Genomic DNA, 55,540 nt, shown 5'->3' with positions numbered 1-55,540 from the left:
GCTGCTGGTGGAGCGCGGCTACCGGGCCGGGCTCGCCGCCCGCGACCCCTTCGGCCGGCTGCTCGCGGTCGGCCTCTCCTCGATCGTGGCGCTCCAGGTCTTCGTCATCGCGGGCGGGGTGACCGGGCTGATCCCGCTGACCGGCATGGCGATGCCCTTCCTCGCGCAGGGCGGCTCCTCGGTCGTCACCAACTGGGCGATCGTGGCGCTGCTGATCCGGGTGAGCCACGCGGCACGGCGGCAGGCGGCCCCGTGACCCGGCACATCCGGCACGCCGCCGCCTTCTGCGCCCTGCTGCTGGTCGCGCTGGTGGTGAACGCGGCCCGGGTGCAGATCGTCCAGGCCCCGGAGTACGACGACAACCCGGCCAACCGCCGCCCCGACATCGCCCGCTACCAGCAGCCGCGCGGTGACATCCTGGTCGGCGGCGAGCGGGTCACCGGCTCGCGGGACACCGGCGAGCACCTGCGGTTCGAGCGGACCTACGCGGACGGGCCGCTGTACGCGCCGATCACCGGCTTCGCCTCCCAGGCGTACGGGACCACGCTGCTGGAGCACACCGAGGACGGCCTGCTCTCCGGCGCCGACCCGATGCTGGCGCCGCTCCCCCTCTGGAACGACGTCACGGGGGCCCACAACCCGGGCGGCGACGTCGTGACCACGATCCACGAGGCGGCACAGCGGGCGGCATACGAGGGGCTCGGCGGACGCAAGGGCGCGGTGGCGGCGGTCGAACCGTCCACGGGCCGCGTCCTGGCCCTGGTCTCCACCCCCTCCTACGACCCCCAGCTGCTGTCCGGCAACAGCGCGGACGCCACCCGTACCTGGGCCCGGCTCAACGGCGACCCGGACAAGCCGATGCTCAACCGGGCGGTGCGCCGGACCTACCCGCCGGGTTCCACGTTCAAGGTGGTGACCGCGGCGGCCGCCCTGGACGCGGGCGTGGTGCGGGACCTGGACGCGCCGACCCGCTCCCCCGACCCCTACACCCTGCCCGGCACCCGGACCCGGCTGACCAACGAGGCCGACGGCTGCCGGAACGCGTCGCTGCGGGAGGCGTTCGAGCGGTCCTGCAACACGGTGTTCGCCAAACTCGGGGTGGACGTCGGGGTGCGCGACATGGCGGCCACGGCGGAGGCGTTCGGCTTCAACGACGACACCCTGCGCATTCCCTTCTCCGTCTCGCGGTCCACCTTCGACGCCTCGGTGGACCGGGCGCAGCTCGGGCTCTCCTCGATCGGGCAGTACAACACGCGGGCGACACCGCTGCAGATGGCGACGGTGGCGGCGGCGGTGGCGGGCGGCGGCCAGGTGCGTCCCCCGTACCTGGTGGAGCGGACCCAGCGGGCGGGCGGCAGCCTGGTGGCGACGGCCGGGTCCCGGCCGTCCCGGGAGGCGATGCGGCCGTCCACGGCGGCGCGGCTGAAGGAACTGATGAGGGGCGTGGTGGAGAACGGTACCGGCGCGAACGCGGCGATCCCCGGCGCCGTCGTCGGCGGCAAGACCGGCACCGCCCAGCACGGCGTCGGCAACTCGGGTACGCCGTACGCCTGGTTCGTCTCCTGGGCCCAGGGCGAGCGGGACCTGGAGCCGAAGGTGGCGGTCGCGGTGGTGGTGGAGGGTTCGGCGGCGGACCGGGACGACATCAGCGGGGGCGGGCTGGCGGCGCCGATCGCGCGGGGGGTGATGGAGGCGGTGCTCGGGGAGTGAGATGGGGGTACCGCCGCGCCGAACACCCGACCTAACGTTCGGTCCATGACTGATGCCGTCGCGTACGAACTCGCTCAGGTCAACATCGCCCGCCTCAAGGCCCCGCTGGACACGCCGCTGTTGAAGGACTTCGTCGACTCGCTCGACCCGGTGAACGCCGACGCGGACGCGGCGGACGGGTTCGTGTGGCGGCTGCAGAGCGAGGAGGGGGACGCCACCGACATCGCGGTCTTCGACGACTCCTGGCTGATCATCAACATGTCGGTGTGGCGGGACGCCGACGCCCTGACGGCGTTCATGTACCAGGGGCGGCACCGGGAGATGCTGGCGCGGCGCCGGGAGTGGTTCGAGCGGGTCTCCGAGGCGATGGTGACCCTGTGGTGGGTCCCGGCGGGACACCGGCCGACGGTCGCGGAGGCGGAGGCCCGGCTGCTCCACCTGCGGACGCACGGGCCGACGCCGTACGCCTTCACCCTGCGGACGTCCTTCCCGGCGGGAACGTCGGAGCCGGTCGCACGCGAGGTGCCGGCCGGGCTGGGCTGCTCGGTCTAGCGCCGGCCCGGGGGAACGGTCCGGACACCGCGGCGGACGGTCGGCGACCGCGCCGCCCCGGGGTCCCCCTCGACAAGTCCCGCCCAAAGTCCCGCCCGAGGGATTGACGGGCTTGCTGACGCGCAGTCTCATAAGTCGGAGTGAGTCAGAGTGACCGCGGGTAACACGACGAGGTGGACAACCATGAGGACCCTGACGGAAGCCGACGCGCTCGAGGGCCTGCGTGACGCGCTCGGCCTGCTCAAGGACCGGGAACAGGTGGCCGAGCGACTGCTCGAGTCCTCCGCCAGGCACTCCTTCGACCCGGACGAGGAACTGGACTGGGACGCCCCCTTCGAGGACGGCAAGTGGTTCTGGCCGCCGGAGCTGGTGTCGCTGTACGACACCCCGCTGTGGAAGCGGATGAGCGAGGAGCAGCGCATCCTGCTCTCCCAGCACGAGGCCGCCGCGCTCGCCTCGCTCGGCATCTGGTTCGAGCTGATCCTCATGCAGCTGCTGGTCCGGCACATCTACGACAAGGCGGCGACGAGCGCCCACGTGCGCTACGCGCTGACCGAGATCGAGGACGAGTGCCGGCACTCGAAGATGTTCGCCCGGCTGATATCCCGGGGCGACACCCCGTGGTACCCGGTGAGCCCCGTCCACCAGCACCTGGGGCGGCTCTTCAAGACGATCTCCACCACGCCGGGCTCCTTCACCGCGACCCTGCTCGGCGAGGAGGTCCTGGACTGGATGCAGCGGCTGACCTTCCCCGACGAGCGGATCCAGCCGCTGGTCCGGGGCGTCACCCGCATCCACGTCGTGGAGGAGGCCCGGCACGTGCGCTACGCCCGTGAGGAGCTGCGCCGCCAGATGGTGACGGCGCCGAAGTGGTCGCGGGAGTTCACCCGGCTCACCTCCGGCGAGTTCGCCCGCGTCTTCTCCGTCGCCTTCGTCAACCCGGAGGTCTACACGAACGTCGGCCTGGACAAGCGCGAGGCCATGGCGCAGGTCAAGGCCAGCGGACACCGCCGGGACATCATGCAGACCGGCGCGAAGCGGCTGACCGACTTCCTGGACGACATCGGGGTGCTGCGCGGGGTCGGGCGTCGGATGTGGCGCTCGTCGGGACTGCTGGCGTAGTCCGGCCGGTCCGGCGCTCCGGCGGGGCCGGCCGCGGGGACGTGCGGGTTACGCTGCGGGTCATGAGTCCGCAGGCCCCCACCCCCGCCTACCGCCGCCTCAGCGTCGAGGAGCGCCGCGTCCAGTTGCTGGAGGCGGCGCTCGCCCTGTTCGCGCACCGGCCGCCGGAGGAGGTCTCCCTGGACGACGTGGCCGAGCAGGCCGGGGTCTCGCGGCCCCTGGTGTACCGGTACTTCCCCGGCGGCAAGCAGCAGCTGTACGAGGCCGCGCTGCGGTCGGCCGCCGACGAGCTGCGGCTCTGCTTCGACGAGCCCCGCGAGGGCCCGCTGCTGGCCCGGCTCTCCCGGGCCCTGGACCGCTACCTCGCCTTCGTGGACGAGCACGACACCGGCTTCAGCGCCCTGCTGCGCGGCGGCAGCGTCGCCGAGACCTCCCGGACCTCGTCCATCGTGGACGGCGTACGCCGGGCCGCCGCCGACCACATCATGAGCCACCTGGACGTCGCCGAGCCCGGCCCGCGGCTCCACATGACCGTCCGGATGTGGATCACGGCGGTGGAGGCGGCGTCGCTGATGTGGCTCGACGAGGACAAGCAGCCGCCCGTCGACGAGATGCGGGACTGGCTGGTGGAGCAGTTCCTCGCCGTCCTGACGGTCACCGCCCGCCGGGACCCGCAGACCGCGGCCCTGGTCGAGGCGCTGGCGGCGGACCTGTGACACCGCGCGGCCGGCCTCGGCGGGCGGCCGGCGGATCACCGACACTGGTGCCGTGAAGAGCGAAGACACCCCCTTCGAGGGCGGCCCGATGGACGGGCGGGTGCTGCCCGTGCTCGTCGGCATGACCGGGCACCCGCCGAAGACCTACCGCATCCCCGTGCCCGCCCCGGACGGCGGCCCGCCCACGGTGCTGGTGTACCGGAGGGAGCCCCGGGACGCCCGGGGCGGACTGCGGTTCGCCCGCTGGAAGTACGTGTACGACCCCGAGGGCCGGCGGGCGGCCGGCCGGAAGTGGCCCTGGTCGAAGCCGGGCCGCCCGGCGTCCGCCGCTCCCGACGCCACGCCGGGCGGCAAGCCGGACGACGCGGACGGGTGACCCGGTTGCGCCGAACCGCGCACACTCGGCGCGCGCGGCCCGCGCGGCCGCCGGATGCTCACCGTGCGGAGCGGACCCACCGCCCCGCACGGGAGGTGATGACGTGTCAGGAAGGCTTCTGCGTCTGGTGTGTACGGCCGCGGTGGCGGCCGGGATCGTGTGCGCGCCCGTGTCCGCCGCGGCCGACCCCGCGCCCGGCCCCGGTGACGCCCGTTCCGTGGCCGGGCTGCTGACGGACCTTCAGCGGCTCTACCGGGAGGCGGAGAAGGCCACCGAGACCTACAACGGCACCGAGGAGCACCTGAAGAGGCAGCGCGCCGAGGTGCGGCGGCTGGACGCGGAGCTGGCGCGGACCCGGGCGTCCCTGCACGACAGCCGGGGCGCGGCCGGACGGCTGGCCCGGCAGCAGTACCAGAGCAGCGGCAACCTCTCCCCGTACCTGCGGCTGCTGCTGGCCCGCGACCCGCAGCACGCGATCGACCAGGGACATGTGATCGGGCGGCTGGCCCGGGAGCGGGTCGAGACGGTGGGCCGCCTGACCGGTGCGGAGAAGAAGGCCGCGGACCTGGCCCGGCGCTCGCGCCAGGCCCTGGACCGGCAGGTCGCCCTCGCCGAGAGCCAGGCCGAGCAGCGCGACGACGTGCGCGAGAGGCTGCGCGCCGTCGAGGAGCTGCTCGCCTCGCTCACCCCCGAGCAGCTGGCCGCGCTGGCGGAGCTGGAGGAGAGCGGGATCGCGCGGGAGCAGAAGCGGTTCCTGGCGTCCGGCGCGCTGGGCGACGACGCCAAACCGTCCGCCGAGGGCGAGAGGGCGGTGCGCTTCGCGATGGAGCAGCTCGGCAAGCCGTACGAGTGGGGAGCCGAGGGCCCGGCCTCCTACGACTGCTCGGGACTGACCTCCGTCGCCTGGCAGCGGGCCGGGACCGCGATCCCCCGGACCAGCCAGGAGCAGTGGGCGCGGCTGGAGCGCGTCCCGCTGAACGAGCTGCGCCCCGGTGACCTGGTCGTCTACTTCCCCGAGGCCACCCATGTGGCGATGTACCTCGGCGACGGCAAGGTCGTCCAGGCGCCGCGCCCCGGCGCCGAGGTCAAGGTGTCGCCGATCGCCGCCAACCCGGTGCTGGGCGCCGTACGGCCCGACCCCGGCGGGGAGCCGCTGCGGCGCTACACGCCACCGAGGCTCCCCGAGGGGGCGACGGACGGGTCCGACGAGGGGTACGCGGACGCCTACGCGCCCGCGGCGCCCGAGACCTCCATCAGGTAGCCCTCGGTCTTCGCCGGGTCGTAGAAGAAGTTCTCGAAGTCGGCCGGGTCGTTGAAGCCGTTGGCGAAGCGGTCGGCGACGGGCTGGAGCTGGCCGGCGGCGCCGATCAGGTTCAGCACGTGCTCCGGCGGCGGGGCGAGCATGGCGTTCGTCCACTTGGTGACGTGCTGCGCCGTCTCCCAGTAGCGGTCGAAGGTCTGCTGCATCCAGGTCTCGTCGAACTCCTTGTCGCCGTGCTCCAGGATCGAGGCGAGGTAGGAGGCGGCGCACTTGGAGGCGGAGTTGGAACCCTGGCCGGTGATCGGGTCGTTGGCGACGACCACGTCGGCGACGCCGAGGACCGCGCCGCCGCCGGGGAGGCGGCCGATCGGGTTGCGCACGGTGGGGGCGTAGCGGCCGGCGAGGGTGCCGCCGGCGTCGGTCAGTTCGACCTTGGTGGCCCGCGCGTACTCCCAGGGGAGGAACTTCTCCATGAGTTCCAGGGTCAGGGAGAGGTGCTCCGAGGGGTCCTTGACGTCCTTGAAGGCGTCCAGCGGGCCGCCGGGTATGCCCTCCCAGAACAGGATGTCGGCACGGCCCGAGGTGGTGAAGGTCGGCATGATGAACATCTCGCCGACGCCCGGCACCAGGTTGCAGCGCACGGCCTCCGTCTCCGGGTGCTCCGGACGCGGGCCCATCCCGTGCACGTAGGCGACGGCGAGGGCGCGCTGCGGCTCGCTGTACGGGGAGCGGGAGGCGTCCCGGCCGAACATCTGGACCAGCTCGCCCTTGCCCGCCGAGACCAGGACGAGGTCGTAGGCGCGGGAGAAGTAGTCCAGGTCGCCGACGGCCGCGCCGTGGATGACCAGCTGGCCGCCGCGCTGGGCGAAGGTCTCCATCCAGCCGGCCATCTTCACCCGCTGGTCGACCGACTGGGCGAAGCCGTCGAGGCGGCCCAGCCAGTCGATCGCCCGCTGCGAGGGGCCGGGGTCGAAGGAGCCGGGGGCCGCCACCGAGACGCCGAGTCCTTCGATCTTCGGGGCCTGGGACTCCCAGAAGTTCAGCTGGAGATCGCGCTCGTGCTGGAGTGCCGTGTGGAACATGCACTGCGTCGACATGACCCGGCCGGTGCGGATCTCGTCCGCGGTCCGGTTGGACATCAGGGTGACCTCGTAGCCGTGCGACTGCAGGCCGAGGGCGAGCTGGAGACCGGACTGGCCGGCTCCGACGACGAGTATCTTCCGCATGCGGGGGACGCTCCTAAAGGGACTGCTCGGGGACTACTCGGGGGTTTCGTCGAGCGCGTGGCCCACGAGGGACAAGAGGGTCTCGATGGCCGAGATCCGGCGGCGCGCATCCATGATCATTACAGGTATGTGCGCCGGGATCGTCAACGCCTCCCGCACGTCCTCCGCCTCGAACAGCTCGCTGCCGTCGAAGTGGTTCACCGCGACGACGTACGGCAGTCCGCAGCTCTCGAAGTAGTCCAGCGCCGGGAAGCAGTCCTTCAGGCGGCGGGTGTCGGCCATGACGACGGCGCCGATCGCGCCGCGCACCAGGTCGTCCCACATGAACCAGAAGCGCTGCTGGCCCGGCGTGCCGAACAGGTAGAGCACCAGGTCGTCGTCGAGCGTGATGCGGCCGAAGTCCATGGCCACGGTGGTGGTGAGCTTGCCCGGGGTGGCGGTGAGGTCGTCGGTCTCCTCGCTCGCCTCGGTCATCAGCGCCTCGGTCTGCAGGGGCGTGATCTCCGAGACGGCGGTGACCAGCGTGGTCTTGCCGACACCGAAGCCGCCGGCCACCACGATCTTCGTGGCGATGGGCGCCCGCGTGCGGTCCGCCTGCCAGGGCTGCATGGGCTCGTCCAGGTCGACGAGCGGGGAGACGCCGGAGGCGGCGGCGTCAGAGACGACGGAGTCCACTGAGCACCCTTTCGAGCAGAGCGCGGTCCGGACGGCCCGTTCCGTGGCCGGTTCCGGTGCCGTACACACGGATCTTTCCCTGGTCCGCCAGGTCGCTGATGAGGACGCGGACCACGCCGAGCGGCATCTTCAGCAGCGCGGCGATCTCGGCCACCGTACGCATGCGGCGGCACAGTTCGACGATGGCCCGCATCTCCGGCATCACGCGGGAGGTGAGGCTGCCGTTCGTCAGTTCCTTGCGCTCCTCGGCGGCCTCCAGCGCGGCGGTGCCGGCGGTGGCGCCGACGAACGTCTCCACGAGCAGGACGTGGCCGAAGCGGGTGCGGCCGCCGGTGAGCGAGTAGGGGCGTACGCGGGCGGGCTTGCGGTCCGCGCCGCGCACGGGGAGGTTCCCCCGGCCGTTCTTCGCGGGACTGCTGCTCATCGGGCGCTCCCCGTCGGTTCGGACGACTCGGACTCCAGGGACTTCCGCAGTTCGCTGCGGAGTTCGGGGGTCAGCACGTGGCCGGCGCGGCCGACGAAGAGCGCCATGTGGTAGGCGACGACGCTCATGTCGCAGTCCGCGGAGCCGTGCACGCCGAGCAGCGAGCCGTCGCTGATCGACATCACGAAGAGGCTGCCCTCCTCCATGGCGACCATCGTGTGCTTCACGTTGCCGAAGTCCATCAGCCGGGCGGCACCGACGGTCAGGCTGCCGACGCCGGAGACGACCGTGGCCAGGTCGGCGGCGGAGCCGCGCGGTCCGGTGCGGCGCACGGCCTGCGCCTCGCGGGCCGCGTCGTTCCTGTCCTGGTCGGAGGAGAGGAGCAGCAGCCCGTCGGAGGAGACCACGGCGACCGATTGGATGCCGGGGACCTCCTCGACGAGGTTGGTCAGCAGCCAGTGGAGATTGCGGGCTTCGCTGCTCAGGCCGAAGGTACTGGGCGCGGTCAACTGCTTGCCTCCTCGACAGTGCCCCCCGTGGCTTCTTCGGTTGTCCCCGCCGCGGCGGACGGCGCCTCGTGCTGTTCCGTCCGGTCGGCGATCTCCGCCTCGACGTCACGCCGGCCGGCCTCCGCACCGCGGCGGAAACCTCCCAGGCGACGGCGGAGTGCCTCGGCGTCCACGGAGCCCGAGGTGCGCGGCCTCGGTGCCGCGGCGGGGGTGGTGAGTTTCGGGGTCCGCTTGGGCAGGCCCTTGTCGGTGACGGGTTCGGCCGGCTCGCCGCCGGCGTCCTGGCCGGTGCGCGACGTGCCCTCGTCCGTCGTGCGGTCGTGGGTGTCGGGGCCGATGGCGTACGGGTCGGGTGCGGGCCGCGGTGCCGGGGCGCGCGTGGGCTCCGGCTCCGGCTCGGGCGTCGGCGCCGCCTTCGGCTCGGGCTCGGCCTCGGTTTCGGGCTTCGGCTCCGGCGTGGGCTCCGGCTTCGGCGTCCGGGTCTGCGGTCCGGTCTGGGCCGGGATCAGCAGGGCCATCGTGGAGTCGTCGGGGAGGTCGTGACCCCGGGCGGGCGCGGTGTCCGCCTCGTGGGTCGCTTCCGGGGCCGGGGTCGCTTCCTCGGCCGGGGTGGCTTCGGGGTCCGAGGTGGCTTCCGGGTCCGAGGTGGCTTCCGGGTCCCGTTCGGCTGCGGCCGGGCGCGGTTCCGGGTCCGTAGTCGGATCGGCGCCCTCCGCCTCGGCGTCCCGCGCCGCACCGGCGTCCTCCGACTCGCCCTCCGCGTCGGCCTCCGCGCGCCGTACGGCCCGTTCCGCCGAGGCGACGAGCGGGTCGGCGTCCGGGTGCGCGCCCTTCTCGGCGCGGCCGTGCAGGACGTTGGAGTTGGCCTCCGCGTCGGCGCCCGGCAGGGAGAAGGACCCCGTGTCGGTCATCGGCACGCTCGGGGCCAGCGCCGCCGGTGGAGCCGCCGCGAGCAGCGGTCCGGGCAGGACCACGACGGCCGCCACACCGCCCTGCTTCTGCTCGCGCAGCCGTACCCGCGCCCCGTGCCGGTGGGCGAGCCGGGCCACCACGTAGAGGCCGAGTCCGAGGCCGTCGTCGCCCTCCTGGTCGTAGGGCGCCTCCGGGTCGAAGTCGGTGAGGCGGGCGTTCAGACGCTGGAGGCGTTCGGTGGCCATGCCGATGCCCTCGTCCTGGACGGAGAGCATCACCTCGCCGTTCTCCAGCAGCCAGCCGGAGACCTCGACGGGCAGGTCGGGCGGCGAGAAGGAGGTGGCGTTCTCCATCAGCTCGGCCAGCAGGTGGGAGAGGTCGTCGGCGGCGAAGCCGGCCACGTGCGCGTGCGGCGGCAGCGCGGCGATGCGGACCCGCTCGTACCGCTCGATCTCGCTCACCGCGGCCCGGACCACGTCGACCAGCGGCACCGGCGAGGCGCTGTGCTGCACGTGCTCGGTGCCGGCCAGCACGAGGAGGTTCTCGCTGTGCCGGCGCATCACGGTGGCGAAGTGGTCGAGCTTGAACAGGGTGGCCAGGCGGTCCGGGTCCTGCTCGCGCTCCTCCAGGCTCTCGATGACCGCGAGTTGCCGCTCGACCAGGCCGAGGGTGCGCAGCGCCAGGTTCACGAAGGTGGAGCCGATGCTCTTGCGGACCACCTCCAGCTGGGCGGCGGAGCGGTCGAGTTCGGCGCGCAGTTCCTCGCGGGCGTCGGCCATCTTCTGCCGCTGGCCGACGAGGTGCTTGCGGTCGGACTCCAGCGTGTTGACGCGCTCGGCGAGGGTGACGGCGTGCGCGTGCAGGGCGTTGACGGAGCGGACGACCTGGGCGAACTCGTCGTTGCGGCCGGTGAAGGCGACGGCCTCCTCGGCCGCCGGGTCCTGGGCCTCCGCCAGCCGGGCCGAGCCGCGCCGCAGGACCGACAGCGGGCGGGTGAGGGTGCGGGCCATGGCAGTGGCGATGCCGACGGCGACCAGGAGCAGGGCGCCGAGGGCGGCGACGCGGATCTCCAGCGCGGTGACGTCGTCGTCGCGCAGCTTCTCCAGGTCCTGGACGCGCTTCTCGTAGAGGGCGGACTCGGCGCCGCGCATGGCGTCGACCCGGGCGGAGAGCGCGGCGTCCAGCCGCTTGGTGCTGGTGCGCAGGTCGGCGTCGGAGAGCGTCGGCTCGTCGGTGAGCCCGGCGAGGTACTTGTCGGCGGAGTTGACCTCGGGGCCGGCGACGGTGGCGTCGAAGCGGTCCCGCGCCTCCTTGGGCGCGCCCTCGCGGAAGTCGGCGAGGGCCGCGTCGGAGCGCACCCGGGCCTGCTGGGCGGCGGCGGCGAGCGCGTCGCGCTGCTCGGCGTCGGCGTCCGAGGAGGTGGACGTCTCGGTGGGCAGGCCCGTGATCGGGTCGATGACCGTCTCGGTGCTGCTCGGCACGTTCAGGGCCGCCAGCAGCAGTCCGCGGGTGGCGGCGGCCTGCTGGACGGCGGTGTCCAGCTCGGCGAGGGCGTAGGCGCCGGCGCCCGCGCGGGGCGGCATCTGCTCGGCCAGGTCCTCGGCCAGAGCGTGGAGTTCGGCGATCGCCTCCGAGTACGCCTCGTGCGCTTCGAGGGCGGTGCTCTTGCCGGTGAGGGCGGCCCGGCGCAGGGCGGCGACGGCGTCCAGGTCCTCGCGCAGGGAGGCGGGCGTGTCGGGGTCGGCGCGCAGTTCCTCCACCTGGCGGTCGACTCGGGCGCTGCGCTGCTCGGAGGGCGCCTTGGACTTGGGGCGGCCGGCGGCGATGTACGGGGTCACCTCGTCGCGCTCGTCGGCGAGGGAGTGCGCGAGGGTCAGCGCGCCCTGGGTCTGCTCGGCGAGCGTCACCAGTTCCTGAGAGTCGTGCAGTTGCCCCGAGGCGGCCACGATCGACGGGGCTCCCGCACCGGCGACGGCCGCGGCCACGACCGCCACGGCGACGATGAGCCGGTTGCGTACGTGGGTGGGGCGGCCCTTGCCGACGGGAACCGCCGGCGGCGCCGGGGTGGAGGTGCCGGGGGTACGCTCCGCGCTCCCCGCGGGGGCCGTCTGCTTGTCTGTGCGACGAGGCCGCGTCTTCTGCACCGGTGCTCGCATTCCTGACTCGTGTACCCGTGGGCGCGGGTGGCGCTCCGTCAACTGGCCGGTCGGCGCGTGGGCCCTCCGCCACGCTCCGGACTGCTCCCCGGCCGCCGACCGGGCGTCGGACGGGGAACACCGCGTGAGCAGGGCAGGCCCCCACCGGTTCCCGACCCTCCCAGTGCCGGTGGGCGGTGGGCGCGCATCATCCGACCCGCCACCCGAAGGAGTGAACCCCGGACGGGAGTTGGTGGGCAAGTTCCGCCGGCTCGTGCGACTCGCCTGTGCGGCGAGCCGGTTGGACGTCTGCGGCGGGCGGTGGCACTATGTGCCGCCACGCACCGCCGGAGTGCCGAATTCCCTCCCAAAAGCGGCGCCTGACCTGCGCCGCCGGGTCGAATCCGGGAGAACTCGAGGAGGGTGTCGGCCTTTTGCGGACGCCGTGAAGGGGTCGTGCAGACTGGCCGGATGCGCACGGAACTCGTCTCGGAACCCGGACTCGCCGACCACCCCAACGAGGACTTCGCGAGCGTCGGACTACCGGCCTCCGGACAGGGTGGTTCACTCGTCGTGCTGGACGGTGTGACGCCGCCGCGGGGCGCGACGGGGTGTCTGCATTCCGTACCCTGGTTCACCGCGCGCCTCGGTGGAGCACTGACCGAACTGACCGTTTCACTCCCGGATGTTCCCCTCACCGAAGCCCTGTCCCGCGCCATCGCGCGTACCTCCTCGGCGCACGCGGAAACCTGTGACCTTTCTCACCCCCGCACTCCGCAGGCAACCGTGGTCGTCGCCCGCTGGTCCCCCGCGACGGTCGAGTACCTGGTCCTGTCCGACTCGGCCCTGCTGGTGGAGGCCGCCGACGGCACGGTCACGGCCCTGCTGGACGACCGCCTGGCCCGGCTGCCCCGCTCCGCCCTCGCCACCGAGGCGTCGGTGGACTCGCGTCTGCGCAACAAGGAGGGCGGCTTCTTCACGGCCGCGGCCGATCCGTCGGTGGCGGCGCGGGCGGTGACGGGGACCCTGCCGCGCGACGGGGTGCGGACGCTGGCGGCGCTGACGGACGGGGCCGGGCGGTGGGTGGAGAAGTTCCGCGAGGGCGACTGGGCGGACTGCCTGGCGCTGGTGCGCAAGCAGGGGGCGCAGGCGCTGGTGGACCGGGTGCGGGAGCTGGAACGCGCGGACGCGGCGGGCGCCCGGGCGTTCCTGGGACGCGGCAAGACCCATGACGACGCGACGGTGGTCTACGCGGAGTTGTGAACGGCCGGGGGGCCGGTGCTGCCGGTGCTACCTCTCCATCCCCCGGTTCAGCTCGTGCAGCAGCCGCGCCAGTTCCGTCACCTCGCGGGGGTCCCAGTCGGCGAGCCGGCGGGCGTACCGGGCGCGGCGGGCCTCCCGGACGCGGCCGACGCGGGCCTGGCCCTCCGGGGTCAGGGTGACCAGCCAGGCGCGGCCGTCGGCGGGGTCGGGTTCGCGGGCGATCAGGCCCAGTTCCTCCAGGGCGCGCAACTGGCGGGACATCGTCGCCTTGCCGACGCCGATGTAGGCGGCCAGCTCGGTGGCGCGCTGCCCGCCGCACTCGCCGAGCCGCACGAGGAGGCCGTACGCCGAGGACTCCAGGTCGGGGTGGACCTCGCGGGCCATCTCGCCCTGGTTGGCCCGGGCCCGCCGCAGCAGCACCGTCAGCTCGCGCTCCAGCGCCAGGAACTCGGGCTGGTTCACACCACTGCCGGACACCGCGGATTCGACTCCGCGACCGTCGCCGTTCCCGTCCTCGTGCACGTCAGCCCCTGCCTCGATTTTCCCGGTCCTGAAAGTTTCCGCCACGGGGCGCCATCGCCGCAGCTCGGCAAGTATTTCGCAGGCTTAGACCAACGGCAGCCTCCGGTCCCCCTTCCCACCCGGCGTTCTACGTGCGTAGCGTCTTCTCCGGGAGCGACGGATGGCATGCGCACGCCAGTCCGGCGCACGCCCCGGCTCCCTCCCCACTCGCGCATCCCCCACCGAGCACCACCGAGCCATCGGAGGCACGTCATGCTCGTGCACAGATCCGGATCGGCCCGCGGACGGCGCTTCGCCGTCGCCGGGACTCTGCTCGCCGCGTTCTCCCTGCTGTTCACCGTCCCCGCCCACTCCGCGCCGGCCGACGACGTCCCGCCGCGCGGGTCCGCCCACATGGGCATGGGCGTGGTGGAGCACGACGGACAGCACGGCACGCCCGTCCCCGGCCGCGCCACCCAGACGGAGGGTGTGGACGTCTCCAGCCACCAGGGCAACGTGGCCTGGTCGACCCTGTGGAACAGCGGGGTCAGGTGGGCCTACGTCAAGGCCACCGAGGGGACGTACTACGAGAACCCCTACTTCGCCCAGCAGTACAACGGCTCGTACAACGTCGGCATGATCCGCGGGGCGTACCACTTCGCCACGCCGGACACGACCAGCGGCGCCGCCCAGGCCAACTTCTTCGTCGACAACGGCGGCGGCTGGTCCCGCGACGGCAAGACGCTGCCGGGCGCGCTGGACATCGAGTGGAACCCGTACGGGGCCGCCTGCTACGGCAAGACGCAGAGCCAGATGGTCTCCTGGATCCGCGACTTCCTGAACACGTACAAGGCCCGCACCGGCCGCGACGCCGTGATCTACACGGCGACCAGCTGGTGGACCCAGTGCACCGGCAACTACGGCGGCTTCGCGGCGAACAACCCGCTGTGGATCGCGCGGTACGCCTCCACCGTGGGCACCCTGCCGGCGGGATGGCCGTACTACACGATGTGGCAGTACACCTCGTCCGGTCCGACGGTCGGGGACCACAACAAGTTCAACGGGGCCCTGGACCGCGTGCAGGCGCTCGCCAACGGTTGAGCCGGACAGGGGCCGGCCTCCCGTCGAGGAGGTCCGGCCCCTGCCCTTTCACCCGGTCACGTCCGTCACGCCGCGACCGGGACCTCCGGCTCCGCACCGTTCGTCGCCGGTGCGAGCGCCAGTTCCAGGACCTGCCGGACGTCGGTGACGGCGTGGACGTCGAGCTTGTCCAGCACCTCCGCCGGGACGTCGTCCAGGTCGGGCTCGTTGCGCTTGGGGATGATCACCGTGGTGACGCCCGCCCGGTGCGCCGCGAGCAGCTTCTGCTTCACCCCGCCGATCGGCAGCACGCGGCCGGTCAGCGAGACCTCCCCGGTCATCGCCACGTCGGTGCGGACCAGCCGCCCGGACAGCAGCGAGGCCAGCGCCGTGGTCATCGTGATGCCGGCGCTCGGGCCGTCCTTGGGGACCGCGCCCGCCGGGAAGTGGATGTGCACGCCCCGGTCCTTGAGGTCGCCGACCGGAAGCTCCAGTTCGGCGCCGTGGCTGCGCAGGAAGCTCAGCGCGATCTGCGCCGACTCCTTCATCACGTCGCCCAGCTGACCGGTCAGCGTCAGGCCCGCCGCGCCCGTCTCCGGGTCGGCCAGCGACGCCTCGACGTACAGGACGTCGCCGCCCGCCCCGGTGACCGCGAGGCCGGTGGCCACGCCCGGCACCGAGGTGCGGCGCTCGGCCGGTTCCTGGGCGGACTCCGGCACGTGGTGCGGCCGGCCGATCAGGTCACGCAGGTCGCCCTCCGTGATCGTGAAGGGCAGCTCCCGCTCGCCCAGCTCGTGCTGGGCCGCGACCTTGCGCAGCAGCCGGGCGATCGACCGCTCCAGGGTGCGCACGCCCGCCTCGCGGGTGTACTCGCCGGCCAGCTTGCGCAGCGCGCCCTCCTCGACCTTCACCTCGTCGCCGTCGAGTCCGGCCCGCTCCAGCTGGCGCGGGAGCAGGTGGTCGCGGGCGATGACGATCTTCTCGTCCTCGGTGTAGCCGTCGAGGCGGACCAGCTCCATGCGGTCGAGCAGCGCCTCCGGGATGGCCTCCAGGACGTTGGCGGTGGCGAGGAAGACCACGTCGGACAGGTCCAGCTCGACCTCCAGGTAGTGGTCCCGGAAGGTGTGGTTCTGGGCCGGGTCGAGGACTTCCAGCAGGGCGGCGGCCGGGTCGCCCCGGAAGTCCGAGCCCACCTTGTCGATCTCGTCGAGGAGCACGACCGGGTTCATGGAGCCCGCCTCCTTGATCGCCCGCACGATCCGGCCGGGCAGCGCGCCGACGTACGTACGCCGGTGGCCGCGGATCTCGGCCTCGTCGCGCACACCGCCGAGGGCGACGCGGACGAACTTGCGCCCCATCGCGTGGGCGACGGACTCGCCGAGGCTGGTCTTGCCGACGCCGGGCGGGCCGACCAGGGCGAGCACGGCACCGCCGCGCCGCCCGCCGACGACGCCGAGGCCCCGGTCGACGCGCCGCTTGCGCACCACCAGGTACTCGGTGATCCGCTCCTTCACGTCCTCCAGGCCGGCGTGCTCGGCGTCGAGCACCGCCTGGGCGCCCTGGATGTCGTAGGCGTCCTCCGTGCGCTCGTTCCACGGCATCTCCAGCACCGTGTCGAGCCAGGTGCGGATCCAGGAGCCCTCCGGCGACTGGTCGGAGGAGCGCTCCAGCTTGTCGACCTCCTTGAGCGCGGCCTCGCGGACCTTCTCGGGCAGGTCGGCGGCCTCCACGCGGGCGCGGTAGTCGTCGGACTCCTCGCCCTCCTGCTCGCCGTTGAGTTCGCGCAGCTCCTTGCGCACGGCCTCGAGCTGGCGGCGCAGCAGGAACTCGCGCTGCTGCTTGTCGACGCCCTCCTGGACGTCCTTGGCGATGGTCTCGGCGACGTCCTGCTCGGCGAGGTGGTCGCGCAGCTGCTGGGTGGCGAGCTTCAGCCGGGCGACCGGGTCGGCGGTCTCCAGCAGCTCCACCTTCTGGTCGGTGGTGAGGAACGGCGAGTAGCCCGAGTTGTCGGCGAGCGCGGAGACGCCGTCGATGGCCTGGACGCGGTCCACGACCTGCCAGGCGCCGCGCTTGCGCAGCCAGGCGGTGGCCAGCGCCTTGTACTCCTTCACCAGCTCGGCGACCTGGCCGGGCAGCGGGTCGGGCACGGTCTCGTCGACGCGGGTGCCCTCGACCCACAGGGCGGCGCCGGGGCCGGTGGTGCCGGCGCCGATCCGCACGCGGTGCCGGCCGCGGATCAGGGCCCCCGGGTCGCCGTCGGCCAGGCGGCCCACCTGCTCGACGGTGCCCAGGACGCCGGTCTTGGCGTAGGTGCCGTCGACGCGCGGGACGAGCAGCACCCGGGGCTTTCCGGGCTCGGAACTGGCGGCGGCCTGGGCGGCCTCCACCGCGGCCCGTACCTCGGCGTCGCTCAGGTCCAGGGGGACGACCATCCCGGGCAGCACCACTTCGTCGTCGAGCGGCAGCACGGGCAGGGTGAGCGGTGTGAAGGCGGCGGACTCAGCAGCCATGATCTCCCCTTCGGCAGTCAAGTTGAGTTACATGGACTCAATGAAAGGGAGTCCCCGATTGTTCCCCCCACCCTGTTCGCTCAGAGCGATCAAGATCGGGGGCATCCCGCACGCCCTGCCTCGCCCGACCCGCCTCCGGCCGCCCCGCCTCCAGGGAAGCACCGTCGGACCCGGCGGCATTCCTTTGCCAGGATGGGCCGATGCCCTTCACTTCCCACGACTCCCACGACACCCCCGAAGTCCTGGACCGCCGCGAGGGCCCGCACGGCGAGGTGGTGCTGCGCCGGCACGGGGAACTGCTGCAGATCATCGCCAACGGCTGCTTCCTGATGGACACCTCCGACGGCCGCTCCGAGCGCCGGCTGGTCGACGCCGCGGCCGAGGCGCTCACCGCGGCCGGCGGGCCGCCCTCGCCGCACCTGCTCATCGGCGGCCTCGGCGTCGGCTTCTCGCTCGCACACGCCGCCGCCGACCCGCGCTGGGGCCGGATCGCGGTCGTCGAGCGCGAGCCCGCCATCATCGACTGGCACCGGGAGGGGCCACTGGCGGCGCTGTCCGCCCAGGCACTGGCCGACCCTCGCGCGGAGATCGTCCAAGCGGATCTGGTGCGTTACGTCAATGAGACTTCCGACACGTACGACGCGCTCTGTCTCGACATCGACAACGGCCCCGGCTGGACCGTCACCGAGGACAACGACGGCCTCTACGAGCCGGCCGGACTGGCGGGCTGCGCAAGGGTGTTGAGGCCCGGCGGGGTGCTGGCCGTGTGGTCCGCGCAGCCCTCTCCGGAATTCGAAGAAACCTTGCGTAATGCCGGGTTCCAGCAGGTGCGTACCGAAGAGATCCCGGTTGCCCGGGGCGTTCCGGACGTCGTCCACCTCGCCGTCGGGCCTGGATAGCAATGGCGCGGCAGATCCCCGTACGCTGCTGCCCTGACGCGGTCATTCAAGCGTCAATCGCAGTCATGCGCAGACGAGGAATCACCCCACTGATTCCGGTAAGCACACCTCAGGGGCGGGCGATGGAGCAGACACAGACCTCCCACAGCGGCACGGCGACGGCGACCCAGGGCGCACAGCGCCGGGTGCTGGTCGTCGAGGACGACCAGACGATCGTCGAGGCCATCGCCACCCGCCTGCGCGCCGAGGGATTCCTGGTGCAAACGGCGGGTGACGGGCCGTCCGCGGTCGACACGGCCGAGGCGTGGCAGCCCGACCTGCTCATCCTCGACATCATGCTGCCCGGCTTCGACGGCCTGGAGGTCTGCCGGCGCGTGCAGGCCCAGCGGCCGGTGCCGGTGCTGATGCTCACCGCGCGCGACGACGAGACGGACATGCTGGTCGGGCTCGGCGTGGGTGCCGACGACTACATGACCAAGCCGTTCTCGATGCGTGAGCTGGCCGCCCGCGTGCACGTGCTGCTGCGCCGGGTGGAGCGGGCCGTGGTGGCCGCCTCCACGCCGCGCAGCGGCATCCTGCGCCTCGGCGAACTGGAGATCGACCACGCGCAGCGCCGGGTGCGGGTGCGCAGCGAGGACGTCCACCTCACGCCGACCGAGTTCGACCTGCTGGTCTGCCTGGCGAACACCCCGCGCGCGGTGCTCTCCCGCGAGCAGCTGCTGGCCGAGGTGTGGGACTGGGCGGACGCCTCGGGCACCCGGACCGTCGACAGCCACATCAAGGCACTGCGCCGCAAGATCGGCGCCGAGCGCATCCGCACGGTGCACGGCGTGGGCTACGCGCTGGAGACGCCGACGCCATGAGCCGAGGGCGGGATGCCGCGCACAGGGGCCCCGGCCCCCGGACCACCGGGGAATCCTGGGGCGGTGTACGCCCGTTCTCGATCAAGACCAAGCTGGGCGCGCTGGTCGTCACCTCGGTGCTGATCACCACGGGTCTGTCGGTGATCGCGGTGCACACCAAGACGGAGCTGCGCTTCATCACGGTCTTCTCGATGATCGCCACCCTGCTGATCACCCAGTTCGTCGCGCACGGGCTGACCGCGCCACTGGACGAGATGAACGCCGTGGCCCGGTCCATCTCGCACGGCGACTACACCCGCCGGGTGCGCGAGAACCGCCGGGACGAGCTGGGCGACCTGGCCGTCACCATCAACCGCATGGCCGACGACCTGGAGGCCCAGGACCTCCAGCGCAAGGAGCTGGTCGCCAACGTCTCGCACGAGCTGCGCACCCCCATCGCGGGCCTGCGCGCGGTGCTGGAGAACATCGTCGACGGCGTCACCGAGGCCGACCCGGAGACCATGCGCACGGCGCTCGGCCAGACCGAGCGGCTCGGCCGGCTGGTGGAGACGCTGCTGGACCTCTCCCGGCTGGACAACGGGGTCATCCCGCTGCGCAAACGGCGCTTCGAGGTGTGGCCGTACCTCTCCGGCGTGCTCAAGGAGGCCAACATGGTCGCCTCGGCCCGCGCGGGCATCGCCTCCGGCTCCGGCAGCCACACCCGTACCGACGTGCACCTGGCCCTGGACGTCTTCCCGCCGGACCTGACCGCGCACGCCGACCCGGAGCGCATCCACCAGGTCGTCGCCAACCTCATCGACAACGCCGTCAAGCACAGCCCCCCGCACGGCCGGGTCACGGTGCGGGCGCGGCGCGGGGAGCTGCCGGAGTCGCTGGAGCTGGAGGTGCTCGACGAGGGCCCCGGCATCCCGCGCTCGGAGTGGCGCCGGGTGTTCGAGCGGTTCAACCGGGGCGCGGTGTCCCGGCCGCACGGTCCGGGCAGCGACGGCGGCACCGGTCTGGGCCTGGCGATCGCGCGCTGGGCGGTGGATCTGCACGGCGGCCGGATCGGAGTGGCCGAATCCGAGCGCGGATGCCGGATTCTCATCACTCTTCCGGGCCTGCCGTCGGCACCGAGTTGACGTAGGGTTCGAAGCGGAGCGACAAGATCCACTGGCGTTCGCCCTGGCGGACACGTGTGATCAGGCACAGGCCCGCGTTTTCTCCGCGCCGGGTCGCGGTCTCCCCTTCCCACGCGTAACGGAACCTCGCTTGTTTCCCGCCATTTCCAGCGCTGAAACACGGTCCGCGATGTGACTTACGCGACGATGAACGGGCCCGGTCTGACCTTCCGGGTCGGGGAGGCGTAGCCTTGATTCCCGCTGTCCACCATCTTGTGAAGCGGAAGAGGGCGGTTCTCGCCGTGTCGCCACAGTCCCCCAGTAACTCGAGCATCTCGACCGACACCGACCAAGCGGGCAACGCGGGCAAGAACCCCGCGGCCGCCTTCGGTGCCAACGAGTGGCTCGTCGACGAGATCTATCAGCAGTACCTCCAGGACCCGAACTCCGTGGATCGAGCCTGGTGGGACTTCTTCGCCGACTACAAGCCCGGAGCGGCCGCCGCGCAGTCCGCGTCCGGCGCCGCGACCACGGACTCCGCCAGCGCCCCCCAGGCCGCCCCCGCGCCGCAGGCGCAGGCCGCCGCTCCGGCCCAGCCGAAGGCGGCCCCCCAGCCGGCCGCCCCCGCGAAGCCGGCCGCGCAGCCCGCAGCCGCCGCTCCCGCGGCCCCGGCCGCTCCGGCCGCGAAGCCCGCCGCCGCTCCGGCCAAGCCCGCCGCCAAGCCGCAGGCCAAGGCCGCCGCGCCCGCCAAGGACGCCGACTCCGCGCCCGAGGGCCCCGAGCTGGTCACCCTGCGCGGTCCCGCCGCCGCGGTCGCCAAGAACATGAACGCCTCGCTGGAGCTGCCCACGGCCACGTCCGTGCGCGCGGTCCCGGTGAAGCTGCTGTTCGACAACCGCATCGTCATCAACAACCACCTCAAGCGCGCCCGGGGCGGGAAGATCTCCTTCACGCACCTGATCGGCTACGCGATGGTGCAGGCCATCAAGGCCATGCCGGCGATGAACTACGCGTTCGGCGAGAAGGACGGCAAGCCGACGCTGATCAAGCCGCCGCACGTCAACCTCGGTCTCGCCATCGACCTGGTCAAGCCCAACGGCGACCGCCAGCTGGTCGTCGCGGCGATCAAGAAGGCCGAGACCATGAACTTCTTCGAGTTCTGGCAGGCCTACGAGGACATCGTCCGCCGCGCCCGCGACGGCAAGCTGACGATGGACGACTTCACCGGCGTCACGGTCTCCCTGACCAACCCCGGCGGCCTCGGCACCGTCCACTCCGTGCCGCGCCTGATGCCCGGCCAGTCGGTGATCATGGGCGTCGGCTCCATGGACTACCCGGCGGAGTTCCAGGGCACCTCACAGGACACCCTGAACAAGCTCGGCATCTCGAAGGTCATGACGCTCACGTCGACCTACGACCACCGGGTCATCCAGGGCGCCGCCTCCGGCGAGTTCCTGCGCCAGGTCGCCAACCTGCTGCTCGGCGAGAACGGCTTCTACGACGACATCTTCAAGGCGCTGCGCATCCCCTACGAGCCGGTCCGCTGGCTCAAGGACATCGACGCCTCGCACGACGACGACGTCACCAAGGCCGCCCGCGTCTTCGAGCTGATCCACTCCTACCGGGTCCGCGGCCACGTCATGGCCGACACCGACCCGCTGGAGTACCAGCAGCGCAAGCACCCCGACCTGGACATCACCGAGCACGGGCTCACCCTGTGGGACCTGGAGCGGGAGTTCGCGGTCGGCGGCTTCGCCGGCAAGTCCCTGATGAAGCTGCGCGACATCCTCGGCGTGCTGCGCGACTCGTACTGCCGCACCACCGGCGTCGAGTTCATGCACATCCAGGACCCCAAGCAGCGCAAGTGGATCCAGGACCGCATCGAGCGCTCGCACACCAAGCCGGAGCGCGAGGAGCAGCTGCGCATCCTGCGCCGGCTCAACGCCGCCGAGGCGTTCGAGACGTTCCTGCAGACCAAGTACGTCGGCCAGAAGCGCTTCTCCCTGGAGGGCGGCGAGTCCGTCATCCCGCTGCTGGACGCGGTCATCGACTCGGCGGCCGAGTCCCGCCTGGACGAGGTCGTCATCGGCATGGCCCACCGCGGCCGGCTGAACGTCCTGGCCAACGTGGTCGGCAAGTCGTACGCGCAGATCTTCCGCGAGTTCGAGGGCAACCTCGACCCGAAGTCGATGCACGGCTCCGGCGACGTGAAGTACCACCTGGGCGCCGAGGGCACCTTCACGGGCCTGGACGGCGAGCAGATCAAGGTCTCGCTGGTCGCCAACCCCTCGCACCTGGAGGCGGTCGACCCGGTCCTGGAGGGCGTCGCCCGCGCCAAGCAGGACATCATCAACAAGGGCGGCACGGACTTCACCGTCCTGCCGGTGGCGATCCACGGCGACGCGGCCTTCGCGGGCCAGGGCGTGGTGGCCGAGACCCTGAACATGTCGCAGCTGCGCGGCTACCGCACCGGCGGCACGGTCCACGTGGTCATCAACAACCAGGTCGGCTTCACCGCCGCCCCGGAGTCCTCGCGCTCCTCGATGTACGCCACCGACGTGGCCCGCATGATCGAGGCCCCGATCTTCCACGTGAACGGCGACGACCCGGAGGCCGTGGTCCGCGTCGCGCGGCTCGCCTTCGAGTTCCGCCAGGCGTTCAACAAGGACGTGGTGATCGACCTCATCTGCTACCGCCGCCGCGGTCACAACGAGTCGGACAACCCGGCCTTCACCCAGCCGCTGATGTACGACCTGATCGACAAGAAGCGCTCGGTGCGCAAGCTCTACACCGAGTCCCTCATCGGTCGCGGCGACATCACCCTGGAAGAGGCCGAGCAGGCGCTGCAGGACTACCAGGGCCAGCTGGAGAAGGTCTTCACCGAGGTCCGCGAGGCCACCTCGCAGCCGTCCGCCGGTGAGTCCTCCGACCCGCAGGCCGAGTTCCCGGTCGCCGTGAACACCGCGGTGTCCAACGAGGTCGTCAAGCGCATCGCCGAGTCCCAGGTCAACATCCCCGACCACGTCACCATCCACCCGCGCCTGCTGCCGCAGCTGCAGCGCCGCGCGGCGATGGTCGAGGACGGCACGATCGACTGGGGCATGGGCGAGACCCTCGCCGTCGGCTCCCTCCTGCTGGAGGGCGTCCCGGTCCGCCTCGCGGGCCAGGACTCGCAGCGCGGCACCTTCGGCCAGCGCCACGCGGTGGTCATCGACCGCGAGACGGGCGACGAGTTCACCCCGCTGCTGTACCTGTCCGAGGACCAGGCCAGGTACAACGTCTACAACTCCCTGCTCTCCGAGTACGCGGCGATGGGCTTCGAGTACGGCTACTCGCTGGCCCGCCCCGACGCGCTGGTGATGTGGGAGGCGCAGTTCGGCGACTTCGTCAACGGCGCGCAGACGGTCGTGGACGAGTTCATCTCGTCGGCGGAGCAGAAGTGGAACCAGACGAGCGGCGTGGTGCTCCTGCTGCCGCACGGCTACGAGGGCCAGGGCCCGGACCACTCCTCGGCCCGCCCGGAGCGCTTCCTCCAGCTCTGCGCCCAGAACAACATGACGGTCGCGATGCCGACCCTGCCGTCGAACTACTTCCACCTCCTGCGGTGGCAGGTGCACAACCCGCACCACAAGCCGCTGGTCGTCTTCACCCCGAAGTCGATGCTGCGCCTGAAGGCCGCGGCCTCGAAGGCGGAGGAGTTCACGACGGGCCAGTTCCGCCCGGTCATCGGCGACGACTCGGTCGACCCGGCCGCCGTCAAGAAGGTCGTCTTCACCGCCGGCAAGGTCTACTACGACCTCGACGCCGAGCGGAAGAAGCGCGGCGTCACGGACACGGCCATCATCCGCATCGAGCGCCTGTACCCGCTGCCGGGTGCCGAGCTCCAGGCGGAGATCGCCAAGTACCCGAACGCCGAGAAGTACCTGTGGGCGCAGGAGGAGCCGGCGAACCAGGGTGCCTGGCCGTTCATCGCGCTCAACCTGATCGACCACCTCGATCTGGCGGTCGGCGCCGACGTCCCGCACGGCGAGCGCCTGCGCCGCATCTCGCGCCCGCACAGCTCGTCCCCGGCCGTCGGTTCCGCCAAGCGGCACCAGGCCGAGCAGGAGCAGCTGGTGCGTGAGGTGTTCGAGGCGTAGTCCCCACGGGCCGCCACCGCGCCGCAGCGCGTCCGGGCCGGGCCGCATCCCCTCTCAGGGGGTGCGGCCCGGCCCCTTTTCCTGCACTTATCCTTGACCGCATGTACTTCACCGACCGAGGCATCGAGGAGCTGGAGAAGCGGCGCGGCGAGGAGGAGGTCACCTTCGAGTGGCTCGCCGAGCAGCTGCGGACCTTCGTCGACCTGAACCCGGACTTCGAGGTGCCGGTGGAGCGGCTGGCGACCTGGCTGGCGCGGCTGGACGACGAGGACGAGGACGAGTAGGCACGCAGAGTCCCGTCACGGGTCGCACGGGTCGCGGAGCGGCCCGCGTGCCCGTCAGGGGCGCTTGGAGAGGCCGTAGGCCGTACCGAGCGCCCCGTGCGCGATCAGCAGGGCGCCGGCGGTGGTCCAGCCTCCGCTGTGGCGCCGCAGGCCCCAGGCGGTGAGCGGCAGACCGGCCGCCATCTGGGCGAGGGCCAGCGCGCGGGCTCCGGGCCCGCCCACCCAGGGCATCCAGGCGGCGAGACGGCTCTCGTCGACGGTCGGGCGCCGTCCGGCCGCCTCGGTACACCGGGAGCCGGGCAGGGCGCGGGCGGCCTCGCCGAGGCGGTCGGCACCGTCACCGGGGGCCAGTCCGGCGGGGAGGGTGATTCCCGCGCGGGTGAGCACCGCCAGCAGTCCCCGCAGCCGGGCGCGCGCGTCGGCCTCGCGGTCCGGCCGGGTCAGCGCGTCCAGCGCCTGGAGGTCCAGTACGGGGTCCAGGCCGAGCCGGGCGGCGAAGGTGCGCATCGCCTCGTCCTCGCCGGCCGGGGTGCCGTCCGCGAGCCACACATAGCCGACGGGGCGGCGGAAGCCGGACGCGAGGGTGTAGCCGGCCCGGTCCGCGTCCCACCACAGGGCCAGTACGGGCCAGGGGGCGCCGACGGCGAGTGCCGCGGCCCAGCCGGTGACCACACGGTCGACCGGCTCGTCGCCGCGCCGCCAGGGGCCGCCCACCGGGACCAGCGCGCTCCACCCCTCACCGGCCGGGACCGACGGCATGCGCTCGCCCAGCAGCGGGGCCACGGCGGCGACGGAGTCCGGATCGGCGCGGCACAGGAGCAGGGCACCGGTGGCGTCCCCGGAGCCGGGGCGGGAGCCGGGGGCGGACTCATGCGTCGACATGTTCACAAACTAGGGCAATCGCGCCCCCTCGGCCGGTCGCCGATCACCAGAACGGGTCTCTTGACTTTCGACGGCCGCGATATATCGTGAATGAGGAGGACGCGATATGCCGCGTTCGGTCGAGGAGGTCTGCACCATGTCCGAGTGGTCCGTCGCGGAGCCCGGGAAGCTCACCTTCGACGAGTCCGTCAGCGAGCTCCAGGTCCGCATCGTCCACGGCACGGTGAACGTCGTGGGCACCGACGAGGGTTCCGCCCGCCTGGAGGTGTCCGAGATCGAGGGGCCGCCCCTGATCGTGACCCACCGGGACGGCGTGCTCACGGTGGCCTATGAGGACCTTCCCTGGAAGGGCTTCCTCAAGTGGCTGGACCGCAAGGGATGGCGCCGCAGCGCGGTGGTCTCCCTGGCCGTGCCGACCGGCACCCGCGTGGAGGTGGGGGCGGTGAGCGCGGCCGCCGTCGTCTCCGGGCTCGAGGGGCACGTCGAGGTGAAGGGCGTCTCCGGCGACACCACCCTGGTGGGCCTCACCGGCCCGGTCCGCGCCGACACCGTCTCCGGGAGCGTGGAGGCGCAGGCCCTCACCGGGGACCTGCGGTTCCACTCCGTCTCGGGGGACCTGACGGTGGTGGAGGCGGGTTCCTCCGTCCGGGCGGACTCGGTGAGCGGTTCGATGATCGTCGACCTGGACACGGCGGGCGGGCCGACCGACATCAGCCTGACCAGCGTCTCGGGCGAGATCGCCATCCGGCTTCCCCAGCCGGCCGACGCGGAGGTGGAGGCGAGCACGGCCAGCGGCAGCGTCTCCAGCGCCTTCGAGGACCTGCGGGTGGCCGGCCAGTGGGGCGCCAAGCGGATCACGGGCCGGCTCGGCGCGGGCAGCGGCCGGCTGAAGGCCACCACCGTCTCCGGCTCGATCGCCCTGCTGCGCCGCCCGGCGGCGGAGGAGGCTCCGTGGGAGGAGGACGCGCCCCAGACGCCCGACCCCGGTCACGGTCCCGGCCCGGTGGACGGCGTGCGGGGCGCCTCGGGGGACAATTCCGCTTCCGGCCGGGAGCACGGCGCCACCGGTGACCCGGCCGACGGCACGACCGACAAGAAGGTGCTCTGACATGCCCCCCGTCTTCGCCCACGGCCGCCTGCGCCTCTATCTGCTCAAGCTCCTGGACGAGGCCCCGCGCCACGGCTACGAGGTGATCCGGCTCCTCGAAGAGCGCTTCCAGGGCCTGTACGCGCCCTCGGCCGGCACGGTGTACCCGCGCCTGGCCAAGCTGGAGGCCGAGGGCCTGGTCACCCACACCACCGAGGGCGGGCGCAAGGTGTACGCCATCACCGACGCCGGCCGCGCCGAGCTGGCCGACCGCAGTGGTGAGCTGGCCGACCTGGAGCTGGAGATCCGGGAGTCGGTCGCCGAGCTCGCCGCCGAGATCCGGGCCGACGTCCGCGGTGCCGCGGGCGACCTGCGCCGGGAGATGCGGGCCGCGGCCGGCGCGGCACGCCGGGGTGCCGGCTCCGGCGCGCAGGCCGAGGGCGACGATTTCGCCACCGGCACCGCGAGCGCCGACGAGAAGGAGGCCTGGCGCGCGGCCAAGGAGGAGATGCGGCGCGTCAAGCAGGAGTGGAAGGAGCAGGCCCGCCGCGCCAAGGACGAGAGCCGTCGCGCCCGCGAGGAGGCCCAGCGTGCCCGGCGGCAGGCCAAGGAGGCCCAGGAGCGGGCCCGGGCGCAGGCCCAGGAGGAGGTGCAGCGCATCGCCCAGCGGGTCCAGGAACAGGTGCAGGACCACTTCGCGCGCGGCGACTGGCCGACGGGTCTGCGTGAGGGGCTGAGCGAGCTGGCCAAGGAGGTCGGCGACTTCGGCAAGGACTTCGGGAAGGAGTTCGGCAGGGAGTGGGGCTTCGGCCGCTCGGAGGCCGGGCCGGCCGCCCACCGGGCCGAGTACGCGTCCACACCCGAGGACTTCCCCGCCGGTTACGCTCCCTCCTGGGCCCACGAGGACGCCGCGGAGTCCACCGGCGACCCCGCCCGCGATCTGGACCGGCTGCTCGACCGCTTCCGGGACGACATCCGCGACGCGGCCCGGGACCACGGGGTCACGGCCGACCAGCTCCGCGAGACGCGCCGGCACCTGTCGACGGCCGCGGCCCACATCGGGGCGATACTGCGGACCCCCAAGCCCTGATCCCGCCGCGGTCCGGCACACCCCGGCCCGACTCCCCGTCGTGACTCCCCCGGCTGGGCCCCCTCGGGTGCCCGCCCGGGGGGAGCAGCCGGGCCGCGTCTCTCAGGCGCAGGCTTCCCCGGTGTCACCGCCCAGCACCCGGGTCAGCGACGCGTACGTCACCCCGTGGTCGGCCAGCACCTCGGCGGGCACCCCGGGACGGACGGTCAGGGCGAGGAGGACGTGCTCGTCCCCGATCCACCGCTCGTGCCGGTCGACGGCGACCCGGAGCGCCTGCTCCAGCACCTTCTTGGCGTCCTTGCTGAAGCTGCGGTGCCCGGACCACCGGCGCCGGTCCTTCCGGTCGCCGGACAGGGCGCCGACGCCGTGGTCCTCCTCCACCCGGGCGACGATCTCGGAGACGTCGATCCCGAGCCCGGCGAGCGCGTCGGCCTCGGCCCGCGACAGCCCGGCCCGGCGCCGCGCCTCCGTCAGCGCCTGCCGGACCGCCTCCCTGCGCCCGCCGACCCCCAGCGCGCCCAGCGCGAACGAGGCGCGGCTGCCCTCGCGGTCGAGCAGGGCGAGCAACAGGTGCTCCGGATCCACGGTCTGCGCCTGCGCCCCCTCGGCGTGCCCGACCGCCCCCTGCACCACGTCCCGGGCGTCCTTGGTGAACCGCTCGAACATCAATGCCTCCCGTACTTCTTGTGCACGGCCTGCCTGCTGACCCCGAGCTCGTTGGCGATCTCCTGCCACGACCAGCCGTGCCCGCGCGCGCTGCGCACCTGCACGGCCTCCAGCTGCTCCAGCAGCCGGCGCAGTGCCGCGACGGCCCGCAGCCCGACCCGGGGATCACGATCACCCGCGCGTGCGGCGAGATCGGTTGCTTCGCTCATGGTGTCAACATAGGTTGACACCCCGCATCTGTCAATGATGGTTGACAGATGCGGGGTTCGGGAGGCGCGCGAAGAAGACGTCAGGAGCCGCTGAGCACGATCTTGCCGAACTGCTCCCCGGACGCCATCCGCTCGAAGCCCTCGCGGGCCCGGTCCATCGGAAGCACCTCGTCGATGACGGGGCGGACCCCGGTGGCGGCGCAGAAGGAGAGCAGGTCCTCCAACTCGTCCTTGGTGCCCATCGTGGAACCGACGACCTTGAGTTCCAAGAAGAAGATGCGGGTCAGTTCGGCGTGCGAGGGCCGGTCACCGCTGGTGGCGCCGGAGATGACCAGGGTGCCGCCCGGCTTGAGCGACTTCACCGAGTGGGACCAGGTGGCGGCGCCCACGGTCTCGATGACCGCGTCGACCCGCTGCGGGAGCCGCGCGCCCGTCTCCACGGCCTCCACGGCGCCCAGTTCCAGCGCGCGCTTGCGCTTGGCCTCGTCCCGGCTGGTGGCGAAGACCCGCAGCCCGGCCGCCTTGCCGAGCAGGATCGCCGCCGTGGCGACCCCGCCGCCGGCGCCCTGCACCAGGACCGAGTCACCGGGACGCACCCCGGCGTTGGTGAACAGCATCCGGTACGCGGTCAGCCAGGCGGTCGGCAGACAGGCGGCCTCGGCGAAGGAGAGCTCCTTCGGCTTGGGCAGGATGTTCCAGGTCGGCACGGCGACCTGCTCGGCGAACGTCCCCTGGTAGCGCTCCGTGAGGATGGAGCGGGGTTCCTTCGGACCGACGCCGTGGCCGGTCTGGCCGATCACGGAGTGCAGGACGACCTCGTTCCCGTCCTCGTCGACACCGGCGGCGTCGCAGCCGAGGATCATCGGCAGGCGGTCCTCGGGGAGGCCGACCCCGCGCAGGGACCACAGGTCGTGATGGTTGAGGGAGGCGGCCCTGACGTCGACGACGCTCCAGCCGGGGCGGGCCTCGGGAGCCGGGCGCTCTCCCAACTCCAGGCCGGTCAGCGGCTGGTCGCGGTCGATTCGGGCGGCGTAGACAGCGAACATGACCTTGACGATAGGTAACACACCGGCCCACCGGAACCACGACGCCGTGTGACACACGCCCTCTTGCCGCCGGGCCACCCCGGCTGCGGGCAGCCGCGCCCGCCGTAGCCGCGGGCAGTGGCGCCTCCCTCGGTTCCGCACCGCCGGGCCGCCCACCCGGCCCACACCGACGCCGACCCACCCGAAAGCGAATGGCCCCGCCCGCCGAGCACGACGCCGACCCAGCCGAAAGCGAACGGCCCCGTCCACCGGGGACGAGGCCGCTCACCGCACACGCATCACACCGTCACCGGCGCGCGACGCCCTCCGCACGGGCCGCCGCCGCCACCGCCGCCGTCACGGCGGGCGCGACCCGCTCGTCGAACGGGGACGGGATGACGTAGTCCGCGGCGAGGTCGTCGCCCACCACGGAGGCCAGCGCCTCGGCCGCCGCGAGCTTCATGCCCTCGGTGATCCGCGACGCCCGCACCTGCAGCGCCCCCGCGAAGATGCCCGGGAAGGCCAGCACGTTGTTGATCTGGTTCGGGAAGTCGGACCGACCCGTCGCGACGACCGCCGCGTACTTGTGGGCGACCTCCGGGTGCACCTCGGGGTTCGGGTTGGCCATCGCGAAGACGAAGGCGCCCTTGGCCATCGAGGCGACCGCCGGCTCCGGGACCGTACCGCCGGAGACGCCGATGAAGACGTCGGCGCCCGCGAGGGCCGACTCCAGCGAGCCGGACAGCCCGGCCTTGTTGGTGAAGGAGGCCAGCTCCCGCTTGACCGGCGTCAGGTCGTCCCGGTCCGCCGAGACGACGCCCTTGCGGTCCGCGACCGCGACGTCCCCGATGCCCGCCTCGACCAGCATCTTGGCGATGGCGACACCGGCCGCGCCCGCGCCCGAGATCACCGCCCGCAGCTCACCCAGCGTGCGCCCGCTCAGCCGCGCCGCGTTCCGCAGCGCCGCCAGCGTCACGACCGCCGTGCCGTGCTGGTCGTCGTGGAAGATCGGGATGTCGAGCCGCTCCTGGAGCTTGCGCTCGATCTCGAAGCACCGGGGCGCCGAGATGTCCTCCAGGTTCACGCCGCCGAAGGAGGGCGCGAGCCGCACCACCGTCTCGACGATCTCGTCGGCGTCCGTGCAGTCCAGCGCGATCGGAACCGCGTCGACGCCGCCGAACTGCTTGAAAAGGATCGCCTTCCCCTCCATCACCGGAAGGGAGGCCTCGGGGCCGATGTCTCCGAGCCCCAGCACCGCCGTACCGTCCGTCACGACCGCCACGACCGACGACTTCCACGTGTAGTCGTGCACCAGGTCGGGCTGCTCGGCGATCGCGCTGCACACTTTCGCGACGCCGGGCGTGTACGCCAGGGACAGGTCGTCCTTGTCGCGGACCGGCACGGTGGCCTGCACGGCCATCTTGCCGCCGCGGTGCAGCGCGAACGCCGGGTCGAAGGAGTCGAGGGGCTCCCCCGTCTCCTGCTCCGTACCGGCGTCGCTGTCGCTGCGAGGATTGACGATCTCCGCTGCCACTTTGTCTTACCCCTTAAGAGTCATGGTTTGAGGGTTTGTCCACTCCTGGTGAGGAGCGGGCGGGCACCGCGCAGGAGGACGGCCGCCTGGGCCACAAGGGAGACCTGCGCGACGGGCGCGCCGCACACGCGCCCTGAGCCCCTGATGAGGGGTGTAAAGAACCTTCTTACCCGACGGACGCCCCCTGCGACGAGTCGGATAAGGGCAAGCTCACATGCCGGACCTCGAACGCCGCATGTCGGTGACATGGCTCATAGCCGAGTATCAGGACAACTTGCCTGGACCCCTTGACAGACGACCCCGACGGAGTCTTGACAGACGTGCGCGGCGACAGACCGTCTCGGCATTTCGAGGAATGCCGAAGATCTTTCGGCTGGAAGATGGGATTCCCGTAAAGGTTCGGTCGTGTTGTACCGGCCTGGTGCGGTTCGGGGGGTCACCCGTTATCCGATTTTGACATGGCGTCCCCCCTGAATGGCCGAGTCCGAATGGCAAGATGCCGTAATCACACGAGGTCGCGACACTCGAAGGCGTGTGCTCTCGTCGACCCACGGCGCCTGCCGGCCCCCGGCCGACGCCCCGTCCCACCGGAACTCCACCGTCCCCATCGGCATCTCCCTTCATCCGCCGGAGGAACCACCATGACCGCACGCAACACCCGTCGTACGACCGCCGCGCACTCCCGGACAGCAGCGGTCGGTGCGATCGCGGTCGCAGGCGCCCTGCTGCTCACCGGATGCGGCGACCAGACCGAGAAGAGCGACTCCGGCAGCGACAACCAGTCCGCGGTGGGGGCCCCGCTGGCCGACCGGCTCCCCCAGTCCATCCGCGACAAGGGCGTCATCAAGGTCGGTTCCGACATCGCCTACGCGCCGGTCGAATTCAAGGACAAGTCCGGCAAGACGGTGGGCATCGACCCCGACCTGGCGGACGCCATGGGCAAGCAGCTCGGCGTGAAGTTCGAATTCGAGAACGGCACCTTCGACACCCTGATCACCGGTCTGCGCTCCAAGCGCTACGACATCGCGATGTCCGCGATGACCGACACCAAGGACCGTCAGGAGGGCATCGACTCCGAGACCGGCAAGAAGGTCGGCCAGGGCGTCGACTTCGTGGACTACTTCACGGCCGGTGTCTCGATCTACACCAAGAAGGGCGACGACCGGGGCATCAAGACCTGGTCGGACCTGTGCGGCAAGAAGCTGGTCCTCCAGCGCGGCACGGTCTCCGAGGACCTGGCCAAGGCCGAGAACGAGAAGTGCCCGGCCGGCAAGAAGATCACCATCGAGCCCTACGACAACGACCAGCAGGCCCAGACCCGGCTGCGCGCGGGCGGCGCCGACGCCGGCTCCTCCGACTTCCCGGTCGCCGCGTACGCGGTGAAGACCTCCGGCGGCGGCAAGGACTTCCAGCTCGTCGGCGAGCAGGTCGAGGCCGCCCCGTACGGCATCGCGGTCGCCAAGGACAACACCCAGCTGCGGGACGCCCTGAAGGCGGCTCTGGACGCGGTCATCGCCAACGGTGAGTACAAGAAGGTCCTCGACAAGTGGGGCGTGGCGGAAGGTGCCGTCACCGAGGCCACCGTCAACGGCGGCAAGTGACGTCCGGCGGACGCTGAAAGGCAACATCCGTGACTGTTGACATCGACAAGACGCCGGGCGGCCCGGCCGGCACCCCGCCGGCCGGCCCGGAGGCCATCAAGGCCATTCCGGTCCGGCACTACGGGCGGTACGTCTCCGCGGTCGTCGCGATCGCGCTGCTGGCCGCGGTCGTCTACGCGTTCTCCCAGGGCAAGATCAACTGGGGGGCGATCCCGGACTACTTCTTCGACGACCGGATCGTCTCCGGTGTGGGCAAGACGCTGCTGATCACCGTCCTGTCCATGGCGATCGGCATCTTCGGCGGCATCCTGCTCGCCGTCATGCGGCTGTCGAAGAACCCGGTGACCTCGACCATCGCGTGGTTCTACATCTGGTTCTTCCGCGGCACCCCGGTCCTGGTGCAGCTGGTGGTCTGGTTCAACCTGGGCCTGGTCTTCGAGTACATCAACCTCGGCCCGGTCTACCGGGACGAGTGGTCGGACTTCATGACACCGTTCCTGACGGTGCTGCTCGGCCTCGGCCTCAACGAGGCCGCGTACATGGCGGAGATCTGCCGGGCCGGCCTCCTCGCGGTCGACGAGGGCCAGACCGAGGCGGCGCACGCGCTGGGCATGAGCCACGCCAAGACGCTGCGCCGGATCGTCATCCCGCAGGCGATGCGCGTGATCGTGCCGCCCACGGGCAACGAGGTCATCAACATGCTGAAGACGACCTCGCTGGTCTCGGTCGTCCAGTACCCGGAACTCTTCCGCGCGGCCCAGGACATCGGCCAGACCTCCGGCGCACCGGCCGAGATGCTGTTCCTCGCGGCGGCCTGGTACCTGCTGCTGACCTCGGTCTTCAGCGTGGGCCAGTACTACCTCGAGCGGTACTACGCGCGCGGCTCGAGCCGGTCGCTGCCGGCCACCCCGTTCCAGAAGATCAAGGCGAACGTGCTGTCCCTGTCCAGCCGCTCCAAGCCGACGGGAGGCACCGCATGACCGCCATGGTGAAGGCCGAGGGCGTCCACAAGTCCTTCGGCGCCGTCGAGGTCCTCAAGGGCATCGACCTGGAGGTGAAGCAGGGCGAGGTGTTCTGCCTCATCGGCCCCTCCGGCTCCGGCAAGTCCACCTTCCTCAGGTGTATCAACCACCTCGAGAAGATCAACGCCGGGCGTCTGTACGTCGACGGGGAGCTGGTCGGCTACCGCCAGAAGGGCGACAAGCTCTACGAGCTGAAGGACAGCGAGGTCGCCGTCAAGCGCCGGGACATCGGCATGGTCTTCCAGCGCTTCAACCTGTTCCCGCACATGACGGCCGTCGAGAACGTCATGGAGGCTCCGATCCAGGTCAAGGGCGTCAGCAAGGCCCAGGCCAGGGAGCGCGCCACCGCCCTCCTGGAGCGCGTGGGGCTGGGCGACAAGGCCGGCAACTACCCCTCGCAGCTCTCCGGTGGCCAGCAGCAGCGCGTCGCCATCGCACGGGCCCTGGCGATGGACCCGAAGCTGATGCTGTTCGACGAGCCGACCTCGGCCCTCGACCCGGAGCTGGTCGGTGACGTCCTCGACGTCATGCGCGACCTCGCCGAGTCCGGCATGACGATGGTCGTCGTCACCCACGAGATGGGCTTCGCCCGGGAGGTCGGCGACAGCCTGGTCTTCATGGACGGCGGTGTGGTCGTGGAGTCGGGCAACCCGCGCGACGTCCTCACGGACCCCCAGCACGAGCGGACCAAGGCGTTCCTGTCCAAGGTCCTCTGAGCGCACGCGCCGACGCACGCCACAGGGGCGGTACGGAGTCCGTACCGCCCCTGTGGCGTTGCCCCCGCCTACTTCAGCGCCAGCAGCAGCGTGTCCGACGGCGAGCACCACACCGGCCGCGCCTCGCCGAAGCCCTTCTCGCGCAGCACCCGCGCGTGCCACTGGGCCGAGGGCATGTCGCCGTCGGCGTGCTCGCCGTAGATCTCGAAACGGCGGGCGGTGGGCCCGGCGAGCACCGGGTCCTTGGCGGCGAGCTGCCACCACTCGGACCAGTCGAGCGCGCCCTCGGCCTTGGCGGCGTCCATCCGCGCGTGCCGCTGCGCGCGTTCCGCCGCGTTGATCCGGGGCGTCGTCTCGTCGATCATGTGGTCCGCGTTCATGAAGACACCACCGTCGCGGACGACCTCCGCGATCCGACCGTAGAGGGCCGCGAGGGGTTCGGCGTGGAGCCAGTGCAGGGCCGTGGCGGTCAGGACCGCGTCGTAGGAGTCGTACGGCAGCTTCGCGGTCCAGTCGGGGTCCTTGAGGTCCGCGGTGACGAGGGAGACCCGCGCGTCGCCGGCGAAGGTGCCCTCGGCGATGGCCAGGAGCGCCGGGTCGAGGTCCACGCCGGTGCTGGTGGCCCCGGGGAAGCGGGCGAGCAGGCGGGCCGTGATGGTACCGGTGCCGCAGGCGAGGTCGAGCACGCGCGGCGCCGGACCGACCAGCGCCTCGACCATGTCCAGCATGATCCGGAAGCGTTCCTCCCGGTCGGGCATGTACCACTCCTGCTGCCGGTCCCAGCTCTCCTGCCAGGCCTGCCAGTCGGCTGCGGGTGTGGTGGCCGTGGTGATCTCCGCGTCCGTCATCGAGCCCCTCCGTCACGCGCGATACGTAATACCCTGTAAGCACGATCAGCCATTACCTGACCGCAGGCACGACCTTAGAGCCCCTTCGTAAGGACTACAAGTGGAACTGGCCTATTACTCGGATTACGCCGTGCGTCTCGTCAACACCGAGGAGCCGGCCCGGGGACAGGACTCCCTCACCTCGGTCGAGGCCGTCCGCGAGCTGTTCGGCACCAATCAGTCGGCGGCCCGGCGTGCCACGGACGCGGACGTGACCCGCTTCCGGTCGGTCCGGGGGCGGCTGCGCGCGGTCTTCGAGGCGGCCGACGGCGGCGACGAGACCCTCGCGGTCGACCTGCTGAACTCCCTGCTGCTGGAGTTCCCGGTGAGCCCCCAGATCTCCGGCCACGACCACCGCGACGACGACGGCAGCCCGCTGTGGCACATGCACCTGGCGGACCACCCGTCCAACGCCACCGCCGGTTTCGCCGCCATCGCGGCGATGGGCCTGGCCTTCCACCTCACCGAGTACGGCGTGGACCGGCTCGGCCTGTGCGAGGCGGCCCCCTGCCGCAACGCCTATCTGGACACCTCGACCAACCGCTCCCGGCGCTACTGCTCGGACCGCTGCGCCACCCGGGCCAACGTGGCGGCCTACCGGGCCCGCAAACGCCTGGAGGCGGACCGGTCCGCCGACACCGGCCGGAGCGCGGACAGCGCCCAGCGGGCCACGGCGAACGGCGAGCGCTGACCCGGCTTCAGCGGCCGGTACCGCAGCCGCGCCTTCCCGAGGACGAGTTCCTCGGGGACGACCCCGTAGTCGGTGCTGTCCCCGCCCGCGAAGGCGTTGTCGCCCAGCACCCACCAGCCGGCCCCGCGCCGCTCGACGGCCCGCTTGACCACGAGCAGGTCCTGCTGGAACGGGTGCCGCAGCACCACGACGTCACCCGGCCGGACCCGCGCACCCCAGTGCACGACCAGCACGTCGCCGTGGTGCAGCGTGGGCACCATGGACGGCCCGGTCACCTCGGCCGGCCCCAGGGGCAACGCCCCTCTGGAACGTACGGTCTCCTGCGACGACTGCTCCGGCATGACCCGGCACCTCCCCGGTCTTTCCTCCACCAGTCTCAGTCTCACCCCGGACTTTTGTCCTAAGCCCACGGGGGCACTCGCGAAAACGGGCCTCCCAGGGAGTAATGTCCACCCTGAGAAGACGATCACGAGGAAGGAACGCTTCATGCTTTCCCGCCTGTTTGCCCCCAAGGTCACGGTCAGCGCCCACTGCGACCTGCCCTGCGGTGTGTACGACCCGGCCCAGGCCCGCATCGAGGCGGAGTCGGTGAAGGCCGTGCAGGAGAAGATGGCCGGCAACGACGACCCGCACTTCCAGACGCGTGCCACGGTCATCAAGGAGCAGCGCGCCGAGCTGGCGAAGCACCACGTCTCCGTGCTGTGGAGCGACTACTTCAAGCCCCCGCACTTCGAGAAGTACCCGGAGCTGCACCAGCTGGTCAACGACACCCTGAAGGCCCTGTCGGCCGCCAAGGCCTCGAAGGACCCGGCGACCGGCCAGAAGGCGCTGGACTACATCGCCCAGATCGACAAGATCTTCTGGGAGACCAAGAAGGCCTGATCCTCGATCAGGGCCTTTTGCGTGCGTTTTCCCCAGTCGCACGGTTTCCGGGCCGCATCCGGTCCGCGGCGCGCCGAGCACGGCGTTCCCCGCGGTCCGGGTGCGGCCCGCGGTCATGAGCGTCGCGGCTCACGCCACATCGGCCACATCCGGGGGCCGTCCGGCAGGTGCAGGACGCGTCCGGTGCACGCGAAGCCGAGACGTTCGTAGAGCCCTTTGCTGCGTTCGCTGCTCGCCTCCAGATAGGCGGGCAGGCCCTCGCGGTCGCACCGGTCCAGGACCGACGCGATGAGCGCGGTCCCCAGGCCCTCCCCCTGCCGCTCCGGGGCCACGCCGATCATCCACAGATACGCGTGGGCCGGCCCCGAGGGGTGGATGTCCTCCGTGAGCCGGGCTATCGACTCCACCCGCTCGTTGTCCGGGTCCACGGCCTCGCGCACCTGCGCCGGGACGTCCTCCGCGTCCTCGGCCGGCTCCTCGTCCGGCTCCTCCGGGGCGTCCTCCTCCCCGGGCACCGACAGCCACAGCGCGCAGGCCGCGCCGTCCTCGGTGAGATCGATCCACCCGTCGGCGAGCACGATGTCGGTGAAGGCGCCCATGAGCCGGTGATGGGTCCGGCGGCGGTACTCCTCGCCGGGGAAGACCCAGCCGCTCACCGGGTCGTCCTGGAACGCCTCGTCCAGCAACCGCACGACCGTGTCCCGGTCGTCCTCCCCCGCCGTCCGGATCGCCACACCCATGCCCTGACCGCCCTTCCGCGCCAACACCGTTCATCCGTACGGCGGTTGAGCCTAGCCGTCGGCACCGGCGGGCACGGGACGCGCTCTCGGACGTACGCCGAGAGGGCGGGCCCCGCACACCGTGGGGAAGTGCGGGACCCGCCGGACCGGAGCCCTGGGCGGTGCGACCGTACGTCGGTCAGGTCCGTACGGTTCTGCACGGGCTCCGGGGTCCTGCCGCGGCCTCCCGGCGCCTGGGCGGCGCCGGGAGGCCGTGAGGATCAGGTGCTGCGCCGGGTCACGAACTCGGCCAGCGCGAGCAGGCCGCCCGCAGCCTCCGGATCGGGCACGGCACGGGCCAGCTCCTGCATGGCACGCGCCATGTGGTCGGCCGCCTGGGCCTGCGCCCAGTCCCGGCCTCCCGCCCGCTCCACGGCCAGGGCGCTGCGCTCCAGGTCCTCCTTGCCCTCCTCGTAGGGGGCCGCGTACAGCTCGGCGAGCTCGGCGGCGGCCGGGGTGCCGGAGGTCAGGGCGGCGACCACCGGCAGGGACTTCTTGCGGGCGGCCAGGTCCGCACCGGCCGGCTTGCCGGTGCGGCGCGGGTCGCCCCATATGCCGATCACGTCGTCGATGAGCTGGAACGCCAGCCCGGCCGCCCGGCCGAAGGCGTCCAGGGCCGCCACCTCCTCGTCGGCCGCCCCCGCGTACAGCGCGCCGAGGGCGCAGGCGCATCCCAGCAGCGCGCCGGTCTTGGCCTCGGCCATGACGAGCGTCTCGTCGAGGGTGACCTCGTCCGGGGCGCGCCGCTCCATGGCCGTGTCCGCGTGCTGGCCCTCGCAGAGCTCCATGACGCAGTCGGCGAGCCGGGCGGCGGCCGCCGCCGACGCCGGGTGCGGGTCCACGGCCAGCGACCGCAGGGCCAGCGCGTGCAGCGCGTCCCCGGCGAGGATGGCGTCGGCGTCCCCGAACACGGTCCACGCGGTCGGCCGGTGGCGCCGGGTGGCGTCACGGTCCATCACGTCGTCGTGCAGCAACGTGAAGTTGTGGACCAGCTCCACCGCCGCCGCGGCCGGCACCGCCGCCGCCCGGGCCGTGGGCCCGCCGAGGGCGGCGGCCGAGGCGAGGACGAGCGCCGGGCGGATCGCCTTGCCCGCGTTGCCGGACGCCGGTGTGCCGTCCGCGTGCTGCCAGCCGAAGTGGTAGAGCGCGATCCGCCGCATGGAGGCGGGCAACGACGCGATCGCGGTCCGCAGCGCGGGGTCGACCGACGCCCGGGACTCCCGCAGGAGCACGGCCGCCTCCTGCCCGTCGGGCGTGCCCTCCGGCTCCTCCTCCCGCTGCGTGCCGATGCGCCCGTGCCTTTCCAGCGTGCCCGTGGGCTTCGCCCCGGCGATGCCGTGCGGAGCCTCCGTCATGGACTCGTCTCCCCCCGTGCGCCCTCGACCGTACCCCCGGGGTGTACCCGCCCGGGCGGGCGGGAACACGGCGTTCGGGAGGCTGGCGTCACTGCCAGCGGCCGATCTCGACGTTCTCCAGGATGCCGAGCGCGTCCGGCACCAGGACGGCGGCCGAGTAGTAGGCCGTGACCAGGTACTTGATGATGGCCTGCTCGTTGATCCCCATGAAGCGCACCGACAGACTCGGCTCGATCTCGTCGGGGATGCCGGTGGCGCGCAGCCCGATCACACCCTGGTCCTGCTCGCCGGTACGCATCGCGATGATCGACGTCGTACGGGCCTCGGTGACCGGGATCTTGTTGCACGGGTAGATCGGCACACCGCGCCAGGTGGGGATGCGATTGCCGGCGATGTCGATCGTCTCCGGGACGAGGCCGCGCTTGTTGAGCTCGCGGCCGATCGCGGCGATGGCCCGCGGGTGGGCGAGGAGCAGCTTGGTGCCGCGCCGACGGCTCAGCAGCTCGTCGAGGTCGTCCGGTCCGGGGACGCCGTCGTGCGGCTGGATCCTCTGGTCGTACTCGCAGTTGTGCAGCAGACCGAACTCGCGGTTGTTGACCAGCTCGTGCTCCTGGCGTTCCTTCAACGCCTCGACGGTCAGCCGGATCTGCTGCTCCGTCTGGTTCATCGGCTGGTTGTAGAGGTCGGCCACGCGCGAGTGGATGCGCAGCACGGTCTGGGCGACACTCAGCTCGTACTCGCGGGGCCGCGCCTCGTAGTCGACGAAGGTGTGCGGGATGTCCGGCTCGCCGCTGTGGCCGGCGGAGAGGTCGATCGCCTTCTCGCCGTGCCTGTTGGTGGGCTGCTGGGGCAGGGAGCGGCGCTCCTCGAGGTGGGCGCGGAGCGAGTCCGAGCGCTCCGCGATCTGCTCCACCTCCTGGCGCGGCAGGACCAGCACGGTGCAGGCGGTGACCGTGCGGGCGGTGTACTCCCAGATGGCGTCCCCGTCCAGCAGCGCCTCGTCGCCGAAGTACGCGCCGTCGGCGAGGACGCCGAGCACCGCGTCGTCGCCGTAGGGGCCGGTGCCGATCTTCTCCACCTTGCCGTGGGCCAGCAGGTACACCTCGTCGGCCTGGGCGCCGAACGAGGCGATCACCTCGCCCGGGCCGAACTCCCGCTGCGTGCAGCGCTGCGCGAGTTCGGAGAGGACCTCCTCGTCCTCGTACGACCGCAGCGCCGGCAGTTCGCCCAGTTCGGCGGGGATGACCTCGACGCGGTCGCCGGTCTTCACGAAGGTCACGCGGCCGTCGCCGACCGCGAAGGTCATGCGTCGGTTCACCCGGTACGTGCCGCCCTGGATGTCCACCCAGGGAAGTGTGCGCAGCAGCCAGCGGGAGCTGATCTCCTGCATCTGGGGAACGGACTTGGTCGTGGTGGCCAGGTTCCGCGCGGCCGCCGTGCCGAGGCTCTGCTGCGGCCTGGTCTGCTCTGTGCGGACCTCTTCGCCTACCGACATAAGGAATTGCCCTCCCGGTCATGCCGGACGACTGCGCCCGGCATCGATGTGCGGGGACCAGCCTTCCTCACGGAGCGTGCCGGTGCTATTACCCGAAAGAGCGGGAATGGATCACCGGGCGGCGGGGCAGGGATGGGGGCTTGATCGGCGTATCACCGACTTGTCCGGTGCAGGTCAGGGCCGTCGGCCGGGTTGGTTCTGGCCGAAACGACTCGCACAGGGGCCGAACAAGTCGTAGGCAGCACTCCGTTTCGGTAGAAGCTCCGTACGAGGCGGTCGCGCCGGGCGGCCGTCGCGCAGCGTAAGGAGTCGGCCGTGGCCTCACCCATGTCCGCGAGCAGTTTCCTCAAGGCACTGAAGGCCGAGGGTCTCACGGTCGTCCAGGTCGGCGACTGGCGGGATCACAACCGCGACCACAAGGGGCCCTGGGGGCCCGTGCACGGTGTGATGATCCATCACACGGCCACCAGGGGCAGCGCGCGGACCGTGGAGATCTGCCGCGAGGGGTACGAGGGGCTGCCGGGTCCGCTGTGCCACGGGGTCATCACCAAGGACGGCCGGGTGCATCTCGTCGGCTACGGGCGGGCCAACCACGCCGGCCCCGGCGACGACGACGTGCTGCGCGCGGTGATCGCGGAGAAGGGCCTGCCCCGGGACAACGAGTCGAACACCGACGGCAACCGGCACTTCTACGGCTTCGAGTGCGAGAACCTCGGCGACGGCGACGACCCCTGGCCGGCCGCGCAGCTGGAGGCGATCGAGCGCGCCGCCGCCGCGATCTGCCGCCACCACGGCTGGAACGAGCGGTCCGTCATCGGCCATCTCGAATGGCAGCCGGGCAAGGTGGACCCGCGCGGATTCACGATGGCGTCGATGCGGGAGCGGATCCGCGACCGGCTGAAGTGAGGCGCGCGCCGGGCGGGGGCGGCGCGACAATGGCGGGGTGACCGGCACCGACTCCCACGACCTCGCCGCCCTGCGTCCCCGGCTGCCCTCTCCCCTCCAGGAGGTCGCCGACGCGCGGTTCGAACGGCGCGGGGTCCGGTTGCTGCTCAAGCGCGACGACCTGATCCACCCGGACCTGGTCGGCAACAAATGGCGCAAACTCGCGCCGAACCTCGCCACCGCGGCCGGCCGCACCGTCGTCACCTTCGGCGGTGCCTACTCGAACCACCTGCGGGCCACGGCGGCCGCCGGCCGGCTGCTCGGGCTGCCCACGGTGGGCGTGGTGCGCGGTGAGGAACTGGCCGGGCGGCCGCTCAACCCCTCGCTGGCCCGGTGCGCGGCCGACGGCATGCGCCTGCGGTTCGTGGACCGCGCCACGTACCGCCGCAAGGCCGAGCCGGAGGTCCTGGCGTCCCTGCTGCGCGCGGCGGACGCCGAGGACGCGGTCGTGGTGCCGGAGGGCGGCAGCAATCCCGCGGCCGTCCGCGGCTGCCGGGCGCTCGGCGAGGAGCTGGGCGGGCACGCCGACGTGGTCGCCCTCGCCTGTGGCACCGGCGGCACGCTCGCGGGGCTGGCCGCCGGTCTCCCCGAGGGGCGGCGGGCGCTGGGCGTACCCGTGCTCAAGGGCGGATTCCTGGGCGACGACGTACGGCGGCTCCAGGAGCGCGCGTTCGGCGGGCCGCGCGGGGACTGGAGCCTCGACGACCGCTTCCACTGCGGCGGCTACGCCCGCACCACCCCCGGGCTCGAGTCCTTCGCGGACGACTTCGAGCACCGCCACGGCCTGCCCGTGGAGCGCGTCTACGTCGCCAAGACGCTCCACGCCCTGGTCACCCTCGTCCAGGAGGGCGCCTTCCCGCGCGGGACGACGGTGGCCGCCGTCGTCACCGGCCGCCCGTTCCCCGACCGGGCCGCCCCGGAGGCCCCGCCAGAGGGTCTGTCCGACCGGTCTCGCCGTCGCCCGTGCGGCGGGCGGGAGCGGCCGGACCTTTCCTAGGTGGTCTCCCGGTACGCCGCCGCCTCCTCCAGGTCCAGGCGCCGCAGCAGGGTCCGCAGCATCTCGTCGTCGATGTAGCGGCCGTCCCGCAGCCGGACGAAGACCTCCCGCTCGGCGCCGATCATCTCCCGCGACAGCCTCCGGTAGGTGTCGTCGACGGTTTCCCCGGTGACCGGGTTGACCTGCCCGAGCCGTTCCCAGACGGCGTTGCGGCGGCGCTCCAGGACCGTGCGGAGGCGGTCGGCGAGGGGGGCCGGCAGGGCATTGCGCTCGTCGGCGAGGAGCTCGTCGAGGCGCTGCTCGGCGGCGCGGGACGCCTGGGCCTGGGCGTTGGCCTCCGCCAGCGTCTCGGCCTGGACGTCGTGCGCGGGGAACTTCAGCAGGCGGATCAGCGGGGGCAGGGTGACGCCCTGGACGACCAGGGTGCCGATGACCGTGGTGAAGGTGAGGAACAGGATGAGGTTGCGCTCGGGGAAGGGATCGCCGCCGTGGACGGTGAGCGGGATGGAGAAGGCGATGGCCAGGGACACCACGCCCCGCATCCCCGCCCAGCCGATCACGAACGGCCCCTTCCAGGAGAGTTCCCCCTCACGCGCCCGGACGCGTGCCGACAGGCGCGGCAGGTAGGTCGCGGGGTACACCCAGACGAAGCGGGCCGCGGCGACCACCAGGAAGACCGCCACCGCGTACCAGGCGGCGTCGGTGCCCTCGTAGTCCCCGAGGCCGTCGAGGACGACGGGCAGCTGGAGCCCGATGAGGGCGAACACGGACGACTCCAGCACGAACGCGACCATCTTCCAGACCGCCTCCTCCTGGAGACGGGTGGCGAAGTCGACCTCCCAGGCGCGGTGGCCGAGGAAGAGCGCGACGACCACCACCGCGAGCACCCCGGACGCGTGCACCTGCTCGGCGGCCGCGTAGGCGACGAACGGGATGAGCAGCGAGAGCGTGTTCTGGAGGAGGGCCTCCTTCACATGCGTGCGCAGCCAGTGCAGCGGCACCATCAGCACCAGGCCGACGACGACGCCGCCGACCGCGGCGATCAGGAACTCGGCGATCCCGCCGGCCCAGGTGGCGCCCTCCCCGACCGCCGCGGCGAGCGCCACCCGGAAGGCGGTGATGGCGGTGGCGTCGTTCACCAGGGACTCGCCCTGGAGGATCGTGGTGATCCGGTTCGGCAGCCCGACCCGGCGGGCCACCGCCGTGGCGGCGACGGCGTCGGGCGGCGCCACCACCGCGCCGAGCACCAGGGCCGCGGTCAGCGGCAGGCCCGGCACGATCAGGTATGCGGCGGCGCCGACGACGAAGGTCGCGAAGAGCACGTAGCCGACGGACAGCAGCGCCACGGGCCGCATCTGCGCCCGCAGGTCGAGGTAGGAGCTGTCGGTGGCCGCGGTGTGCAGCAGCGGGGGCAGCAGCAGCGGCAGGACGATGTGCGGGTCGAGGGTGTAGTCGGGCACGCCGGGCACATAACTCACCGCCAGGCCCGCGGCCACCAGCAGCAGCGGCGCCGGCACCGGCAGGCGCCGTCCCGCCGCCGCGATCGCGGCGCTGCCCGCCACCAGCAACAGCAGCGGCATCACGTCCATCGTCCTCGCCCGCCCTCGTTTTCCGCGCGGTGATCCGCACACCCGTCGTAACCTGGCAATCATGAAACAGTGCACGCACGCCGACGCGCTGCCGCACCCGGAACCGGAGCCGCGTGGCACGACCTGCCCGGAGTGTCTGGCCGAGGGCACGGACCCGGTGCAGCTGCGGCTGTGCCTCGACTGCGGTCACGTCGGCTGCTGCGACTCCTCGCCGAGGCAGCACGCCAGGGCGCACCACAAGGAGACCGGCCACCCGGTGATGCGCACCTTCGAACCGGGCGAGAGCTGGCGCTGGTGTTTCGTGGATCACGTACTCGTGTGACCTCGCTCCGGGACGGTTCGACCGTCTGAGGCCTGGGTACGTCAACCCGGCGCGCGCTCTTCCGATTTGAGCCCGCCGAACCCCTAGCCACTGTGCGTGTTCATGTGTTTACTATGAGTGACAGCAAGGGGTTGGGGTCTCGGGGACAGGAAAGTTCGGAGCGCGATAACGTCACCGCTGAACCACGTGTCGCGTTACCCCCGAGGGCGAGCCTCGGCCCTGTAACGCTTGTACCACCTTGGAGGTGAGGGTGTCCCAGATCGCAGGCGAGCCCGCGACCCAGGACTTCGTCGAAGTCCGGCTGCCGGCCGCGGGTGCCTACCTGTCGGTGCTGCGTACGGCCACGGCCGGCCTCGCGGCCCGTTTGGACTTCACCCTCGACGAGATCGAGGACCTGCGCATCGCAGTCGACGAGGCCTGCGCGATCCTGCTGCAGCAGGCCGTGCCCGGCTCGGTGCTCAGTTGTGTCTTCCGCCTCGTCGACGACTCGCTCGAGGTCACCGTCTCGGCGCCGACCACGGACGGCCACGCCCCCTCGCGGGACACCTTCGCCTGGACCGTGCTGTCCGCCCTGGCGGGCAAGGTCTCCTCCGCGGTGGACGAGGACAACACCGTTTCGATCAGCCTCTACAAACAGCGCGGCGCGGGACCCGGGCCGGCGTGAGGAACGGGGACGGGCCGGTGCGGGACGACGAGCGCGGCACACGGGAGCGGCCGGCCGAGGGCACACGTGCCGACAACGAGGCCCGCCGCATGGCGGACGGCATCGACGGCATCCCCGAGCAGGCCCGGCCGCATCCGGAGGACGAGGCCCCGCCCGGGGCCGTCGTCCCGGGCGACGGGCAGCGGACCGGGGACGACACCCCCGTCCGGCCCGTCCGAGCGGAGGCGAAGGCTCGGGAAAGGGCAACGGGCGGGACGATGAGCGAGCACGAGCGACACTCCGAGGACGAGGTGCCGGGCGCGCGGGCCACGCAGAGCACGCGGCACGACCCGCAGGACCGCAGCGGGGCACGCCTCCTCTTCGCCGAGCTGCGCACCCTGGAGAAGGACAGCCCGGAGTACGCGGAGCTGCGCAACCGGCTGGTCCGCATGCACCTCCCCCTCGTCGAGCACCTCGCGCGCCGCTTCCGCAACCGCGGCGAGCCCCTGGACGACCTCACGCAGGTCGCCACCATCGGGCTGATCAAGTCGGTCGACCGCTTCGACCCGGACCGCGGGGTGGAGTTCTCCACGTACGCGACCCCGACGGTCGTCGGCGAGATCAAGCGGCACTTCCGGGACAAGGGCTGGGCGGTGCGTGTGCCGCGCCGGCTGCAGGAGCTGCGTCTGGCGCTGACGACGGCCACCGCGGAGCTGTCGCAGTTGCACGGCCGCTCCCCCACCGTCCACGAGCTCGCCGAGAAGCTGGCGATCTCCGAGGAGGAGGTCCTGGAGGGCCTGGAGTCGGCCAACGCCTACTCCACGCTGTCCCTGGACGTCCCGGACACCGACGACGAGTCCCCGGCGGTCGCGGACACCCTCGGGGCCGAGGACGAGGCGCTGGAGGGTGTCGAGTACCGGGAGTCGCTCAAGCCGCTGCTGGAGGATCTGCCGCCGCGGGAGAAGCGGATCCTGCTGCTGCGCTTCTTCGGCAACATGACGCAGTCGCAGATCGCGCAGGAGGTCGGCATCTCGCAGATGCACGTCTCCCGGCTGCTGGCGCGCACCCTGGCGCAGCTGCGGGAGAAGCTGCTGGTCGAGGAGTAGCCGGCCCCGCGCGAGGGAGCGCGCAGAAGCGGTCGCCCCGCGATCGGGCCGCCGCACCTTCGTCCGGCGGCGGCTGCTACTTCCGCGCGCCGCCCGGTCCCCGGATGCCGAGGGCCTGGGTGGTCTCGGGGTTGACCAGGAGCACCAGGGACGTGACGGCCACCACGGCCAGCGCGATGCCCATCGGGATGGCGACGCTGTCGGAGTGGAGCATGTTGTAGGCCACGGGCAGCGCCATCAGCTGGGTGATGACGGCGGGCCCCCGGCTCCAGCCCCGCCGCGCGAGCAGCCCGCGGGCGGCGAGCAGCGGCAGCAGGGCGAGGACGATCAGGGTGACGCCGCCGGTGACGGCGGAGGTCCGGTCGTCGGGGTGGCCCGTGAGGCCGCCCACGAGCATCCAGGCGCCGCCCACGACGAGCGCCAGCCCCTCCAGTGCGGCCAGGGCGGCCGCGGCGGTCAGCCGCCCTGGGCGGGGGCCCGTCGCTTCGGCGGCTTCTGCGGTGGGGTTCTGCTCACTGCTCACCCCTGCAGGGTAGCCCTCGCCGCACCGGTGCCCGCGGGCGCGTCCGCCGCGGCGCCGCCGGCGGGCGCGGCCCGCGCACCGCGCGCCCGGGGCCCGCACCGATCTCCCCCTCGGTCTGGGCCGGGTACCGCCCAGTAGGTACCCTGCACAGCATGCGTGCACTTCTCGTGGTCAATCCGGCGGCAACCACCACGAGCGCGCGCACGCGCGACGTGCTGATCCACGCGCTCGCCAGCGAGATGAAGCTGGAGGCCGTCACCACCGAGTACCGCGGCCACGCGCGCGATCTCGGCCGGCAGGCGGCGCAGAGCGACGACATCGAGCTGGTGGTCGCCCTCGGCGGCGACGGCACGGTGAACGAGGTCGTCAACGGCCTGCTGCACGCCGGCCCCGACCCCGACCACCTGCCCGGCCTCGCCGTGGTCCCCGGCGGCTCCACCAACGTCTTCGCCCGCGCCCTCGGCCTGCCCAACCACGCGGTGGAGGCCACCGGCGCCCTGCTGGACGCGCTGCGCGACGGCAGCGAGCGCACGGTCGGGCTGGGCCTGGCCTCCGGGACGCCCGGCACGGAGGACGAGGCGGTGCCGTCCCGCTGGTTCACCTTCAACGCCGGGCTGGGCTTCGACGCCGGCGTGGTCGGCCGGGTCGAGCAGCATCGCGAGCGCGGCAAGAAGTCGACGCACGCGCTCTACGTCCGCCAGGTGATGCGCGCGCTCGTCGGCGAGCCGCACCGCCGCAGCGGGACGATCACCCTGGAGCGGGCGGGCGAGGACCCGGTCACCGATCTGGTGCTCTCCATAGTCTCGAACACCTGCCCCTGGACGTTCCTCGGGAACCGGCCGATCTACGCGTCGCCCCGGGCCTCGTTCGACACCGCGCTCGACGTCTTCGGCCTCAGCCGGCTGTCGACGGCCGCGGTCGCCCGGTATGGCACCCAGTTGCTCACTTCGTCCCCCGAGCGCGGGCCCCGTGGCCGGCATGCCGTCTCCCTGCACGACCTGACCGACTTCACCTTGCATTCGAAGGTGCCGTTGCCCCTTCAGATGGACGGTGACCACCTGGGGCTGCGGACCAGCGTGACGTTCACAGGCGTACGCCGTGCACTGCGTGTGATTGTGTGAGCAGAAGGGGCTAAAGTCCTTTCACTCGAACGTTTAGACCAGGATCCACCCCATGGAAGTACGGCTGTGACCTAGTCGACACCGACGAATCAAAAAAAACTTTCCGGAAGGGGTTGTATCCGCCGCCGAGGTTTGCGAGTCTCTTCTTGGCGATCGGGACGGCCCGCAAGACCGGCCTCCACAGATCACCGGAACCCCTCTTCAAATCACAGGACCACGCCGGGCAACCTGGCGGTAGGCCCTTCCCTTGTTGAGGGATTCGTGAAAGCGTTCACATTCACAAGCACCCTGCATGTAATACCAAGGAGAGGTAGCAGCCATGGACTGGCGTCACCGCGCCGTTTGCCGCGAGGAAGACCCCGAGCTCTTCTTCCCCATCGGCAACACCGGTCCCGCGCTGCTGCAGATCGAGGAAGCCAAGGCCGTCTGCCGTCGCTGCCCCGTCATGGAGCAGTGCCTGCAGTGGGCGCTCGAGTCCGGCCAGGACTCCGGCGTCTGGGGTGGTCTCAGCGAGGACGAGCGCCGCGCGATGAAGCGCCGCGCCGCCCGCAACCGGGCCCGTCAGGCCTCCGCCTGACCAGCCACCCCTGCTGACAGCCTGAGCTTGGCGGCGTGTACAGCGCGTACACAACTCCCGCTCCCGAGCCGCAGCGCGCAGTACCCCCGATGCGCATCGGACGATGAATCGCACGAGCACTGGCCTCGGACCTTCACAGGTCCGGGGCTTTTTGCTGTCCGGACGGCCGAGGGTCCGGTCCACACCCCGCCGTGCGGGGAGGGCGGGCGGGGCCCGTCCCCGCTACTTCTGCGTGGGCACCGGGATGTCCAGGATCACCCGGGTGCCGCGCTCGGGGGCGGGGACCATGTCGAAGCTGCCGCCCAGCTCCCCCTCCACCAGCGTGCGCACGATCTGCAGACCGAGATTGCCCGAGCGGTGCGGGTCGAAGTCCGCCGGGAGGCCGACGCCGTCGTCCTGGACGGTGACCAGGAGCCGGGCCTCCTTCGTGGTGCCGCCGCGGACGGCGGAGACCTCGACCGTGCCGGTGTCGCTCTCCCGGAAGCCGTGCTCCAGCGCGTTCTGCAGGACCTCGGTCAGGACCATCGACAGGGGGGTCGCCACCTCGGCGTCGAGGATGCCGAAGCGCCCGGTGCGCCGGCCGGTGACGCGGCCCGGCGAGATCTCCGCCACCATCGCCAGCACCCGGTCGGCGATCTCGTCGAACTCCACGCGCTCGTCCAGGTTCTGGGAGAGCGTCTCGTGCACGATCGCGATGGAGCCGACCCGGCGCACGGCCTCCTCCAGCGCCTCGCGGCCCCGGTCGGACTCGATGCGCCGCGCCTGGAGGCGCAGCAGGGCCGCCACCGTCTGGAGGTTGTTCTTCACCCGGTGGTGGATCTCCCGGATGGTGGCGTCCTTGGTGATCAACTCGCGCTCGCGGCGGCGCAGTTCCGTCACATCGCGCAGCAGGACCAGGGAACCGATGCGCGTGCCCTTGGGTTTGAGCGGAATGGCACGGAACTGGATGACCCCGTCATGGGCCTCGATCTCGAACTCCCGGGGGGCCCAGCCGCTGGCCACCTTGGCGAGCGCCTCGTCCACCGGCCCGCGGGAGGGCGCCAGTTCCGCGGTGGTCCGGCCGAGGTGGTGGCCGACCAGGTCGGCGGCGAGGCCCATGCGGTGGTAGGCCGACAGCGCGTTCGGGGAGGCGTACTGGACGATGCCGTCCCCGTCGACCCGGATCAGGCCGTCACCGACCCGGGGTGAGGCGTCCATGTCGACCTGCTGGTTCTCGAACGGGAAGGCGCCGGCCGCGATCATCTGGGCGAGGTCCGAGGCGCTCTGCAGATAGGTGAGCTCCAGGCGGCTCGGCGTCCGCACGGTCAGCAGGTTGGTGTTGCGGGCGATGACACCGAGGACGCGGCCCTGGCGGCGCACCGGGATGGACTCGACGCGGACCGGGACCTCCTCGCGCCACTCCGGGTCGCCCTCGCGCACGATGCGGCCCTCGTCCAGGGCGGCGTCCAGCATGGGGCGCCGGCCGCGCGGGACGAGGTGACCGACCATGTCGTCCTGGTACGAGGTCGGGCCGGTGTTGGGGCGCATCTGGGCCACGGAGACATAGCGCGTGCCGTCGCGGGTGGGGACCCAGAGGACCAGGTCGGCGAAGGAGAGGTCGGAGAGGAGCTGCCACTCCGAGACCAGCAGGTGGAGCCACTCGAGGTCGGAGTCGTCGAGTGCGGTGTGCTGGCGTACGAGTTCGTTCATGGAGGGCACGTGGCTGAGCGTACCTGGCGCTTCGGACAGCGTTCGCGATCAGCCGGCCGCCGCCGGTCACGGCCCCTTCCCGCCGCGCTCCGGGCCCCGGAAACACCCGCGGGCCGCGGCGCCTGAGAGGGACCCTCAACCCTCCCGGCACCGCAGCCCGGAGCAACAACGGCCGTGGGGTGTGCGGTCCCGGTCGGCCGAAGGGTGAGGAGCCGGGGCAGTCAGGGCAGAGAGCACCGGTTCCTCGGTCCGCCCTCCTGTGCGGGGAAGGCGGAAGCCTGACGATCACCTTGCGTGAGACTCGCGGCACGTGTCTCACTCGCCATTGTGGACTAGACCACTCGCCGTGTCCATGCGGCGGACGGCGCTTGTTCCCTCGCGCTCCACCGACTGCTCGGACGTCCGAGCATCCGGCAGAAGCCTAACCCCGTCGGCTCACGCGCGGGGCCAGACGGCCAGGGCTATTTCCGCGAGCGCCTCCAGCTCCGCCCGGCTCGCGCCGTCGCGCGCCTGCTGGGACATGCCCTGGATCATGGCGCCCGTGTGCCGGGCGAGGGCGGTGGCGTCGGTGTCGGACGGCAGCACGCCCGCGGCGACGTCGGCCTCGATCCGGGTCTGGATCTCGGCGATGTTGGCGTTGCGCCGGCGACGCAGCGACTCCTCGACCTCGGGGGTCGAGCAGTTGGCGGCCGCGTGGACGACCAGGCAGCCGTGCGGGCGTCCGGGGGCGGTGTACTCGGCCGCGGCCTCGCGCAGCATCCGGGCGGCGCCCGCCCGGGCGGTCGGCTCCTCGGCGAGGGCGCGGGCACCGAAGGAGCCGTAGCGCGCGCCGTACTCCTGGACGACCTCCTCGAAGAGGGACCGCTTGTCGCCGAAGGCCGCGTAGAGACTCGGGGCGCCGATGTCCATGACCCGGGTGAGGTCGGAGACCGACGTCGCCTCGTACCCGTGCTCCCAGAAGGCCATCAGCGCCTTCTCCAGAGCCGTCGCGCGGTCGAAGGAGCGGGGGCGTCCACGCGTCCCGGCCCTTCGCCCCGGCGCTCCGGCCCGCGCGCTCTTCTCGCTGCTCACCATGGGCACATTTTATAGCGAGCACTAGAGAAATGTCAGCGGCCTGCTGTACGGTCATTTCTGTAGCGACCGCTAGCAAATTCGAAGGGGGCGCCGGCATGGGCGTGTTCACGGGCAGGACGGCTCTCGTCACGGGGGCGAGCAGGGGCATCGGGCGAGGGATCGCGGAGCGGCTGGGACGCGACGGCGCGCGGGTCGCGGTGCACTACGGCAGCGACGGGGCGGCGGCGAGGGAGACGGTCGCCGCGATCGAGGCGGCGGGCGGCTCGGCGTTCGCGATCCGGGCGGATCTGCGCGCCCCCGGGGCGGCCCGGACGCTGTGGGAGGAGTTCGACCGGCACGCCGACGGGCTGGACGTCCTGGTGAACAACGCCGGGATCGGCAGCACGCGCCCCATCGAGGAGATAAGCGAGGAGGAGTACGACGCGGTCTTCGCGGTCAATGTGAGGGCGCCGTTCTTCATCCTCAAGCACGGCATGCGGCGGCTGCGCGACGGCGGCCGGGTCGTCAACATCTCCTCGGGGCTGGCCCGCACCGCGGCGATGCCGGACAACATGGCGTACGCGATGACCAAGGGCGCGCTGGACGTCTTCTCGCGTGATCTCTCCAAGATCCTCGGCGCCCGCTCCATCACGGTGAACTCGGTGGCGCCCGGGATCATCGACACGGACAACACGGCCGAGCTGCTGCACGGCAGCGCGGACGGCTGGAAGCGGGCCGCGGCGTTCTCCGCCCTGGGCGGGGTGGGGGCTCCGGCCGAGGTGGCCGACGTGGTCGCCTTCCTCGCCTCGCACGACGGCAGATGGGTCACGGGGAGCTGGGTGGACGTGACCGGGGGTTCGCTGACGTGACACCGGAGCGGGGCCGCTGCCGACGGGCCGCCGCCTGACCGTTTCGACGCGCCCGCGGGGTCCGGCTCTGTTAGATTGGTCTAAACCACATAGCCAGTCCCGGACCCCGGGTGAGTCCTCTCTTCGAAACGGCAGGCCAGCGTGGAAGTTGTCATCGTTCCCGACGCCAAGGCGGGCGGCGAGCTGATCGCCGAGGCCATGGCGCAGCTGCTCCGGCGCAAGCCCGACGCCCTGCTCGGCGTGGCCACCGGCTCGACGCCGCTGCCGGTGTACGAGGCACTGGCGGGGAAGGTGCGCTCGGGCGCCGTGGACACCGCGCGGGCCCGGATCGCCCAGCTCGACGAGTACGTGGGGCTCCCGGCGGAGCACCCGGAGTCGTACCGCTCGGTGCTGCGGCGCGAGGTGCTGGAGCCGCTCGGCATCAGCATGGACGCGTTCATGGGCCCCGACGGCACGGCGACGGACGTGCAGGACGCGTGCGAGGCGTACGACAGGGCGCTGGGCGAGGCCGGCGGGGTCGACCTCCAGCTGCTGGGGATCGGCACGGACGGGCACATCGGCTTCAACGAGCCGTGCTCCTCGCTCGCCTCGCGCACCCGGATCAAGACGCTGACCGAGCAGACCCGCCTCGACAACGCCCGCTTCTTCGACGGCGACATCGACCAGGTGCCGCACCACGTGATCACCCAGGGCATCGGCACCATCCTGGAGGCGCGGCACGTGGTGCTCCTCGCCACCGGCGAGGGCAAGGCGGACGCGGTGGCCGCCAGTGTCGAGGGGCCGGTCGCGGCGGTGTGTCCGGCCTCCGCGCTCCAGCTCCACCCGCACGCCACGGTCGTCGTGGACGAGGCCGCGGCCGCCAAGCTGAAGCTCGCCGACTACTTCCGGCACACCTACGCCCACAAGCCCGACTGGCAGGGCATCTGACCGCTCCCGGCCCGTCGGGCCGGACAGCGGCGTGTGCGAAGGGCGCCGTCCCCGGCGGGGGCGGCGCCCTTCGCCGCGTCCGCGACTCCCCGGCTGCGGGACCTCCCGGGCCGCGGGACTCCGGCGGGCACGCGCAAGGCGCCGTACCCCGGATCAGGGCACAGCGCCTCGTCGTACACAGAGCACCTCGCGCCGTGCGGCGCCTTGCCGTACGTACAGCACCTCGCCCTACGTACAGCACCTCGCCGTACGTACGGCTGGGACCGGTCGCTACACGCCCGCGACGGCCTCCGCCGCCGCGCGGCCGCAGACGCGGGCCGCTCCATGGGTGGCCAGGTGGAGGGAGCCGCGGGGCTCGGCACGGGGGACGCCCATCTCGACCACGATCGTGTCGGGGCGCGCCGCCAGCACGGTGTCCAGGGCCGCCCCCATCCACGGGTGCCGGTGCTCGTCGCGGACCACGGCCACGATCCGGCGCTTCCCGGCGGCGGCCAGCACCTCGTTCCCCGCGTCCGGACCGGTGAAGCTGCCGGTCTCCGTCCCGGGGAGCAGCCGCGTCAGCTCGGCGGCGATGCCCCAGGGCGTCTCGTCGCCGACCGCGATGTTCGCGACCGGAGCGAGCGCGGCGACGTAGGGCGCCTCCGTGACCGGGGTGTACTCCCCCGCGGCGGTGACGCGCAGGGCGCGGCGGGCCGCCCGCAGGCCGACGTCGCCGTCCGCGGTGTCCCGGGCCCCGGCGTCCGGGCGGTTGGACGCGGTCCAGCGGGCCAGCGCCCGCACGCGGTCCGCCGCGTCGGCGAGGCGCTCCTCGGACAGCTCGCCCGCGCGGACCGCTTCGACCAGGGCGTCGCTCAGCCGCCGCACGGTGCCCTCGTCGGACAGGCCCCCGCCGACGCAGATGGCGTCGGCTCCGGCCGCGATGGCCAGCACCGTGCCGCGTTCGATGCCGTACGTGCCGGCGATGGCCTTCATCTCGATGCCGTCGGTGACGATGAGCCCGTCGTACCCCAGTTCACCGCGGAGCAGATCGGTGAGGACGCGGCGGGACAACGTTGCCGGACGGTCCGGGTCCAGTGCCGGGACCAGGATGTGGGCGCTCATCACCGCGCGGCTGCCGGCCGCGATGGCCGCGCGGAAGGGCACCAGGTCGCGTTCGGCCAGCACCGCGGCGTCCACGTCGATGCGGGGCACGGCGTGGTGGGAGTCGACGGCCGTGTCGCCGTGCCCGGGGAAGTGCTTGGTGCAGGCGGCCACGCCGGACGACTGCAGACCGGTGACGTAGGCGGCGGTGTGCCGGGCGACCAGATCCGTACCGGAGCCGAACGAGCGGACGCCGATGACCGGGTTGTCCGGGTTGGAGTTCACGTCGGCGGACGGGGCCCAGTTGAAGTTCACCCCGCACTCGGCGAGCCGGCGGCCCAGTTCCGCGGCCACCGCGCGGGTGAGCCCGACGTCGTCCACCGCGCCGAGGGCGAGGTTGCCGGGGAAGGAGGAGCCGGTGCGCACCTCCAGGCGGGTGACGTCGCCGCCCTCCTCGTCGATGGCCACCAGCACGTCCTCGCGCTCGGCGCGCAGTCGCGCGGTCAGCGCGGCCACCTGCTCGGGCGTGCGGACGTTGCGCCCGAACAGGGCGACGGACGCCAGCCCCTCGCCGAGGCGGCGCAGCAGCCAGTCGGGGGCGGTGGTGCCGGTGAAGCCGGGCTGGAGGACGGCGAGCGCGTCGCGCGTGAGGGTGTCGGTGGCCCTGGCGATGGTCGTCATCGGTGGCGTTATCCCTTCACTGCGCCGGCGGTCAGGCCGCTGACGGCCTTGCGCTGCAGGAAGACGAAGAGGATCAGGATCGGGATGGCGAAGAGGGACGAGGCGGCCATGGTCGCACCCCAGTCGTCGCCGAACTGGGTCTGGAAGCTGGACAGCCACAGGGGCAGCGTCTTGGCCTCGGCGTCCTTGTTGAGCACCAGGACGAGGGCGAACTCGTTCCAGGCCGTGATGAAGCCGAACAGCGAGGTGGACATCAGTCCGGGCGCGAGCAGCGGCAGGATGACCCGGCGGAACGCCTGGACGCGGGTGCAGCCGTCGACCATCGCCGACTCCTCCAGCTCCTTGGGCACGGCGGCGACGAAGCCGCGCAGCGTCAGGATGGTGAAGGGCAGGATCATCATCATGTAGAAGAGCGTGAGCGGCACCAGGCTGTTCAGCATCGAGGCGTCGCGCACGATCATGTACATCGCGATGACCATGACCTCCCAGGGCGCCATCTGGGCCAGCATGAAGCCGATGATGAAGCCGCGCCGCCCCTTGAACCGCATGCGCGCCAGGGCGAAGGAGCCGGCCAGCGCGATGATCAGCGAGAAGACGACGGCCAGGACGGTGACGGTCAGCGAGTTGGTGACGTAGGTCCAGAAGTGGTCGGCCTCGGTCGCCGTCCGGAAGTGCTCGAAGGTGATGTCCGTCGGGAACCAGACCGGGTTCTCCGCGAGGATGTCGCCCCTCGGCTTGAGCGAGGTGGAGAACATCCAGTACACCGGGAAGACGAGGCCGATGAACAGGACGACGGCCGTGGCGTTGGGCCAGACGCGGCCGAAGAGCGAGCGCTTCACAGCTCGTCCTCCTCTTGCTTGAGCACGATCCTGAGGTAGTAGGAGGTCAGGCCGAGCAGGATCAGGATGGTCAGGACGGCGATCGCCGCGCCCATGCCGTAGTGCTGGTTGCCGACGCCCTCGACGTAGGCGTAGACGGGCAGGATCTCGGTGAGCCGGTCGGGGCCGCCCTCGTTGAAGGTGTAGACCTGCACGAACGCCTTGAAGACCCAGATGATCTCCAGGAAGGTCGTGGCGTACAGGAAGGGGCGCAGGAACGGCATGGTGACCGTGGTGAAGCTGCGCCAGACGCCGGCGCCGTCGAGGGACGCGGCCTCGTACAGCTCGTTCGGGATCGTGGTGGTCGCCGCGTAGAGGTTGATCGCGACGAACGGGATGGACATCCAGACGATCAGCACGGT

Annotated in this window: 54 protein-coding genes (2 of these 54 running past the window's edge); 30 read left to right on the top strand and 24 right to left on the bottom strand. The window is 72.1% G+C overall.

Annotated features, from left to right (window positions below; translation table 11 throughout):
* From ACFZP7_RS23635 to ACFZP7_RS23605, 7 genes are all read left to right on the top strand, one after another.
* Positions 1-256, top strand: partial view of an FtsW/RodA/SpoVE family cell cycle protein gene (locus tag ACFZP7_RS23635; protein WP_031016268.1) — the 3' portion only. 1,106 nt of this gene lie to the left of the window's left edge; only the last 256 of its 1,362 coding nucleotides appear in the window; its start codon lies off the left edge, out of view; it ends in the stop codon at positions 254-256.
* Positions 253-1,710 (top strand): penicillin-binding transpeptidase domain-containing protein, encoded by a 1,458-nt coding sequence (locus tag ACFZP7_RS23630; protein WP_031016267.1) that lies wholly within the window; start codon positions 253-255, stop codon positions 1,708-1,710. Before ACFZP7_RS23635 ends, ACFZP7_RS23630 begins: the two co-directional genes overlap by 4 nt.
* A gap of 45 nt (positions 1,711-1,755) precedes the next feature.
* Positions 1,756-2,262, top strand: a complete 507-nt coding sequence (locus tag ACFZP7_RS23625) for a DUF3291 domain-containing protein (protein WP_175461245.1) — start codon at positions 1,756-1,758, stop codon at positions 2,260-2,262.
* 183 nt (positions 2,263-2,445) lie between these two features.
* Positions 2,446-3,384, top strand: a complete 939-nt coding sequence (locus tag ACFZP7_RS23620; RefSeq protein WP_385635559.1) for a diiron oxygenase — start codon at positions 2,446-2,448, stop codon at positions 3,382-3,384.
* Between the two features lie 62 nt (positions 3,385-3,446).
* The gene (locus ACFZP7_RS23615; protein WP_019326908.1) at positions 3,447-4,100 is read left to right on the top strand and encodes a TetR/AcrR family transcriptional regulator; all 654 of its coding nucleotides are present in this window, start codon (positions 3,447-3,449) and stop codon (positions 4,098-4,100) included.
* Between the two features lie 52 nt (positions 4,101-4,152).
* Positions 4,153-4,476, top strand: a complete 324-nt coding sequence (locus ACFZP7_RS23610; RefSeq protein ID WP_385635557.1) for a hypothetical protein — start codon at positions 4,153-4,155, stop codon at positions 4,474-4,476.
* Positions 4,477-4,579: 103 nt separating this feature from the next.
* Entirely contained in the window at positions 4,580-5,737 is a 1,158-nt protein-coding gene (locus ACFZP7_RS23605) for an NlpC/P60 family protein (protein WP_385635555.1), read from the top strand.
* Here ACFZP7_RS23605 and ACFZP7_RS23600 read toward each other — a convergent pair.
* Genes ACFZP7_RS23600 through ACFZP7_RS23580 form a run of 5 tightly spaced genes read right to left on the bottom strand, consistent with a single transcriptional unit; the run spans position 5,701 to position 11,639 of the window.
* The gene (locus tag ACFZP7_RS23600; RefSeq protein WP_210902143.1) at positions 5,701-6,963 is read right to left on the bottom strand and encodes a styrene monooxygenase/indole monooxygenase family protein; all 1,263 of its coding nucleotides are present in this window, start codon (positions 6,961-6,963) and stop codon (positions 5,701-5,703) included. The two genes, ACFZP7_RS23605 and ACFZP7_RS23600, sit on opposite strands and share 37 nt — an antisense overlap.
* 33 nt (positions 6,964-6,996) lie before the next feature.
* Positions 6,997-7,638 (bottom strand): ATP/GTP-binding protein, encoded by a 642-nt coding sequence (locus tag ACFZP7_RS23595; RefSeq protein ID WP_019326912.1) that lies wholly within the window; start codon positions 7,636-7,638, stop codon positions 6,997-6,999.
* Positions 7,619-8,062 carry a DUF742 domain-containing protein gene (locus tag ACFZP7_RS23590; protein WP_019326913.1) on the bottom strand — a complete coding sequence of 148 codons (444 nt, stop codon included), beginning with the start codon at positions 8,060-8,062 and terminating at the stop codon, positions 7,619-7,621. The genes ACFZP7_RS23595 and ACFZP7_RS23590 overlap by 20 nt, the downstream gene beginning before the upstream one ends.
* A complete protein-coding gene (locus ACFZP7_RS23585; protein WP_030970505.1) occupies positions 8,059-8,571 on the bottom strand; it encodes a roadblock/LC7 domain-containing protein in 513 nt (170 codons plus the stop codon). The genes ACFZP7_RS23590 and ACFZP7_RS23585 overlap by 4 nt, the downstream gene beginning before the upstream one ends.
* Positions 8,568-11,639, bottom strand: coding sequence for a nitrate- and nitrite sensing domain-containing protein (locus ACFZP7_RS23580; protein ID WP_385635552.1), 3,072 nt, complete (start codon positions 11,637-11,639; stop codon positions 8,568-8,570). Before ACFZP7_RS23580 ends, ACFZP7_RS23585 begins: the two co-directional genes overlap by 4 nt.
* Before the next feature lie 450 nt (positions 11,640-12,089).
* Between ACFZP7_RS23580 and ACFZP7_RS23575 the strand changes: the two genes are divergently transcribed.
* Positions 12,090-12,881, top strand: a complete 792-nt coding sequence (locus ACFZP7_RS23575) for a protein phosphatase 2C domain-containing protein (RefSeq protein ID WP_136236162.1) — start codon at positions 12,090-12,092, stop codon at positions 12,879-12,881.
* 27 nt (positions 12,882-12,908) lie between these two features.
* Here ACFZP7_RS23575 and ACFZP7_RS23570 read toward each other — a convergent pair whose 3' ends face one another.
* The gene (locus ACFZP7_RS23570; RefSeq protein ID WP_210902149.1) at positions 12,909-13,403 is read right to left on the bottom strand and encodes a MarR family transcriptional regulator; all 495 of its coding nucleotides are present in this window, start codon (positions 13,401-13,403) and stop codon (positions 12,909-12,911) included.
* A 252-nt stretch (positions 13,404-13,655) separates the two neighbouring features.
* On the opposite strand from ACFZP7_RS23570, the gene ACFZP7_RS23565 reads away from it, so the two are divergent.
* Positions 13,656-14,483 carry a lysozyme gene (locus ACFZP7_RS23565; protein ID WP_031016263.1) on the top strand — a complete coding sequence of 276 codons (828 nt, stop codon included), beginning with the start codon at positions 13,656-13,658 and terminating at the stop codon, positions 14,481-14,483.
* 65 nt (positions 14,484-14,548) lie between these two features.
* Here ACFZP7_RS23565 and lon read toward each other — a convergent pair whose 3' ends face one another.
* Positions 14,549-16,972 carry an endopeptidase La gene (lon, locus tag ACFZP7_RS23560; RefSeq protein WP_385635548.1) on the bottom strand — a complete coding sequence of 808 codons (2,424 nt, stop codon included), beginning with the start codon at positions 16,970-16,972 and terminating at the stop codon, positions 14,549-14,551.
* A 200-nt stretch (positions 16,973-17,172) separates the two neighbouring features.
* On the opposite strand from lon, the gene ACFZP7_RS23555 reads away from it, so the two are divergent.
* The 5 genes from ACFZP7_RS23555 to ACFZP7_RS23535 all read left to right on the top strand — a co-directional run bounded on the left by ACFZP7_RS23555 (position 17,173) and on the right by ACFZP7_RS23535 (position 24,257).
* Positions 17,173-17,871: a spermidine synthase gene (locus ACFZP7_RS23555; protein WP_086878608.1), complete on the top strand. Its 699-nt coding sequence runs from the start codon at positions 17,173-17,175 to the stop codon at positions 17,869-17,871.
* A gap of 122 nt (positions 17,872-17,993) precedes the next feature.
* A complete protein-coding gene (locus ACFZP7_RS23550) occupies positions 17,994-18,734 on the top strand; it encodes a response regulator transcription factor (RefSeq protein ID WP_019326921.1) in 741 nt (246 codons plus the stop codon).
* Positions 18,731-19,855, top strand: a complete 1,125-nt coding sequence (locus ACFZP7_RS23545; protein WP_019326922.1) for a cell wall metabolism sensor histidine kinase WalK — start codon at positions 18,731-18,733, stop codon at positions 19,853-19,855. Before ACFZP7_RS23550 ends, ACFZP7_RS23545 begins: the two co-directional genes overlap by 4 nt.
* A gap of 281 nt (positions 19,856-20,136) precedes the next feature.
* Complete coding sequence (locus ACFZP7_RS23540) at positions 20,137-23,973, top strand: multifunctional oxoglutarate decarboxylase/oxoglutarate dehydrogenase thiamine pyrophosphate-binding subunit/dihydrolipoyllysine-residue succinyltransferase subunit (RefSeq protein ID WP_029393667.1); 3,837 nt, start codon at positions 20,137-20,139, stop codon at positions 23,971-23,973.
* A 101-nt stretch (positions 23,974-24,074) separates the two neighbouring features.
* Positions 24,075-24,257, top strand: a complete 183-nt coding sequence (locus tag ACFZP7_RS23535; protein ID WP_003961784.1) for a DUF6104 family protein — start codon at positions 24,075-24,077, stop codon at positions 24,255-24,257.
* Positions 24,258-24,311: 54 nt separating this feature from the next.
* Here the strand turns inward: ACFZP7_RS23535 and ACFZP7_RS23530 are convergent, their stop codons facing one another.
* Positions 24,312-25,139 carry a hypothetical protein gene (locus tag ACFZP7_RS23530; protein WP_385635545.1) on the bottom strand — a complete coding sequence of 276 codons (828 nt, stop codon included), beginning with the start codon at positions 25,137-25,139 and terminating at the stop codon, positions 24,312-24,314.
* Positions 25,140-25,275: 136 nt separating this feature from the next.
* Between ACFZP7_RS23530 and ACFZP7_RS23525 the strand changes: the two genes are divergently transcribed.
* Together ACFZP7_RS23525 and ACFZP7_RS23520 are read left to right on the top strand one after the other, a co-directional pair.
* Positions 25,276-26,247, top strand: a complete 972-nt coding sequence (locus ACFZP7_RS23525; RefSeq protein WP_158718802.1) for a DUF4097 family beta strand repeat-containing protein — start codon at positions 25,276-25,278, stop codon at positions 26,245-26,247.
* A 1-nt stretch (position 26,248) separates the two neighbouring features.
* Positions 26,249-27,316: a PadR family transcriptional regulator gene (locus tag ACFZP7_RS23520; RefSeq protein WP_030970486.1), complete on the top strand. Its 1,068-nt coding sequence runs from the start codon at positions 26,249-26,251 to the stop codon at positions 27,314-27,316.
* Positions 27,317-27,418: 102 nt separating this feature from the next.
* Here ACFZP7_RS23520 and ACFZP7_RS23515 read toward each other — a convergent pair whose 3' ends face one another.
* From ACFZP7_RS23515 to ACFZP7_RS23500, 4 genes are all read right to left on the bottom strand, one after another.
* Positions 27,419-27,982 (bottom strand): Clp protease N-terminal domain-containing protein, encoded by a 564-nt coding sequence (locus ACFZP7_RS23515; RefSeq protein ID WP_385635544.1) that lies wholly within the window; start codon positions 27,980-27,982, stop codon positions 27,419-27,421.
* Positions 27,982-28,191 carry an HTH domain-containing protein gene (locus ACFZP7_RS23510; RefSeq protein WP_019326928.1) on the bottom strand — a complete coding sequence of 70 codons (210 nt, stop codon included), beginning with the start codon at positions 28,189-28,191 and terminating at the stop codon, positions 27,982-27,984. Before ACFZP7_RS23510 ends, ACFZP7_RS23515 begins: the two co-directional genes overlap by 1 nt.
* 80 nt (positions 28,192-28,271) lie before the next feature.
* The gene (locus tag ACFZP7_RS23505) at positions 28,272-29,237 is read right to left on the bottom strand and encodes a zinc-binding dehydrogenase (RefSeq protein ID WP_385635541.1); all 966 of its coding nucleotides are present in this window, start codon (positions 29,235-29,237) and stop codon (positions 28,272-28,274) included.
* A gap of 286 nt (positions 29,238-29,523) precedes the next feature.
* A complete protein-coding gene (locus ACFZP7_RS23500) occupies positions 29,524-30,750 on the bottom strand; it encodes an NADP-dependent malic enzyme (protein ID WP_031016255.1) in 1,227 nt (408 codons plus the stop codon).
* 641 nt (positions 30,751-31,391) lie between these two features.
* On the opposite strand from ACFZP7_RS23500, the gene ACFZP7_RS23495 reads away from it, so the two are divergent.
* From ACFZP7_RS23495 to ACFZP7_RS23485, 3 genes are read left to right on the top strand one after another with little or no spacing between them, the layout of a single operon-like run.
* A complete protein-coding gene (locus ACFZP7_RS23495; protein ID WP_031016254.1) occupies positions 31,392-32,351 on the top strand; it encodes an ABC transporter substrate-binding protein in 960 nt (319 codons plus the stop codon).
* 29 nt (positions 32,352-32,380) lie between these two features.
* Positions 32,381-33,331: an amino acid ABC transporter permease gene (locus tag ACFZP7_RS23490; protein WP_385635538.1), complete on the top strand. Its 951-nt coding sequence runs from the start codon at positions 32,381-32,383 to the stop codon at positions 33,329-33,331.
* Positions 33,328-34,089 carry an amino acid ABC transporter ATP-binding protein gene (locus ACFZP7_RS23485; RefSeq protein WP_019326933.1) on the top strand — a complete coding sequence of 254 codons (762 nt, stop codon included), beginning with the start codon at positions 33,328-33,330 and terminating at the stop codon, positions 34,087-34,089. Before ACFZP7_RS23490 ends, ACFZP7_RS23485 begins: the two co-directional genes overlap by 4 nt.
* A gap of 68 nt (positions 34,090-34,157) precedes the next feature.
* On the opposite strand, the gene ACFZP7_RS23480 is transcribed toward ACFZP7_RS23485, so the two are convergent.
* Positions 34,158-34,937 (bottom strand): trans-aconitate 2-methyltransferase, encoded by a 780-nt coding sequence (locus ACFZP7_RS23480; RefSeq protein ID WP_019326934.1) that lies wholly within the window; start codon positions 34,935-34,937, stop codon positions 34,158-34,160.
* Positions 34,938-35,037: 100 nt separating this feature from the next.
* Between ACFZP7_RS23480 and ACFZP7_RS23475 the strand changes: the two genes are divergently transcribed.
* Positions 35,038-35,667 (top strand): ABATE domain-containing protein, encoded by a 630-nt coding sequence (locus tag ACFZP7_RS23475; protein WP_019326935.1) that lies wholly within the window; start codon positions 35,038-35,040, stop codon positions 35,665-35,667.
* Here ACFZP7_RS23475 and sodX read toward each other — a convergent pair.
* Positions 35,571-36,008 (bottom strand): nickel-type superoxide dismutase maturation protease, encoded by a 438-nt coding sequence (gene sodX, locus ACFZP7_RS23470; protein ID WP_385635536.1) that lies wholly within the window; start codon positions 36,006-36,008, stop codon positions 35,571-35,573. The two genes, ACFZP7_RS23475 and sodX, sit on opposite strands and share 97 nt — an antisense overlap.
* A gap of 145 nt (positions 36,009-36,153) precedes the next feature.
* Here sodX and sodN point away from each other — a divergent pair, with 145 nt between their 5' ends.
* Entirely contained in the window at positions 36,154-36,549 is a 396-nt protein-coding gene (sodN, locus tag ACFZP7_RS23465; protein WP_019326937.1) for a superoxide dismutase, Ni, read from the top strand.
* Between the two features lie 113 nt (positions 36,550-36,662).
* On the opposite strand, the gene ACFZP7_RS23460 is transcribed toward sodN, so the two are convergent.
* From ACFZP7_RS23460 to ACFZP7_RS23450, 3 genes are all read right to left on the bottom strand, one after another.
* Complete coding sequence (locus ACFZP7_RS23460) at positions 36,663-37,289, bottom strand: GNAT family N-acetyltransferase (protein ID WP_385635534.1); 627 nt, start codon at positions 37,287-37,289, stop codon at positions 36,663-36,665.
* 260 nt (positions 37,290-37,549) lie between these two features.
* Positions 37,550-38,683 carry a family 2 encapsulin nanocompartment cargo protein polyprenyl transferase gene (locus ACFZP7_RS23455; protein ID WP_371847621.1) on the bottom strand — a complete coding sequence of 378 codons (1,134 nt, stop codon included), beginning with the start codon at positions 38,681-38,683 and terminating at the stop codon, positions 37,550-37,552.
* Positions 38,684-38,771: 88 nt separating this feature from the next.
* Positions 38,772-40,178 carry a family 2B encapsulin nanocompartment shell protein gene (locus tag ACFZP7_RS23450; RefSeq protein WP_019326940.1) on the bottom strand — a complete coding sequence of 469 codons (1,407 nt, stop codon included), beginning with the start codon at positions 40,176-40,178 and terminating at the stop codon, positions 38,772-38,774.
* Positions 40,179-40,505: 327 nt separating this feature from the next.
* Here ACFZP7_RS23450 and ACFZP7_RS23445 point away from each other — a divergent pair, with 327 nt between their 5' ends.
* Positions 40,506-41,084 carry an N-acetylmuramoyl-L-alanine amidase gene (locus ACFZP7_RS23445; RefSeq protein ID WP_086875360.1) on the top strand — a complete coding sequence of 193 codons (579 nt, stop codon included), beginning with the start codon at positions 40,506-40,508 and terminating at the stop codon, positions 41,082-41,084.
* 37 nt (positions 41,085-41,121) lie between these two features.
* The gene (locus ACFZP7_RS23440; protein WP_385635532.1) at positions 41,122-42,120 is read left to right on the top strand and encodes a 1-aminocyclopropane-1-carboxylate deaminase/D-cysteine desulfhydrase; all 999 of its coding nucleotides are present in this window, start codon (positions 41,122-41,124) and stop codon (positions 42,118-42,120) included.
* Here the strand turns inward: ACFZP7_RS23440 and ACFZP7_RS23435 are convergent.
* A complete protein-coding gene (locus tag ACFZP7_RS23435; protein ID WP_385635530.1) occupies positions 42,117-43,709 on the bottom strand; it encodes a Na+/H+ antiporter in 1,593 nt (530 codons plus the stop codon). The genes ACFZP7_RS23440 and ACFZP7_RS23435 overlap by 4 nt on opposite strands.
* Positions 43,710-43,770: 61 nt before the next feature.
* Here ACFZP7_RS23435 and ACFZP7_RS23430 point away from each other — a divergent pair, with 61 nt between their 5' ends.
* The 3 genes from ACFZP7_RS23430 (at position 43,771) to ACFZP7_RS23420 (ending at position 45,780) form a co-directional block, all read left to right on the top strand.
* Positions 43,771-44,031 (top strand): UBP-type zinc finger domain-containing protein, encoded by a 261-nt coding sequence (locus ACFZP7_RS23430; RefSeq protein WP_019326944.1) that lies wholly within the window; start codon positions 43,771-43,773, stop codon positions 44,029-44,031.
* Positions 44,032-44,281: 250 nt separating this feature from the next.
* On the top strand, positions 44,282-44,695 hold the full coding sequence (locus ACFZP7_RS23425; protein WP_019326945.1) for an anti-sigma regulatory factor: 414 nt from the start codon (positions 44,282-44,284) through the stop codon (positions 44,693-44,695).
* Positions 44,692-45,780, top strand: a complete 1,089-nt coding sequence (locus ACFZP7_RS23420) for an RNA polymerase sigma factor SigF (protein ID WP_078494961.1) — start codon at positions 44,692-44,694, stop codon at positions 45,778-45,780. The genes ACFZP7_RS23425 and ACFZP7_RS23420 overlap by 4 nt, the downstream gene beginning before the upstream one ends.
* 76 nt (positions 45,781-45,856) lie before the next feature.
* Here ACFZP7_RS23420 and ACFZP7_RS23415 read toward each other — a convergent pair whose 3' ends face one another.
* On the bottom strand, positions 45,857-46,303 hold the full coding sequence (locus ACFZP7_RS23415) for a hypothetical protein (RefSeq protein ID WP_019326947.1): 447 nt from the start codon (positions 46,301-46,303) through the stop codon (positions 45,857-45,859).
* Positions 46,304-46,455: 152 nt separating this feature from the next.
* Between ACFZP7_RS23415 and ACFZP7_RS23410 the strand changes: the two genes are divergently transcribed.
* Both ACFZP7_RS23410 and ACFZP7_RS23405 read left to right on the top strand, forming a co-directional pair.
* Positions 46,456-47,424, top strand: coding sequence for a diacylglycerol kinase family protein (locus ACFZP7_RS23410; protein ID WP_029393671.1), 969 nt, complete (start codon positions 46,456-46,458; stop codon positions 47,422-47,424).
* A gap of 319 nt (positions 47,425-47,743) precedes the next feature.
* Positions 47,744-48,001, top strand: coding sequence for a WhiB family transcriptional regulator (locus tag ACFZP7_RS23405; RefSeq protein ID WP_003973730.1), 258 nt, complete (start codon positions 47,744-47,746; stop codon positions 47,999-48,001).
* 222 nt (positions 48,002-48,223) lie between these two features.
* Here the strand turns inward: ACFZP7_RS23405 and ACFZP7_RS23400 are convergent, their stop codons facing one another.
* The gene (locus ACFZP7_RS23400; protein WP_029393672.1) at positions 48,224-49,699 is read right to left on the bottom strand and encodes a sensor histidine kinase; all 1,476 of its coding nucleotides are present in this window, start codon (positions 49,697-49,699) and stop codon (positions 48,224-48,226) included.
* 426 nt (positions 49,700-50,125) lie between these two features.
* Entirely contained in the window at positions 50,126-50,764 is a 639-nt protein-coding gene (locus ACFZP7_RS23395) for a TetR/AcrR family transcriptional regulator (RefSeq protein WP_385635528.1), read from the bottom strand.
* A 95-nt stretch (positions 50,765-50,859) separates the two neighbouring features.
* On the opposite strand from ACFZP7_RS23395, the gene ACFZP7_RS23390 reads away from it, so the two are divergent.
* Both ACFZP7_RS23390 and nagB read left to right on the top strand, forming a co-directional pair.
* Positions 50,860-51,612 (top strand): SDR family oxidoreductase, encoded by a 753-nt coding sequence (locus tag ACFZP7_RS23390; protein ID WP_193516499.1) that lies wholly within the window; start codon positions 50,860-50,862, stop codon positions 51,610-51,612.
* Positions 51,613-51,753: 141 nt separating this feature from the next.
* Entirely contained in the window at positions 51,754-52,539 is a 786-nt protein-coding gene (gene nagB / locus ACFZP7_RS23385) for a glucosamine-6-phosphate deaminase (RefSeq protein ID WP_030974838.1), read from the top strand.
* Between the two features lie 270 nt (positions 52,540-52,809).
* Here the strand turns inward: nagB and ACFZP7_RS23380 are convergent, their stop codons facing one another.
* The 3 genes in view from ACFZP7_RS23380 to ACFZP7_RS23370 are tightly spaced (at most 8 nt apart) and all read right to left on the bottom strand, a layout consistent with a single transcriptional unit that may run on beyond the window.
* Positions 52,810-54,300 (bottom strand): glycoside hydrolase family 3 protein, encoded by a 1,491-nt coding sequence (locus tag ACFZP7_RS23380; RefSeq protein WP_125536411.1) that lies wholly within the window; start codon positions 54,298-54,300, stop codon positions 52,810-52,812.
* Positions 54,301-54,308: 8 nt separating this feature from the next.
* Positions 54,309-55,139, bottom strand: coding sequence for a carbohydrate ABC transporter permease (locus tag ACFZP7_RS23375; RefSeq protein ID WP_019326954.1), 831 nt, complete (start codon positions 55,137-55,139; stop codon positions 54,309-54,311).
* Positions 55,136-55,540 carry the 3' portion of a carbohydrate ABC transporter permease gene (locus ACFZP7_RS23370; RefSeq protein WP_385635525.1) on the bottom strand. It continues 582 nt past the right edge of the window, so the window shows 405 of its 987 coding nt (coding positions 583-987); its start codon lies beyond the right edge, outside the window; it ends in the stop codon at positions 55,136-55,138. Before ACFZP7_RS23370 ends, ACFZP7_RS23375 begins: the two co-directional genes overlap by 4 nt.

It is taken from the genome of Streptomyces sp. SudanB5_2050, assembly GCF_964272335.1.
GTDB classification, from domain to species: Bacteria; Actinomycetota; Actinomycetes; order Streptomycetales; family Streptomycetaceae; genus Streptomyces; species Streptomyces rochei.
This window is presented reverse-complemented; position numbering and strand designations above follow the sequence as displayed.

Bases quoted from the DNA above. Each gene is read 5' to 3' on its own strand.
- ACFZP7_RS23625 (WP_175461245.1), top strand. From the start codon at position 1,756: ATGACTGATGCCGTCGCGTACGAACTCGCTCAGGTCAACATCGCCCGC.
- ACFZP7_RS23620 (WP_385635559.1), top strand. From the start codon at position 2,446: ATGAGGACCCTGACGGAAGCCGACGCGCTCGAGGGCCTGCGTGACGCG.
- ACFZP7_RS23615 (WP_019326908.1), top strand. From the start codon at position 3,447: ATGAGTCCGCAGGCCCCCACCCCCGCCTACCGCCGCCTCAGCGTCGAG.
- ACFZP7_RS23600 (WP_210902143.1), bottom strand. From the start codon at position 6,963: ATGCGGAAGATACTCGTCGTCGGAGCCGGCCAGTCCGGTCTCCAGCTC.
- ACFZP7_RS23590 (WP_019326913.1), bottom strand. From the start codon at position 8,062: ATGAGCAGCAGTCCCGCGAAGAACGGCCGGGGGAACCTCCCCGTGCGC.
- ACFZP7_RS23580 (WP_385635552.1), bottom strand. From the start codon at position 11,639: ATGCGAGCACCGGTGCAGAAGACGCGGCCTCGTCGCACAGACAAGCAG.
- ACFZP7_RS23575 (WP_136236162.1), top strand. From the start codon at position 12,090: ATGCGCACGGAACTCGTCTCGGAACCCGGACTCGCCGACCACCCCAAC.
- ACFZP7_RS23565 (WP_031016263.1), top strand. From the start codon at position 13,656: ATGCTCGTGCACAGATCCGGATCGGCCCGCGGACGGCGCTTCGCCGTC.
- lon (WP_385635548.1), bottom strand. From the start codon at position 16,972: ATGGCTGCTGAGTCCGCCGCCTTCACACCGCTCACCCTGCCCGTGCTG.
- ACFZP7_RS23555 (WP_086878608.1), top strand. From the start codon at position 17,173: ATGCCCTTCACTTCCCACGACTCCCACGACACCCCCGAAGTCCTGGAC.
- ACFZP7_RS23550 (WP_019326921.1), top strand. From the start codon at position 17,994: ATGGAGCAGACACAGACCTCCCACAGCGGCACGGCGACGGCGACCCAG.
- ACFZP7_RS23545 (WP_019326922.1), top strand. From the start codon at position 18,731: ATGAGCCGAGGGCGGGATGCCGCGCACAGGGGCCCCGGCCCCCGGACC.
- ACFZP7_RS23535 (WP_003961784.1), top strand. From the start codon at position 24,075: ATGTACTTCACCGACCGAGGCATCGAGGAGCTGGAGAAGCGGCGCGGC.
- ACFZP7_RS23530 (WP_385635545.1), bottom strand. From the start codon at position 25,139: ATGTCGACGCATGAGTCCGCCCCCGGCTCCCGCCCCGGCTCCGGGGAC.
- ACFZP7_RS23525 (WP_158718802.1), top strand. From the start codon at position 25,276: ATGTCCGAGTGGTCCGTCGCGGAGCCCGGGAAGCTCACCTTCGACGAG.
- ACFZP7_RS23520 (WP_030970486.1), top strand. From the start codon at position 26,249: ATGCCCCCCGTCTTCGCCCACGGCCGCCTGCGCCTCTATCTGCTCAAG.
- ACFZP7_RS23515 (WP_385635544.1), bottom strand. From the start codon at position 27,982: ATGTTCGAGCGGTTCACCAAGGACGCCCGGGACGTGGTGCAGGGGGCG.
- ACFZP7_RS23510 (WP_019326928.1), bottom strand. From the start codon at position 28,191: ATGAGCGAAGCAACCGATCTCGCCGCACGCGCGGGTGATCGTGATCCC.
- ACFZP7_RS23505 (WP_385635541.1), bottom strand. From the start codon at position 29,237: ATGTTCGCTGTCTACGCCGCCCGAATCGACCGCGACCAGCCGCTGACC.
- ACFZP7_RS23495 (WP_031016254.1), top strand. From the start codon at position 31,392: ATGACCGCACGCAACACCCGTCGTACGACCGCCGCGCACTCCCGGACA.
- ACFZP7_RS23485 (WP_019326933.1), top strand. From the start codon at position 33,328: ATGACCGCCATGGTGAAGGCCGAGGGCGTCCACAAGTCCTTCGGCGCC.
- ACFZP7_RS23480 (WP_019326934.1), bottom strand. From the start codon at position 34,937: ATGACGGACGCGGAGATCACCACGGCCACCACACCCGCAGCCGACTGG.
- sodX (WP_385635536.1), bottom strand. From the start codon at position 36,008: ATGCCGGAGCAGTCGTCGCAGGAGACCGTACGTTCCAGAGGGGCGTTG.
- sodN (WP_019326937.1), top strand. From the start codon at position 36,154: ATGCTTTCCCGCCTGTTTGCCCCCAAGGTCACGGTCAGCGCCCACTGC.
- ACFZP7_RS23460 (WP_385635534.1), bottom strand. From the start codon at position 37,289: ATGGGTGTGGCGATCCGGACGGCGGGGGAGGACGACCGGGACACGGTC.
- ACFZP7_RS23455 (WP_371847621.1), bottom strand. From the start codon at position 38,683: ATGACGGAGGCTCCGCACGGCATCGCCGGGGCGAAGCCCACGGGCACG.
- ACFZP7_RS23450 (WP_019326940.1), bottom strand. From the start codon at position 40,178: ATGTCGGTAGGCGAAGAGGTCCGCACAGAGCAGACCAGGCCGCAGCAG.
- ACFZP7_RS23445 (WP_086875360.1), top strand. From the start codon at position 40,506: ATGTCCGCGAGCAGTTTCCTCAAGGCACTGAAGGCCGAGGGTCTCACG.
- ACFZP7_RS23435 (WP_385635530.1), bottom strand. From the start codon at position 43,709: ATGGACGTGATGCCGCTGCTGTTGCTGGTGGCGGGCAGCGCCGCGATC.
- ACFZP7_RS23430 (WP_019326944.1), top strand. From the start codon at position 43,771: ATGAAACAGTGCACGCACGCCGACGCGCTGCCGCACCCGGAACCGGAG.
- ACFZP7_RS23410 (WP_029393671.1), top strand. From the start codon at position 46,456: ATGCGTGCACTTCTCGTGGTCAATCCGGCGGCAACCACCACGAGCGCG.
- ACFZP7_RS23405 (WP_003973730.1), top strand. From the start codon at position 47,744: ATGGACTGGCGTCACCGCGCCGTTTGCCGCGAGGAAGACCCCGAGCTC.
- ACFZP7_RS23395 (WP_385635528.1), bottom strand. From the start codon at position 50,764: ATGGTGAGCAGCGAGAAGAGCGCGCGGGCCGGAGCGCCGGGGCGAAGG.
- ACFZP7_RS23390 (WP_193516499.1), top strand. From the start codon at position 50,860: ATGGGCGTGTTCACGGGCAGGACGGCTCTCGTCACGGGGGCGAGCAGG.
- ACFZP7_RS23380 (WP_125536411.1), bottom strand. From the start codon at position 54,300: ATGACGACCATCGCCAGGGCCACCGACACCCTCACGCGCGACGCGCTC.